This window comes from uncultured Winogradskyella sp. (assembly GCF_947495255.1).
Taxonomy (GTDB): Bacteria; Bacteroidota; Bacteroidia; order Flavobacteriales; family Flavobacteriaceae; genus Winogradskyella.
Window position 1 is genome coordinate 230,686 of sequence record NZ_CANLYI010000006.1, and the last position, 57,671, is coordinate 288,356.

Below are 57,671 nucleotides of genomic sequence, written 5' to 3' on the forward strand. Positions count from 1 at the left end.
GTAATAACCTTTAGTGTTTTTTCTATAATATTCTGAGCAACTTCAAAATCTGAAAAAACCTGAGGTACAAATTCTATAAGAATCAATAACGGAATAATATGTGCAACATTTCGTGGTAGTTTGTTGGCGATTAAAATGTTATCAAAATTAGTTTTTGTTCGTTTGGCAACACTAGATGAAAAACGCCAAAGCACACGCTTAGTAATATAATCAACTATAAAAGCAATTACAATCAGAGCTAAAAGAAGACCAAGCATATTAAGGTACTTGGCTGTATTTTCAGACAAACCTTTGTCTATTAAAAAATTGTATAAAAGGTGTTTTATATTAAGCACGACTAGATTTTGTTAAGTATTTTTTATCAATATAAAATGTGCCAAAGGGTAAAACGGAAGCAATTAAAACAATCCAAAGCGTACGTGTTGTCCATTTCATTTCAGAACTAATTAAAACAGCAATAACCACATATATCATAAATAAAATACCATGTGGCATTCCTAATAATTTAACGTATTGCGGATCGTCATAAAACCATTTTAAAGGGGAAGCAATAAACAATAATAACAGGTATGAAACACCTTCTAATACAGCTACAATTCTAAAAAAGGGTAATAGTTTTAACATCATTCTAATTTTGCTGCAAAAGTACTGTAGAATTAAGGAATAAGTATAGACTTTAACAGCTTTTAAGATTTTTTTTGAAACTATAATTCTTTAAGTATCTTTAACCAGATGTTTCACTAAAATACCAACCAATTCATGAAAAAAATCCTAACCCTCACATTGTGCGCATTCATTGTTCTTTCTTGTTCAACAGCACAATCGGTAAGTAAGAAAAAAAGAAATTCTAAATCTACTGAAGTTGCTGCTGTAACTCCAAAAAAGAAAAAAGGAAAAATAAAGGATTATAGTCAAGTAATTACCAAAGAAGCAATTACAGATAAAGGTTTGTTTGATGTGCATATGGTAGGTGAGAAGTACTATTTTGAAATTCCGATGGCGCATCTAAATACAGATATGCTTTTGGTAAGTCGTTTTGCTAAATTACCTTCAAATTTAGGTGGTGGATATGTAAATGCAGGTACTAAAACAAATACCAGATTAATTAATTGGGAACGTTTTAAAGATAAAATTTTAATTAAAGAGAAATCGTCCAGCGCAGTAGCTTCAGATAGTTTACCTATTAATGTTTCTGTAAAAGCTAATAATTATGAGCCTACGTTATATGCTTTTGATATTGCTGCATTTTCAAAAGATTCATCTTCAGTTGTTATTGATGTAAGTAGTTTTTATGGTTCAGATGTGAAGTCAATTAGTGGAATGTCTTCAAGATTACGTTCAGCTTACAAGGTGAAAAATTTAGATAAGTCTAGGAGTTTTATAAACTCTGTTAAAAGTTTTCCAGAGAATATAGAAGTGATTCAAGATTTTACATATAATGCGGCAAAGCCTCCTATTAATACAGGTGATGAAACGATAAGTGTACAAATGAATCAGTCAATGATTTTGTTACCAAAAGTACCAATGCAACCAAGACTTTTTGATGAACGTGTAGGTTGGTTTACCTTAAGTAAATACGATTATAGCAGTGAAGAATTAAAAGCAGACAGAAAAACATACCTAAGACGTTGGAAGCTTGTTCCTAAAGACATTGAAGCATACAATAGAGGTGAATTAGTCGAGCCAATTAAGCCAATTGTCTATTATTTAGATCCAGCAACACCAATGAAATTTAGGTCGTATATGAAAGCAGGGATTGAGCTTTGGCAAAAAGCTTTTGAAGCAGCCGGATTTAAAAACGCAATCATTGCTAAAGATCCACCAACCAAAGAAGAGGATCCAGATTTTAGTCCAGAAGATATAAGATATTCTGTTGTAAGATATGTTGCTAGTACTACCAGAAATGCAATAGGACCAAGTGTTACGGACCCTAGAAGTGGTGAAATTATTGAAAGTGATATTATTTGGTACCATAACCATTTACGTTCTTACAGAAACAGATATTTATTAGAAACAGGAGCAGCCAATCCTTTAGCAAGAACTTTAAATACACCAGATGAAGAAATTGGTGAGATGATGAAAATGGTAATAGCTCATGAGGTTGGTCATACACTCGGACTTCCTCATAATATGAGTGCAAGTTATGCTTTCGATGTAGAAAGTTACAGAGATGGCGATTTTACACAGAAAAATGGCATTGCAACGACTATTATGGATTATGCACGTTACAATTATATAGCGCAACCAGGTGATCAAAACATTAGGTTTGTGAGACAATTAGGACCATACGATGATTATGCTATTAATTACGGTTACAGATATATTGATACTGCAAATTCTGCAGATGAAGAGAAAGTAATATTGAATAGGTGGATTCTTGAAAAAGCAGGAAATCCTATTTATAAATTCGGAAAACAAAGCAGTCGTTTTGATCCTACAGCACAAACAGAAGATATTGGAAACAACAGTATTAAAGCAAGTACTTACGGACTTAAAAACTTAAAAATAGTAGCTAAGAATTTACCGAATTGGACTAGTGACCAAACCGATAACTACGAAGATTTAGAAGAACTTTACGGAGAACTGTTAAGTGTTTGGAGTCGTTACGTTGGTCATGTAGTAACTCATGTTGGAGGCGTTGTGGAAGACACTAAAAACCCATCACAAGGAGGTGTGGTTTATAACCCAGTTTCTAAAGCTTATCAGAAATCTGCGATAGATTGGTTACATAAAAACGCCTTTGAAACACCAACGTTTTTAATAGACAAGTCTATTCTGCAAAATATAAATTATGCTGGATATACAGATAAGATAAGACGTTACCAAGCTAGACATTTAAATAATTTACTGAATTTTGAGCGTTTAGGAAGATTAATTGATCATAGTGCATTGGATGCAAAAAGTTATTCAGCATTAGACATGTTAAGAGATTTACGTAAAGGAATTTGGGCAGAAGCAAATACAGGTAAAAATGTTTCAGTTTTTAGACGTAACTTGCAACGTGTTTATTTAGATGCTATGTTCAATTTAATGACAGAAGATTTAGACCCAAATAGAAGTCGTCAATATTTTAATGTTAACCAATCTGATGTTAGAGCATTGGTTAGAGGTGAGTTAAATGTAGTTAAGCGTATGCTTACTTCAGCATCAAGAACAGAGATAAATACAGAAACACAATACCATTATAGAGATGGTATAGAGCGAATTAATACAATTTTAGACCCAAAATAACATGAAAAAATTAATCTTATTAGCTTTCATTTTTAGTCTTTCAGCAACAACTTATGTAAGCGCGCAAACCAAGCAATCGCAAAAAGAAGTCTTTGCTCCAATCTACCAAAATTCAAAATCTATAGTAAAATCGGAATCATTTCTATATGTAGGAAACATGGTTTTAGAAGATAGAACGCGTGAGAAATTAAGTGATGATTCAAATCAATTAGTTATTTCTGATTCTAAAATGTCTGGAGAACTAGTTTCAATTAAATCTAAAAATAAAACAATTAATGTTTCTGGTGATATTAGCGACTATAACGTTAATTTTAATGACGACAAACAAGAGATTTCTATCAGTTTTAGTGTAAAGTCAGCAAGCGAAACGGTATCAGTTAATATTGAAGTTAAACCAAGCGGAAATGCTTTTTTAACAGCATCTTCTGGTAATGATACTTTAATTTATTGGACAGGAAAAATAAAAAACAAGGACTAAATAACGTCTCAATTTAGATTTTAAACGTAAATAAGGTGTTATATAATTTTATAACACCCAATCGTTTAACCTAAATCTAAATTATGAACCTACTCAAATCAATGCTATTTTTAGCATTTTTCAGCATTTCTTTATTTTCATTTTCACAAAAAACAACCATTCAAGAATCAAAATTTACCCTTGGACTTTTTAGTGGATATAATAGAGGGTTAGGATTTAACCTTAATTTTACAGCACTAAAACCCATAGAATCTTTACCGTTACATTTTCGGTTTGGTTTAGGTTATACCAGTTTAGACCCAGGGAATTCAGCCGATGCAAGGCGTATATTTATCAATAATGCCACAAATGGTGTGCCTGAAGAAAAAGGGAAATCTTTCGATTATAGATTAGATTTTATGTGGAAGCATGACATACTTAACCTTGAAGAGTCTTACATCGTATTTGGTCCACGTTACTCAAGTTTCACTGCAAATTTTAATTACATAGGTGGTAATGAGGATTTTGATGTTACGTCTAAACAATTTGGATTAGGAATAGGAGCAGAAACTCAGTTTAAAATTTCAGATAAATTTAATCTAGCTGCGGCAATTGGTTTAGATTATTTTTTCAACAATACCTTAAAAGGTCATGACACATCGTACAGTCCTGATGATGATAATGTAAATCCAAGAGATGATAATCAAAACAACAATACTCAATTTACATATACTGATGCAAATAAGGCCATAAAACAGCCAAGTCTTATGCCTAGAGTACTTTTAGGTGTTGTTTATAAGCTTTAAATTAAAATATTTGGCATATATTTTGTATATTTGTCATCGGTTTATTGAAAATATACTACACAAATAACTTTATCCTTTAAGTTATTTACTAGAATTTAATACTATTCATTGTTAAGTTAATTAACTTGTTTGCATTACAATATTTTCAAAGGCACGCATAATTTAATTTTTAAAACTACGAATGGCTAAATCACAACAAACTTTTAGTAAAAGTGAAAAAGAAAAAAAACGATTAAAAAAACGAGAAGATAAGCGCAAGAAAATGGAAGCGCGTAAACTCGAAAGAGACGAAAACGGAACAGGTGGAATTCCTCTTGCTTATGTTGATCATAATGGAAATCTAACTGATACTCCTCCAGATCCTTCAATGAAAGTGAAGGTTAAGGCTGAGAATATCGTTATCGGAATTCCTCAAAAAGATGATTCTGATATAGAAGAATTCGATCCAATTAGAAACGGAAAAGTTTCTTTTTATGATAGTTCTAAAGGTTTCGGATTTATTATTGATATGGATACCAACGAGAAGCATTTTACACACGTTAGTGGAATTATTGATGATATCGCAGAAAATGATAAAGTAACTTTTGAACTTGAAAAAGGTCAAAGAGGCATGAATGCAGTAAGAGTTAAACAAGCAAAATAAACACATTCCGTTTATAAATATAAAAAGCCACTATCTTAATGATAGTGGCTTTTTTCTGTTCTTTATATATACTAGAAATTAATAATTAACGTTATAAATTAGGGTTAAGAATTGGTTTCTTTAGTAGGTTTAAGCCAATTCATAAAAAGTACAAGTTATAAACTTGTGCTTTTTTTATACCTTTAGACCTCTAAGTCAAAATATTAAATGAAACCAAAACTAATTACCATATCAGACAAGAAACTTATAGGCCTAAAAAGCAGTATGCACCATGGTGAATTTGGCAATATTGTAGCATTATGGAAACGCTTTATGCCACGTAAAAAAGAAATTTTAGGTTGCTTAAATTCTGAACTCATTGCAGTTCAGGCTTATGATGATTTTAATGCCATTGAAAAACCCTTTGATATTTGGGCATGTGTTGAAGTTTCTAGCTTAGAACATATTCCTGAAGGAATGACTTCGCTTACAATTCCTGAAAGTGACTATGCTGTTTTTGTTCATAAAGGCATGGATGCTGCAGGAACTTATCAAAAAATTATGACGGAATGGTTACCAACATCAGGCTATGATATTGATAATAGGCTACATTTTCAAGTGATGGGAGCAAAGTATATTAACGGAAGTCAGGAATCTGAAGAGGATTTTTATGTGCCAGTAAAAAACTAGATAGAGTTAATTAATTGAATTATTTCAAATTGTCCAATAATCAAATGAAAGATATTTTATAAAAACCCAACTCTAAAATCACAACCACTCTTATAATTACTACAACCATAAGCTGTTTTACCTTTTAGGATTTGTCCTGTTTTACATTTAGGGCAAGAATCTCCTGCTTTAATAGATTCTTTTTTGGCCGTTTGTTTAGGTTCAAATTTTAGTTTAAAATTATCATCAAACCTTAATAAGCCTTCCGAAGTTTGTCCTTCAATTTTAAAACCTTTTAAATTTACAGTTGACCCTTTAGTCAATAAACGAATGTATTGTTTATCTGATATCTTTTTATCACCAAAATTAAATGGTAAAGTAAAATCACAAGATTTACCATAAAGGCCGCAGCCATAAGCCGATTTTCCTTTTAATAATGAGCCAGAATTACATTTTGGACAAGCACTACCTACTAAGGATTCAGTCTTTGCTTTGGCCTTAGTTTTAGATTTTTGTTTTCCCGCAGGTTTATTATTTACAGCAGAAATTCTAGTTTGTACTTTTTCGCTTCGAACTTCGTAAACTAAAGCATCAACCATACGTTTCATACCTTTTATAAAGGCAGCAGCGCTAAATTCTCCTTTTTCAATATCTTTTAATTGCTTTTCCCAAGTTCCTGTGAGCTCAGCAGATTTTAAAAGTTCGTTTTGTATGGTATCAATGAGTTGAATTCCCGTAATTGTCGGAATTAATTGCTTCTTGTTACGTTTTACATATTTACGTCTAAAAAGCGTTTCTATAATATTAGCACGTGTAGATGGACGACCTATACCATTCTCCTTCATTAAATCTCTTAGCTCATCATCATCTACTTGTTTTCCTGCGGTTTCCATGGCACGTAGAAGTGAAGCTTCCGTAAATTGATTTGGTGGTTTGGTTTGTTTCTCTAGGAACGAAGGTTCATGAGGTCCTTTTTCGCCTTTTACAAAAGTGGGTAACAATTTGTCTTTTGACGTATTAGTAGTTGATGAAGTATCTTGTTTCTCAAAAACCACACGCCAACCTTTAGATAATATCTCTTTACCAGTGGTTTTAAAATTTACATCTGCAGCTTTTCCTATAACTGTAGTATTAGATACTTTACAATCATCATAGAAAACTGCAATAAATCGTTTTACAATAATGTCATAAACTTGTTGTTCATTATATTGTAGATGCGTTTGCATTCCGGTTGGAATTATAGCATGGTGGTCTGTTACTTTTTTGTCATTAAAAACACGAGCAGACTTCTTAATCTTTTTACTTAAAACAGGAGCTGTAAGACTCGCATAATCAGTTAATTTAGATAAAATACCTTTTACTTTTGGATATACATCATTTGGTAAAAATGTAGTATCAACTCTAGGATAGGTAACGGCTTTTTTCTCATATAATTTTTGAGCTATTTTAAGCGTTTCATCTGCCGAAAATCCAAACTTAGTATTACAATAAACTTGCAAACCAGTTAAATCAAAAAGCTTAGGAGCATATTCAGTACCTTTCTTTTTGGTAATAGAAACTATTTCAAACTCATCTTCCTTTACTTTGTTAGCTAATATTTCACCATCTTCCATTTTAAGAAAGCGACCTTCCTCATAACTAAAAAGTGTATCTCTATAAAGTGTTTGTAATTCCCAATATGGTTGTGGCACAAAGTTTTCAATCTCCTTAAAACGATTTACAAGCATTGCGAGCGTTGGTGTTTGCACACGACCTACAGAAAGTACTTGTTTGTAACCACCATGTTTTACAGTATATAATCGTGTAGCATTAATACCCAAAAGCCAATCACCAATTGAGCGCGAAAAGCCAGCATAATAAAGGTTGTCATAGTTTTCAGAGGGTTTTAAGTTTTTAAAACCTTCTTTAATAGCTTCAGTTGTTAAGGAAGAAATCCATAAGCGCTGAACTTTCCCTTTATATTGTGCTTCGTTAATAACCCAACGTTGTATTAATTCTCCTTCTTGGCCAGCATCACCACAGTTTATAACGATATCAGCACGATCAAATAAACTTTTTACAATTTTAAATTGCTTTTTAATGCCATCATTATTAGCCACTTTAACCTGAAATTTTTCAGGAAGCATGGGTAAGTTGTTTAAATCCCAACTTTTCCAATATGGTTTATAATCTGCTGGTTCAAATAAAGTACAAAGATGACCAAAAGTATAAGTTACTGCATAGCCATTGCCTTCAAAGTAACCATCTCGTTTGGTGGTAGCTCCTAATACAGAGGCAATTTCTCTTGCAACACTTGGTTTTTCGGCAATACAGACTTTCAAATGGAGTAAAATTTAATGACTGCGAAAATACAGAATTTTATAAAGGTGAAGCTAAAATATTAAAGTTCTAAAACTAATTTTTGACCAATTTTTAAAGGAGAGGATTGTTTAATAGCATTCGTTTTGCAAAGTCTAGAGACAGACAAGTGATTACGCCTAGAAATGCCGTAAAGTGTATCACCTTTTTTAACGACATAAAATTTAGGTTGATGAGTTAGGCTTAAAAGTGCAGCTTCGTCTTCAGATTTAATAACTTTGATTTCACTCATTTGTTTTGAGCTATGAAATCTAGCATGTGTCCATTTTTGTGTTACCCAAACTTGTTGAGATCTAATCTTGTTTTCAGGAGAAAACTCGAATAAATATTCCGGATGAATTGGTTGGCCTTTATAACTTAATTCTAAATGCAAGTGGCTTCCTCTAGAGTTTCCTGTATTACCACCTTTACCTAAATATTCACCTTTTCTTATAGTATCATTTGCTTTGGCATTAATTTGAGATAAATGTGCATAAGTAGATTCTAAACCGTTGTAATGTCTTATAACTACAACATTTCCAAATCCGTTAGAGTATTTCGCAATTCTAACCACACCATCTAATATAGAAACCACGGAATCACCAGTAACCAAATCAATATCAATTCCGTTATGCGGACGTCCTCTTCGCCAACCGTAGCGAGATGTTACAACCTTAGTATGTGGTACAGGCGATGCATAAGTACTGTCAGTAAATTCTAATTCTAAAGGAAATTGCTGAACGGTTTCTCTATAAGGATTGTGATTGGTTGTATCCCAAAATTCTCCTTTAATATCCACAGCAATAGAAGCTTTTTCAGGCTTCGTTATTAAAGGTATTTCTACTTCATTAATAAGATTACTTTTTTTTAGCTTAGTTGGTTGTAATTCAATTTTAATAGAAGTAGGAATAGTGTCTTTCTGAGCGAAAGTAAAACCAATAGTGCAAGCAAAAATAACACAGAAAAAGATGTATTTCATAGAGGGATATATAGTCTAACAAACTTTAAAAACGTAAATATATAATAAATATTATTTCTAGCTTAAATTTTAAAAGCATGGAACTTTTTGTGTGAAAAAATATTGTTTTCTTCAATTTATGTAAGTATCTATGGGTTTGATACTTTTTTTGTGAACGAAAGTGTTGTAAATTTGCAGATTCAAATTATAACCCGAAATTAAATTTATGTCTCAAATAAATCAAGCTGTTCAAGAAAAAAAGACCGATAAAGAATTATATGACTACCAACAAGGTGCTATAAATCAAATATTCGAAAAATTTGATTCTGAACGCGAAGATTATCACTTGTTATACCAATTACCAACAGGTGGTGGAAAAACGGTTATCTTCTCTGAAATGGTTCGTCAATACCTTAAAAATCATAAAAAGAAGGTATTAATAATGACACACAGAGTTGAACTTTGTAACCAAACAGCTAAAATGTTGGATGGTTTTGGAGTAACGAACAAGGTGGTTAATAGTAAAGCAAATTTAGATGATCAAGCCGAATATTCTTGTTTTGTTGCTATGGTTGAAACGCTGAATAATAGACTAAATGATAACATGTTAGATATTTCTGATGTTGGTTTGGTAATTATTGATGAGGCACATTATAATTCATTTACAAAGCTTTTTAAGTTTTTTGAAAAATCCTTTATTCTTGGTGTTACAGCAACGCCTTTAAGCTCTAATAAGGAGTTACCAATGAAGGATAACTACGACGAACTTATTACTGGTGAAACGATTGAGAATCTTATAGAAAATGAGTTTTTGGCAAGGGCAGAAACTTATGCTTACGATATGGGATTAACCTCTCTAGAAGTTGGTTCTAATGGAGATTATACAGTAAAATCATCTGAAGATTTATACTCGAGTCCTGCAATGCTTCAAAAATTAGTAGATGCTTATAAAAAACATTCGCTAGGGAAGAAGACCTTGATATTTAATAATGGTATTAACACCTCTATTAATGTGTATTATGCTTTTAAGGAAGCAGATTTACCAGTAATGCACTTAGATAATACGGCAACAAAAAAGCAACGTAAGCAGATTTTAAAATGGTTTCATGAAACTCCAGATGCTATTTTAACTTCAGTTAGTATTTTAACCACTGGTTTTGATGAGCCAACTATTGATACTATTATCTTAAACAGAGCTACAAAATCATTGACACTTTATTACCAAATGATTGGTCGTGGTTCTCGTATATTGAATAACAAATCGAAATTTACAACTATAGATTTAGGAAACAACCTTTATAGATTTGGTCCTTGGGGAGCAGATTTAGATTGGCAATTAATTTTTAAGTCGCCTAATTGGTTTGCAGATCGTATTAAGGATGATGAAGTTATTGAATCTACTTTTAAGCACGATTTATCCGATGAAGTAAAAGAAGAATTTTCTAAATCTGAAGATACTTATTTCGATATTAAACAAACTTATAAAGATGCTGTTGCTAAAGGTGAATCGTCTAAAGTTGTTTTAGAACGCTCAATTGAGCATCATGCTAAAATTTGTATTGAAAATAGTGAAGATGTTTATGATGCATTGGCTCTAGCAAAACTTTTAAAAGATGATATTAATCAACGTATTGAAGTTTATGCGAAGTGCATCAGTAGAAGTACTTATAATTTCTTAAAATGGTTGAAAGACGATTATCAGAAAAAATTAAATTCTTACTTAAGAACTAATTTTGATGAAAAGTTTGAAGAAATTCACGGATTTCCACCTGAAGATTAAGCGATTGTAATTAAAATAATAAATAGTTTTTATCTCAATATTTAACGTAATTTCGCGCCTTCAAAATAAAACACTAAAATGAAACGTATTAATCAGTACAAAAAGTTATTCTCAGTAGAGGAAGCTATAGATTTAAAAACTTTAAAGAAAACTTACAGAAACCTTGTAAAAGAATGGCATCCAGATAAATTTCAGGATGGAGATGCTGGACAAGAAGAAGCAGAATTAAAGAGTGTAGAAATAATTGATGGTTATCATTTTTTAGTAAGTATTGCACCAGAAACTAAAGCTGCTAACTTAGAAGAATATACTGCAACGATAACAGATTCAACTATTTTAGACTTTCAGCATAAAGGTTTATTGTTAGAAATTACATTTCAAGACGGCTCAACTTATGAGTATTTTGGTGTGCCAAAAGGTGTATTTATTAAGTTCTTAAACTCTGATAAGCAAATGCGTTTTGCAAGACGTAGTATTTTCAATTCTTACACTTATAGAAAATCTAAGAAAGAACTTCAAGAAGCATAGCATATAATAGTTAATGTCCCAATAGTTATGAGCGACGAAAATTCAAATCAACCTGAAGACATCTCTATAAACGAGATTGAAAAGTGTATTTCTATATTAGAACGTTTAGTTACTGATACAGACCAGATATTTGAAATTCCGAAACCACAACGAACGGCTTTAATTAAAGCATCCGGACAATTATCGCGTCCAAGTAGAGAAGAATTTTCTCGTCGTAAAAAAGATGCTAAAAAAGCAGAGAAACGTAAAAAAGCTGCAAGAGATAAAAATGCAAGAAAAGTAACAGGAATAAGAAGCGCAAGAGAAGCACATATTTTTGTTGCGCCAAAATTGTTGCCAGAAGCAGAGTTAAAAGCGAAAGAACAATTAGAGCTTGAGTCTCCTAGAAACTGCTACGTTTGTAAAACTTTATTTACCAAACTGCATCATTTTTATGATACCATGTGCGAAGAATGTGGTGACTTTAACTATGCTAAACGTTTTCAAACAGCAGATGTTAAAGGACAAGTTGCTGTAATCACTGGTTCTCGATTAAAAATCGGCTACCATATTACATTAATGTTACTTAGAGGTGGAGCCACAGTTATTGCAACCACACGTTTTCCTGTAGATTCTGCTTTGCGTTTTTCTAAAGAAGAAGACTTTACAGAATGGGGACACAGACTTAAAATTCATGGTCTCGATTTAAGACATATCCCAAGTGTAGAAATCTTCTGTAACTTTATAGAACAACGTTACGAAAAGCTTGATATATTGATTAATAATGCTGCACAAACGGTAAGACGACCGGCAGGATTCTATAGTCACTTAATGCCAAATGAAGAGCGATCAATAGAAGAATTACCAAAATTTGCGCGCGATTTACTTAACGATCATACCGAATGTCTACATGAGTTAAAACAATTAACTCCTAGTGCATCACCAAATAAAAATATGCCTGTAACATGGCATGGACCAGAACCAGGAATTGGTTTACGTTCGTCTGCTAAATTATCTCAGATTCCTTATAGTTTTGATAATACTTTGGTGTCTCAAGAGGTTTTTCCAGAAGGAAAGCTTGATGCCGATTTACAACAAGTAGATTTAAGAAAAACCAACAGTTGGCGTTTAAAATTAGGTGAGATTGAAACTACTGAAATGATTGAAGTTCAGCTTGTGAATTCTGTAGCACCTTTTGTACTATGTAATCGTTTGTCTGAAGTTATGAAAAAAGATCATACTGGCCAGAAACACATTATTAATGTCTCTGCGATGGAAGGGAAGTTCCATTCGTTTTTTAAAGAAGATCGTCATCCACATACCAATATGGCAAAAGCAGCTCTTAATATGTTAACGCATACAGCTGCTGGTAGTTTAGCTAAAGAAGGAATTTACATGAATGCCGTAGATACAGGTTGGGTAACGGACGAAGATCCTGCGGAATTAGCAAAACGTAAACAAGAGTTGCATGATTTTCAGCCACCTTTAGATATCGTTGATGGTGCAGCTAGAGTTATGGACCCTTTATTTGATGGCATCAATACAGGAAAGCATTGGTCTGGTAAATTCTTAAAGGATTATCGTCCTATTAGCTGGTAGATGAAATAGAACTTGAGTTCTAATATTTTAGATGCCATTTCATATTTTATACGAGATGTGTGGCTGAGCATTGGCGAGCATAAAATGTATTTTAGCTAAAGGTAGCTTGCGCAGTAAGTCGAAACCTTAAATAATGAAGTTCCTCTTCGTTCCTAATTCGGAATGTCAAAAACTTTGAATAAGGAGAAATTCAAATCTTATTCCATCTAAATCTGCCAAATTTTAATTTTCAATATAAATTGATATAATATCCAAAGTACAAATTACCTTTGCAGCACAATTAAATATTATGACGACATTTTCACAATTAGGAATACATAAGAATTACATAAAAGGATTAAAAGAACTCAATATAGTTAATCCAACAGAAATCCAAGAAACTGCGATTCCGATTTTACTAAAATCTAAAACAGATTTAATAGGCTTGGCTCAAACTGGTACAGGTAAAACAGCAGCATTTGGCTTACCTGTTTTACATGCCATTGACACTAATAATTCTGATGTACAAGCGTTGATTATTGCGCCGACAAGAGAATTAGTGCAACAAATTCAAAAACAACTCTTTAAATTCACAAAGTATATCGATAAGAAGATTTTTTCTGAAGGTGTTTATGGCGGTGAAAAAATAGACATACAAATTAAAAATCTTGCAAGAACAACGCATATTATTGTAGCAACACCTGGTCGCTTACTTGATTTAATTGAACGTGGTTCCGTTGATATTTCTAACGTTAAAATCTTAGTTTTAGATGAAGCGGACGAAATGTTAAGTATGGGTTTTAAAGAAGATTTAACCAAAATACTGAAATACAATACCAAGAAAAGAAATACTTGGTTGTTTTCTGCGACCATGCCAGAAGAGATTAAAAGAATCGTAAAAACGTATATGTCTCCTGATGCAGTTAAAATAGAGGTGAATAAAAATGCCTTAGTTAACGAGAATATTTCGCATCATTTTGTGCAAACAACTATAAAAGATAAACTGAATTTAATTACAAAAATTTTAGATAGTCGCAAAGATGAACGAGGTATCATTTTTTGTAAAACAAAAGCTGGTACACAAGCGTTAACACATCAATTACAACAAGAAGGTTTCGCAGTTGGTGCTTTAGAAGGTGATATGCAACAAAGAGATCGTGATAAAGTGATGCGTGCTTTTAAGAATGAAAGTCTACAAGTACTAATTTCTACAGATGTTTCTGCAAGAGGTATTGATGTTAATGATTTAGCATTTATATTACATCACCAATTACCAGAGCACTTAGATTATTATACGCATAGAAGCGGAAGAACGGCTAGAGCTGGTAAAACCGGACAATCAATTGCGTTGATAATTCCTGGTGAAATGCAGAAGGTGTTAGATATTCAAAAAGCTTTAGGGATTACGTTTAGAGAGATATCGATGTAATTAGCATCATAAATTTATTTACATTTCGTCACTTCGAGTAAAATTCTATTTTTGGGGAATTTAGTATGGAGAAGCTTCAAGTACATAAAGATTTTCGATACAAATTTACTCTGGTAAATTCACTCGAATTGACGTTATAATTCAATACTTCAAATCTCAAAATAGATGACTTTCATATTTTAGTATTATCTTGTGTGTCTAATAAACTACAAACACTATTATAACAATGATATCATTCACAATTGAAGACATAAATGCCTTTATAAACGGCGAAGTTGTAGGTTCTACAACACATAAAATTACAGGATTAGAGCAAATTCAAAAAGCAACAGAAAATCAGGCCACCTTTATTGGTAACCGAAAATTTGCAGCACTTTGGAAAGATTCTAAAGCAAGTTTGGCCATTGTAAATGATAACTTAGATATAGAACCTGGTGAAAACCGTGTATTAATTAAAGTAAAGAATGCCGACTTAACTATGGCTCAATTACTAGAGTCATTTACACCTTCAACACCACATTTTGAAACAGAAATTCATCCTGCGGCTATTATAGATAAATCTGCTAAAATAGGTAATGGAAGTAGAGTAGGTGCTGGTTCTTACATTGGTAAAGATGTTGTTTTAGGTGAAAATGTTACCATTTATCCTAATGTCACTATTTTAGATGAAACTACTATTGGTGATTACACAACAGTTTGGTCTGGTACAGTAATTAGAGAACGTTCTGTTATTGGTAGTCATTGTATTTTCCATAATAATGTGAGTATTGGCGCAGATGGTTTTGGGTATCGTCCTAGTGATGATGGTAGAGGCTTAGTAAAAATTCCACATATTGGAAATGTAGTGATTGGTAATGGTGTAGAAATAGGAGCCAACTCTTGTGTAGATCGTGGTAAATTTAGTTCTACGATTTTAGGCGATGGTTGTAAAATTGATAATCTGGTTCAGATTGCCCATAACTGTGTCCTTGGACGTTCTTGTATTATGGCAGGAAGCTCAGGGCTTGCAGGTTCTGTAACTTTAGGAGATGGTGTAATTATAGGAGGATCTGCTTCTATAAAAGATCATACAACTATCCATTCTGGTGCAACAGTTGGAGCTGGTTCTGGAGTTATGAATGATGTTGCTGCTGGAAAAACCGTATTGGGTTATCCTGCAGTAGATTCTAGAGAAATGTTGAAACAATGGGTTGCGCTTAGAAAACTAGCGAGATAATCTATAACACTTATATTAATAGAAAACACTTTATTCGTCACTTCGAGTGAAATTCCTTTTTATGGAATTTTGTATCGAGAAGCTATAAGTATAGTAAAGACTCTCGATACAAATTTACTACGGTAAATTCACTCGAAATGACGTTAATACTTCAAATTTAAACTAAGGTTCTATTATTAAGCAGACTTCTGTTCTACATTCTGTTTTAAATGCAACAAACCTGCAACCATGCCATCCAATTCATGTTCTAAGAAGTTGGCATTACGTTTACTAAAACCTTTTATAGTATTAGCATAGAGTTCTACACCAGCATGTTTAATACAAACGCTATACGTATCGTTTTCTGCATCTAATTTTACTGAAGTTCTGTAATCACTAGAAATTAATAACCAGTAGCACAAGCTATTAATCTGATTAAACAAAGAGAATTTTGTTTCCATAATATTTAGATTTATAGACTGAGGGTAATCTAAGGTAAAGGTATTATCAAATTGATTTCAGCTCTAATTTGTATGTTGAAACGACATGTTTTATCGACCACAAGGTTATAACTGACTTAAAATCGGATAATTAACAGGTGTTTAAATTTTGGCATCATTGTTGAATACTTACTAGTAATTATTAAAATAAAATATAATACAATGATTAAAGGAACAGTAAAATTCTTCAACGATGCTAAAGGCTTCGGATTTATAACAGAAGAAGGTTCAAACAAAGAACATTTTGTACACATCTCAGGATTGGTAGACGAAATTCGTGAAGGCGATAGCGTTGAATTTGATCTTACAGAAGGCAAAAAAGGATTAAACGCAGTAAACGTAAAAGTTATCTAATATATATTACTTAACCTAGAATTATGGAGCCCATCACATTGTGATGGGTTTTTTTAATGATAATATGATAGATATTAGATTTCTGGCACTATCTTTGAATACTATTAAGTAATTATTAAAATTAAATATAATACAATGAGTAAAGGAACAGTAAAATTTTTCAACGATGCCAAAGGATTTGGTTTTATCACTGAAGAAGGAGTTGACAAAGATCACTTCGTTCACATTTCTGGATTAATTGACGAAATTCGTGAAGGCGATGAAGTTGAATTTGATCTTGAAGAAGGAAAAAAAGGATTAAACGCAGTTAACGTAAAAGTTATCTAATATATATCTTAACCTAGAATATAGAAGCCCATCACATTGTGATGGGCTTTTTTAGTAATAATTAATTTAAATGTATTTTACACCTAACTGTTTACTTATTAGTAAGTTATAAAAGTATCTAGAAAGTTTGTATTTTAATGCCATGAAACTATTTAATAAATTAAGGTTTAAGATGGTAGAAGGGAAGCGTCTCAAAAATTACTTAGTCTATGCAATTGGAGAAATAATATTAGTTGTTTTAGGTATTCTCATAGCGTTATACCTTAATAATTGGAGCGGTCAGAACCAAATAAAAGAAACCAATATAGCTTTGCAAAAAAAGGTGTTAATTCAGTTAGAAAAGGATATTTTTAAAATAGATAATTTTAGAAAAGAATTAGATACGCTTGATAATGTCTATTTAAGTTACTTAAAGCGTGGTTATGATAAAACTAAGACCGTAGGTAAAAATGTATTTTCTTTAATTTTATTTGAGGTTACGGAATTAGGCTTAGATAAAAATAACCAAAGTCTCATTAGTAATTCGCAATTAGATAATTCTAAGGCTTCGCAAAAACTTACGGATTTAAATGCTATTTATAAGTTATACTTTAAAAACATAGATGACATAGAACAAGTGATTTACGCAAAATTATCTGATAATTTAGAATTTCTAGAACAGACACAACCTTGGTATACAGAACTAATTACAGATTTTCATTGTAAGACGGACTGTGCAAAGTTTTTAGGAACTGATGATAATTTTAAAGCAAGAATTGCATCATTAAGACTTTTATATATTAAAGCCTATGGTGATTTAGTTAGAGGATTTCATTCTGAATTACGCAGAGAGAAAGTAAGTTTAGAAACATTGTTAGAGTAGTTTTTTTAAATAATAGAGAAGTACTCGATATATTCTATTTTACATAATATAAATTATAGGACAAATTATAAAAATTAGCGTAATAGCGCTTTTGGGCGATATTTGATATAATCATAGTTCTAGTGACACACAGTGTTCTATAACGTTAATGATTATTTACAAGCTAATTACGTGAGTAAAAATAAAATTCTATGCATTTGTTATATGTAGAATTCCAAATAGTTTTTTTTAGGTTTCTATATCTTTTGTCTTGAAATACTAATAATTTAAGATGTCTTGTAGACATTTATTTTTCTCAATAATTTTATTCGAAATCATCGCATATAAGATTTACTATTCGTTTATTATCAATTTTGTTTTGAACGTGTTTAGATTGTTCTAATAGTACTGTTTTCTTTAATGAAGGAAATATTCTGTTAGCACGTTTAATCATTTTTGCGCCAGGAAACATTAAGTCATTTTTAGCTGTTATTAATGTTATTGGTGTTTTTATTGAATTGGCTTCTCTCCTATTTATTACTGGAACTGGAGTAAAGTCCATTGTAAAATGTAAAAATACTTTTGAAAGAAATTGGAGTGCAAAGTCGTCTTTCTCTGTAAATAACTGATTCAAAAAACGTTCTACATATTTTATTTTTTTCGATTTCATATAGCGTTTCATTGGTATAAACACTTTAAATAATGCTTTTAAAGGGTTACCGTTTGCAATGTATGCAGGTGCTGTTAAAAACACTTCCTTTATATTGTTATCTTTAAATTCCAGAGTCTTTAGAATGACCAAACCACCAAACGAAAAACCTGCAAGCGTTGCATTTTTCAACTCTAAATTATCAATGACTTCATGTAGCCACTTGCCATAATCATCATTTTTCATTGATAACCGTGTTTCTACACTTTTATTGGGTTGCGCCAATACATCAACTGCAAAAATCTGAAAGTGTGATTCTAAACCTGAATAGGTTTCTAAAGCTATTGGTGCACATCCATTTGAACCATGAACTACTAATATTGGTGGTTTTGATGAATCTCCAGTAACAATTACATTGGTTTTACCAAAAGCCGTTTCAATCTCATGATACCGATAGTTGATATTTAGATCCTTTAATTTTTGATTATAAAGATTTAAAATTTCAGCTTTTCCTGTTTCAGATTTATATAGTGATTCCATTTTTAGTCAATAAAGTATTTAGTGATTTTTTTGATTGAATTATGTGTCTTTAAGAATCCTTTTTCATAAATTCCTTAATTTCAGTAATTGTTTCTTTTGCTTTTTCTTCTTGTAAAAAATGACCACAATTAAATTCTTTTATTACTGCATTGGGTAATCTTTCTTTCCATTTTTGTAAGTACTCAGTTGTAATGAATTCATCTTTTGTACCCCAAAGTATTAACCAAGGTTTTGATTCCAGTTTATCTAATAGATTCCATTGTAATTGATACCAATTAGAAGATCCAACTAAGGATTTACCAATATTTAGCAATGATTGTCTAGAAGCTTTGTCTGGGAAAGGGTATATGTATTGTTTATGAACTTTTTTTGACAATTTTTTCTTGTCATAAATTCCTTTTTTAAAAAGGAACTTTGGGGAAAAATTCAATTTTAAGTACAAAAACCTTCCGATTTTACTATTGACTATTTTATCTATTTTTTGAGACTTAAAATTGTTCTTTGTTTCCCATAACCAACTATTAAAAAGAATGATTTTTTTTATTTTATTATTATTTTGAATTGCGGTTCCTAAACCTATTGGACCTCCAAAGTCATGAACAACAAGTGTTATAGCTGTAAGATTAAGTTCTTCAATAAAACTGTTCAAATTATTTGAATGAGACTCTGGCCTTCCGTCAAAATCAATAGGCTTTTCAGATAATCCAAATCCAATATGGTCAATTGCTATACATCTATACTGCTCAGACAATGAGGAAACATATTCTCTATAAAGAAATGACCAAGCAGGAGTGCCATGAATAAATAATATAACATCTCCTTTTCCTTCATCTATATAATGCATTTTTCCTGCATCTAATTGAATATATTTATTTTTAAAAGGATACAAATTGGTGTCTAGCCATTTTTGTGTATTTGATGACAAATTCATAGATTAACAAAATTTAAGTTGTTTTATTAGTTAGTGGCTTGAATGAAAAATATTACTCAACAATGAGATATTTTTAAATAGTTTAACTCCTACAGTTGCGTTCTAGTCTCTATTTTTTTATTAGAAGAAGACTTTGAATAAATTACTGGCATCTGCCCTTTCCAAGTTGTCCATAATTAAACTAGTCATAAAATAACAAACATTTATACGACTTACTTTACCTGCATTAAAAATGGCACTTCTTGTTGGTGAAGGATGTGTTTCATAATCTTTATTGCCGCCTTTTATCAATGCTTTTCTTATGCCTTCTTGATTTATTTTTGCATTTACTTGTGTGTCTTTACTTCCATTTAATGACAATATAATTATCAAAGAAAACTTCGTTATTGTTTTACTAAAAATTCAGCGCTAGTTTCTTGACAATTAACTCCAGAATCTAGACAAATGTAATTTTCATTAACCATTGCATTAAGAGTTCCTTCTTGTGTTTTAAGAATTAATACAGGATGAGAATATGTATACGTTCCGTTTATAATAGTATCATAAGTGCCATGATGACCATCAATATGTTGATAAGTGAATGCATTTTCTGTATTAAATTTGAAAATCAGTTGTTCAATACATCCTTCTGGTTTCGTGCATTTAAAAGTTTCAACACCAATCCAAGTTGTGTTAATCAATACATTAGAATTATCAATTATATCTTTATCTTTTTCACAATTAGTTAATAATAGTAAAACTAGCAATACTGTGATTATTTTTTTTATTTTCATTATATATGTTTAATAAATTTATGATGAGATGTAATACAAAATATTACAAGTTTGTATTTATTCTATTTAAATCCTTTTTAAAATCCAATTAGAAATTTCTTTTAAAGCAGTTGGAGAAAATGTTTGCTCAATTTTTCTATATTCATCCATCTTTCCTGTTTCACACTCTTGAAAAAAGTGATTTAAATTTTCTAGTTCTACTATTTTATAATCTTTGTTTTCGCCTTTAATTAATGCATTTTTTATGCCTTCTTGATTTACCTTTGCATTTACTTGCGTGTCTTTACTACCATTTAATGACAATACTGGTATTTGTAATTTTTCTATTTCGTCAGCAGGATTGTATTGTAAAAAATAGCGTGACCATGGCTTTAAACTTGTTTTTAGTTGGCTCTCTATAAATAAATTAATTTTCTCTTCTGGTACGTTTAAGGACGTTAAGATTGGTCTAAAAAAAGCATTATAATGGTTTGTTAATTCTTCTTTAATTTCGGATTCGCTTTTATTAGAAGTTACAATTGCAATCGCTTTTCTTGTGTTCTTCTCGTAAGCAACTTCATCTTTAACAGGAAATTGTCTTAATGTTTTGGATTGCATTACAGACAATTCTGTTCCAGAAATTCCTGTAGATGCTAGCAACACCATAAAAGCAACGTCTTTTGAGTTATTTGCAGCTAAAGGCGCAATAATGCCTCCTTCACTATGACCAATCAAACCTATGTTTTTTGCATCTACATCGTTTCTGGTTTTTAAATATGTAATGGCACTCAAAACATCTTTAGAAAAATCTTCAGTGGTTGCATTTCCAAAATCACCTGTAGATTTTCCAATACCACGATCATCAAAACGCAATACTCCAATGCCTTGTTTTGTTAAATAATCTGACAACACTAAAAAAGGTTTGTGTCCCATAAAACTTTCATCCCTATCCTGAGGTCCACTTCCACTAATTAAAATTGCAACTGGAAACTTTCCATTTTTAGTTGGTAATGTTAAAGTGCCAGCCAACGTTATTTTTGCTTCAATATTTTTAAAAAGGACATCTTCTTCATAATAAGGATAAGGTTTTACTGGTTCTTGAGGCCTTCTTGAATCTGCCATTTTTACAGCTCCCTTTTTTAAATTTAATATCAATTCTACGCCTCCTTCTTTATAAGTACCTTCAAATTGTTGCGCTTCTATATTAAAAACTCCTTCATAGTTCATTCCTACATTAGAACCATCAATTATTAATTTTCCGTTTGTAAAAGTTGTGACTGAAGGTTTTATACCGGAAACTCTAAACGTAGGTACATTCATTGTGGTTGAATACATTGAGTTTTCTTGTTCTATGTTAAAAACGAATGTGATTTCTTTATCTCCTCTTTTTGTTTTTCCGCTCCAATCTCCTGTGATATCTTGAGAAAGTGCACTAGTAATTGCGAGTATTATTAAAAGTATAGTAATTGTTATTGTTTTCATGTTCGTTAAATTTTGATTGATGATGAATAAGCCAAATATTCTTTAACTGTGTGTTATTAATTAAATAGTCTGAATAACTCATTTATAGAGAAACTATTTATATTGTTGTTAAATTGTTATTAGAGTATATTTCCGGCTGCTTTAGCTTGAGCGTCCAAACGACGCCCTATAAATGCACCAATGAACATCCCAATACTAATTCCCAATGAAAGTCCCATAGATTTTTCAAAACGTTCTCCAAAAAGAACACCTGCGACAACTCCAAAAAGAACTCCATATCCTATACTACGTTCGGTGTAATACCCATTCGAAGTTAAGTTCAATGTATCTTTTAAATAGCTTTCAAATTTAGTTAGTGCTTTCTTAAAGTGTTTTTTTCTATGCTCTAAATTTGATTCTAAATTCAAACTCTCAAGTTCTGTTTCTATGGAACGAACTTCGTATTCTGAGAGTGTTCTATATTTCAATTGAGTTAGTATATGAAGAAATTTATCATAAACTTTAATTTCAGATTTTTTACTTGTTTCTGTTTTTAAACTTTTAAAAAAGTTAGATGCTTCTTGTAGTGTCATAATAATTGGTGTTTTCTTGATTAGTGGCTGAAAACAAAATTTATTACATGCAAAACATATTTTTATTTGTAATATCGCATAAATAGCTGTAAACACAGGCAGTTAAGAGATGTTTAGCTTCTTAGACTTTCAATGTCTGTCATCAATTCTTCTAGTTTTTTGAATACGTTTCCATAAATAACGTTTAAATCCCATTTATAAATTCGAGCTCCAAAAAACGCGAGTAAAACTAGAATTATTATTGCGATAACAATTCCTATTAATGGGATTCCAAATACTAAATAGATCTCAGGAAAACCAACTAGAATTTCACCTACAAGTCGTTCACCCAAATACATACCTTCAGCATCTTTAAACCAAAACCCAAAAATCATTGCTAAAAATATAATTGGGTAGAAAAATCTTGATATTTTCATATTGATAGATAGCTGTTTATTTTTCCATTGGTTAAATGCCTTTAAGTATTGATAACTACTTTCACCCAGATCTATTTTCTCTAACTCATTTAATAACTTCTTATTAATATAAACTAGAACAGAAAGAGTCACAAAAAATATAACACCAGTTATTGGTATGCCTACAAAAAATGAGACAACTAAAAAAGCAAATGAGAATGCTACAATTGCAATCAAATTAATTTTGAACATCCTTTTAAATTTATCAATAATATGAATTGATTTTTGGTTGTAAAGGTTGTTTATTTTTGGTGCTACTAAATCGTCACTTTTAAGAAAACCTTCTTTCCAAATATTTTCAATTGATCTTTCCATCTAATATTTTTTTTAATCTAATTTTAATTCTTTTAACTCGTACACCAATATTATTAGGGTTTGTACCAATAATTTCAGCAATTTCCTTTTGCGATTTTTCTTCTAAGTACAACATAATAATGGCTCTATCAATTTCTGATAGTTTTCGAATAGCATCATATAATAAATTTAGAGATTCGTCTGAAAAAGCATAGTTGTCTTCGGTTTCTTCAACAGTTACAGAGTCTGACACAAAATGTTGAACGTTATTTTTCTTCTTCTTAAGTAAGGTTAAACAAACGTTTAATGAAATTCGATAGACCCAAGTACTCCATTGAGATTCTTCACGAAAGTTATCTTTACTCCTCCAAATTTGTAAACACACTTCTTGATAATAATCTTCAAAATCTTGTTGTGAGTTGGTATAAGCTCGACATAATTTGATGATTATTCCTGCAAAGGGTAAAATAGATATTTTATAGAAATCGCTGCTCAATAGTGCTGTTTTTATTGGTTAGTGGCAGAAATGAAAAAATATTACAGACCAATGTAAAATTGTAAAAAAAAATCTCTTTTGAAAGATATTGAACACGTCATGTTATTGTATGATTAATTTCAAAATCAATCTAAATAATTTTATTTTAATAATCGATTTACATTAAGCTTATACATTTTGCCTATTGGTATTTTCTGATTCTTTATATGGATTCTATTACCTTCAATGAGTTCAATTTTATCTATGGAAACAATAAAAGATTTGTGAACCCTTGTAAATTGATTTTCTGGTAAGTTATGGGTAAAAGAGGTTAGTGTTTGATGTGAAACAATCATCCTATCAATCATATTAATTTTTACATAGTTTCCATAAGCTTCAATGAACAGAATATCCTTTAATTTAATTTGAAAGTATTTTTTGTCTTCTTTTATAAAAATTTTGGTATCCTCGGAAGTTTCTTTATTTTGAGCTACAGTAGATTTATTAGATAATGCTTCGGAAACTTTACTTACAGATTTTACAAAACGACTAAAGCTAAACGGTTTTAATAAATAATCGTCAATATTTAGTTCATAACCTTCTAAAGCAAATTCTTTGTAGGCTGTCGTTATAATAATCTTTGGAGGATTTGAAAGTGTTTTTAAAAATTCAAGTCCAGAGAGTTTAGGCATATTGATGTCTAAAAAAATAAGATCAACAGAATGTTTATTAAGATATTCAAGGGCTTCAAAAGCATTATAACAACTTTTTTGGTAAAATAGATAGGATAAGTTACTCGCATAATCTTTAATATTATCATGCGAGGCTGTCTCATCGTCTACAATTATATATTTTATCATTATTTGTATATTTCTAAAGTTGTTGAATAAATGTTTTCTTCAATATTATCACACAATTGGTGTTTGTTTGGATATAATAAATTTAAGCGGTCTTTTAAATTTTTTAGACCAATACCAATGTTTTCTGATGATTCTTCAGCATCGTAATTATTTTTAACTGTGAAACTTATTTTTTTATCATCTTCAATAAGTTTTATATGAACAAATGCATTTTCAGTTGCTTTTTCAACACCATGCTTAAAGGCGTTTTCTAATAAGTTGATAAATAGTAAAGGCGCTATACTTGAATCTGAATTGTTTATGTTTTTTTCAAAATTGATATCAATGTTTTTATGATATCTAGCTGTTTGTAAATCAATAAAGTTTATTAAATAGTCTATTTCATCTTTTAATTTTACACTTTCTTTACCACTATCGTAAATGGTAAATCGCATTAAATCTGATAATTTTAAAACATAATCTTGTGCAGCATCGGCATCTTTTTTAATTAAGGAATATAAATTATTTAACGTATTAAAGAAAAAATGAGGATTTATCTGATTTTTTAAAAGCATTAATTCTGCCTCCAATTTGTCACTTTTAAGTTTCTGAATGTTTTTTCGATATTTAAATATCCAATAGAAAATTATATAACTAATTTCAAAAGCCAAAAGAATTCTAATGCCTTCTTTTAGGAAACCATCAGTTCCTGTAGTTACTTGTACACCGTAAATTAATAACGGAATACTAATTCCATAAAAAATATATTTTATGATTGGATTTGAAGCTCCAAATTTTACCTTTTCTGTTTGAAAGAGATAATATAAAATTGTGTAAAAGACCATTAATCCTAATAATCCAGTTAATACTGCGAAAATTTCACTTTGAGTGTTTCTTAATAGCACCATTAGTACAATGATGATTCCTGATAAAATTCCAGCAGTTTTAAATAGTTTATTGTGTCTCATGTATTCTAAATGTTTATGATTTTGACACAAATCTATAGAGTGGTTTCAATGATTTTACTTTTATTTTACAAACGCTCACTTTCATAATGTAAACAATCAAAATTTGATGATAAAGGTACTTTAAATATCATAAATAGATGTTTAACATTCTATAGTCTTACTTCATCAAAATAGTTATAAAACACAATTATTCAGTTCTAGGTTTGCATCAAATTTAAAACTTAATACATATGAAAACTTTAATTACAATTATTACAATGGCATTATCGTCATTATTCGTAAATGCACAAATGACTTCCGAAAAGGAGATGCAAAAATCTTTAGATAATTCTATACCAGTTGCATTGAAAGAGAATAATGTTCCTGGTATGGCAATTGCAATTATTAAAAATGATCGAGTGATTATTAAGAAAGGTTATGGCTTTTCTAATGTTTCGCTTGGTGTAAAAGTTGATTCCAAAACTGGGTTTAATATTGGTTCCATCTCTAAAATGTTCACAGCTTGGGGAATTATGAAAATGGTAGAAGACGGAAAGATTGATTTAGACACACCTGTCTCAACTTATATAACAAAATGGAAATTGCCAACCAGTAAATTTGATGAAGATAAAGTAACCATTAGAAATTTATTGCAACATACAGCTGGTTTATCTGTACATGGATATAATGGTTACGAATCTAAAGAAGAACTGACATCTATTACTAAATCGCTATCTGGAAATAGCCGTGAAGAGGAAGCAGTAAAACTAATTATGGAACCTGAAAGTAAATGGCAATATTCTGGTGGAGGCTATTCTATATTACAACTTATTATCGAAGAAGTGAGTGGAGAAACATTTGGTGATTATATGCAGAAAAACATTTTCAAACCTTTAAAAATGAAGCATACTAGTTTTAATATCGATAAAAAAATATTGAAAAAATCGGCAAAAGCTTATGATGAAGAAGGAAATGAAATCCCATTACAGCTTTTCAATGCACAAGCTGCAGCTGGATTGCATACAACAATAGACGATCTTATTCTTTTTGCAAAAGCATCATTTTCAAAAAATACTGTGCTAACGGAAAAAAGTATTTCACTTTTAAGAACACCAACAGAATTGTCAAAAGGAAATTACGGAATGGGATATATGGAAATGAATCGTTTTGGAGATTTTACATTGCATGGTCATGGTGGGTCTAATGAAGGTTGGCATTCTGGATTTATGCTCGATTTTGAATCAAAATCTGGTATTATAATATTAACCAATGGCTCTTCAGGAAGGAATGTTTTATTTGGAGGTTTGAAAGATTGGGCTCAATGGCATGGTAGCAATTAATTATATTTTATAATTAGCATCAAAGGAAATATAAAATCACATTATTTATTTAAAACTCAAATACCGAATAACTTTCGGCAAGTAAAAAAACAATCAAAAATGAAAACAAAATATTTATTACTCTATCTTTTTGCGTCCTCTATTAGTTTCGGGCAAATACATCCAAAAATCAGCTCACTAATTGAAGCGGAAATAAATGCAAATAAAGTACCTGCATTAGCGGTTGCAGTTATCGATTCTGGGAAAGTTGTACATATTAGTGCCAAAGGATTGAGAGATGTAAATTTAAAAAAAGAGGCTACTATAAACACACCTTTTCACATTGCATCTGTTTCTAAAACAGTAACCAATATGGCGGTATTTAAGTTGGTAGAATCTGGGAAAATTGATTTAAAAACAGATATTAATAATTATTTACCTTTTAAAGTTGAAAATCCTTTTTTCCCTGATGAAAAAATAACTGTAGAACTTTTGCTGAAGCATAGAAGCGGAATTAAAGATAATATAAAGTTTTACGGACCTCACTGGAGCAACCCTAAAGGCGACCCTAAGATTAGCTTAGCGTATTTAAAAGATTATTTGGTTTCTGGTGGAAGTCTTTATAAAGAAAGTCACTATGATAATAAACCAAACCATAAATTGAATTTTAAATATTCTAACACAGGCATTGCATTACTGGGTTATATTGTTGAACAAGTGTCTGGAATGAATTATGAAGATTTTTGCCAACAACATATTTTCAAACCAATGAAAATGAATAATTCAAGCTGGTTTCTAAAGAATTTAGATACTAGTTTAGTTGCCAAAACTTATGTTAAAAATAAGGCTAAAGAATTTATCTTTAAAGGTCATAACGGATATCCAGATTATCCTGGTGGACAATTAAGAACTTCTATTGTTGATTACACTACTTTAATTGCAGGTTTTTTAAATGCAGATGACAATAGTTTTATCTTAAAAAACGAAACTAAAAAAATGATTATCCCTTCAGTTAGCACGCCTCATTTAGGATATTATACTTGGTTTATAAAAGCAATAAACAACAATCTATATTACGAACATGGTGGAGGTGATACTGGTGTAAGAACAATTTCTATTATTGACCCAGATAAAAAAAGAGCTATCATCATTTTTGCAAACCACCCTTATAATTTTGATGAATTATATAAATCCATAGAAATGGAAATGTGGGAGAACTGAATCTGTAAGGAACTAATCTAAAACAAGAAAAAGATTGTTCAAGATAAACTGTTGGCCAAAACAAAAAGTAATTATTAAAATTAGAACAAAATGAATAAAAGTATCACACTTTCAAAAGCAGCTACAATAGCAGGATTAGGACTTCTAATTATGACTTTAACGGTTCCTTTTGCTGAATTTAAAATAATTCCAGATTTAGTAAACCCAAATAGCGCATTAATAACTGCAGCTAACATTACTAATAATTCATTCTTATTTAATGTCGCCATTTTTCTAATCTTTATAACAATCGTAGCAGATATTGTTGTAGCCTGGGCACTTTATATATTTTTAAAGCCTGTAAATAAAAGCCTATCATTACTAACAGCTTGGTTTCGATTATTATATACTGGAGTTTATCTGTTGGCAGTTACTAATTTGATAAAAGTATTTACCCTAACAAAAGGAACTTCTTATTTTCTTTCAAATTCTCCACAACAAATTTCAGAATTTATGCTTTTTTATATTAAATCTTACAAATACGAATGGTTTTTAGGCCTGATTTTATTTGGTATTTATCTAATTCTTCTTGGATTTTTAGTACTAAAGGCAGACTATATCCCAAAAATATTGGGCTGGTTATTAATCATTGCAGGTATAGGTTACGTTGTTGGCCATTTAAAAGTGTTTTTGTTTCCCGATCTAAATACAAGCTTTAGTTTGTTTACCGCGTTGGGTGAACTAGTATTTATGCTTTGGCTTCTAATTAAAGGTTCTAGAATAAAAGAATTACAAATAAGTTAATCATGCTAAAAACATTTTCAAACCTTTAAAAGTTTAAGTATTCTAATTTCAAGATCAATAAAAAAGTATTGAAAATCAATAAAAGCTTATGATGATGACGGAAATGAAATCCCATTGCGACTTTTCAATGCTTAAGCATGGTGAATCTAATGAAGGTTGGCATTCTCGTTTTATGCTCGATTTTGAATCAAAATCTGGTATTATAATATTAACCAACGGTTCTTCAGGTAGGAATGTTTTATTTGGAGGGTTGAAAGATGGGGCTCAATAGCATGGAAGCAATTAATTATACGCTATTATTTTATTTTAAGCAGTGAATGTTGAACTTATTATTGACATTCACTGTTTTACTTAACTTCCATTACACACACGTTTTCCGCCACTACTCTACCCTTTCAGAAAAAGAGTGTTCCATTAACTGAGTAAAGAAACTTATAGATTAATTTTTTTTACAATAAGAAAACTAACATGCGCTTTTAACCAAAGCCCATGTTGTACATAACGCAAGTACATTATAGGACAAATTATAACAATTAGCGTAATAGCGCTTTTGGGCGATATTTGACATAATCATAGTTCTAATGACACATAGTGTTCTATAACGTTAATGATTATATACAAGCTAATTGTGGTTTTCTAAATTTTCAGTTCATACTTTATTATGGCAAACAAAACGACCGTATTATATTTAAAAAATTGAAAGACAACTAATTATAAATTCACTATAAAAACTTCAATTTTTATATAAAACTTAACAGTCTAAATCACTTATAATCAATATCTTTATGTAGGTTTTTAACGAAGTCCAAATCTTCATTTTTCTTATTAAAATCTTCAATTATGAAACAGTTCATTATAGTACTTACCGCACTATTATTAAGTACAACGTCTTATGCACAGTTTGAAATTTCGGCAAGTGGTGGTTATGCCATAGGAAGTGCCGGAATGAAAATAGGTGAAATACAAACCACTAGCGGAACAGAAAACACCTATGGCAGTTATGGAGAAGGTTTAAATGCCCAATTACGTGGTACTTATTTTTTTAACGACCGCTTTGGTGCTGATTTAAGTCTTGGTTATCTGCATGGCTCTGACCAAACGGTCTCTAAAGTTCGTTTTGGTGGTTATGAAGTTGATGCTATTGCTAGAGCACGCGCTTTTGGTGCTTCTGCTTCGTTAGTTTATAGATTTAACACCAATGTTTATAGTCGTATTGGTGCACTTGTTAAATTAGGTGGTAAAACAGAGGCTCTTGTTCATCAGAAATCTACTTTTTCTCAAGCCGAAGCGGATGCTTTTGGTGTGCCTTTTGGATCCTATACCGAAACCAACTATGTGGAAGATTATCATGGACAATTTCCATTAGGTTTTGTTGCTGCAATTGGATACAGACATCAGTTAAACACAAACTTCAGTATTTTTGTAGAAGCCGAATATTACGGTATTAGTTTAAAACGAAAAGATTCTGAAATTACTGAATTTAATACCAATGTTGTTTTACCTGACGGAACAGTTGCTGTTAGTGGTCTTTATTCATTAGATAATCTTCCTGAAGGTACAAATAGAACCACCACTTATGTTGATGAATTATCTAGTGATAATACAGATACATCAAAGGAATTGGCTGTAAAAGTACCGTATTCCTCATTCGGAATTAATTTTGGTGTGATTTATAAATTCAAACGTTCACACACAGATCACCAATAGAAATTTAACATGGTATCATAACCTATGTCACTTCACTCCTATTAAATTTAAGTATTAATAGGTGCTAATGTTATGGCTTTTTTCTACTTCAGCTCTTCCATAATTTCTGCGAATAATTCATAAGACCTTATTCTGTCGTTGATATCATATAAATGGGTTACTGCAATGAGTTCATCTGCATTTGTTTGATCTAAAAACTCTTTAACTTGTGCTTTTACAGTCGCTTTACTTCCAATAAATGCATACTTGAGCATTTGATGGACTTGAGGATTCCTCATAATATCCCTCAAATTGTCATTCATGTCCGTCGGTTGTTGCACGTTAGCACGCATACCTGTAAATATGCCAACAATCATTCGGATTAAAGAGGTTGATAAACGTTGAGCTTGTTCATCTGTTTCTGCGATGATAATATTAACGCCAGCCATGACATAAGGTTGTTCAAGTTCTTTTGAGGGTTGAAACTCATCACGGTAAATCTTTATAGCCTCAAACAAATGTGTTGTTGCAAAGTGGCTTGCAAAGGCATAAGGCAATCCTTTTTTGGCCGCTAAATGTGCACTATCTGTACTCGATCCTAAAATATAAATGGGTACGTCTGCACCTTCTGCTACTGTGGCACGCACCATAGCTTCATCATTGTCAATTGAAAAGTATGTTTGTATTTTTTCGAGCTCTTTAGGAAACTGTTGCGCTGCTTGCATAAAATCAGAACGAATGGCTTCTGCCGTTTCTCTATCAGTTCCTGGCGCACGACCTAGTCCTAAATCAATACGATTAGGATAAAATGCGGCTAGTGTACCAAACTGTTCTGCAATAATTAATGGTGAGTGATTAGGCAACATAATACCACCAGCACCTACGCGGATCGTTTTTGTGCCTTGTGCTGCATAACCTATAAGTATCGATGTGGCATTACTAGCTATATTAGATGCATTATGGTGTTCTGCCAACCAATAACGTGTGTAGCCAAATTTTTCAGCTTGCTGTGCTAATTGTAATACATTAGAAAATGTTTGTTGCAGTGTTTGACCTTCCGATACTAAGGCAAGATCTAAAATGGAATATTTGGTAGGTTTAGTTTTCATAATTATGGTATTTCTTTGTAACATGAAGGCTTAAAAGGGATTAAAGTCGCTATACCCTAATCTAATAATTCTGAAACCACATGTATATTCTCTTTAGTCGCTAAATTAGTGCCACCTGTCATTGTGGTTGCAACACCACAAACAACACCCCATTTTAAAATATCTGGAGAAGACATACCTTGCGCTATAGCATACGCCAATCCTGCAACCATACTATCACCTGCTCCTATGGTACTCTTTACTTTTACAGATGGAGTGTTTTGATAAAAGATGCCGCTTTCTGATGCTAAAAAAGCACCACGTGCACCTAATGAAACCACCACATATTCTGCATGTTTGTTATGGATTAATTCCATAGCAAAGGCTTCTTGTTCCGTTTTGGTTAAGAAGTCCTTACCTGCTAATTGTGCCAATTCACCTTGATTGGGCTTCATTAAAAACACTGGTTTTTTAAGACTCGCTTTTAAAGCCTCACCAGAAGTATCTACTATGAGTTTTACATTTTCAGCGCTTAAACTGTCTATTAATTCAATGTAGAAATCCGGAGACATCGTATCAGGAATACTGCCACTTAAAATAAACATAGAATTATCCGTAACTAACTTATTTATAATTGTTTTAAGTGATTCAATTTCAGTAGCACTTAAACCTTTTCCTGGCATACCAAATCGGTATTGTAAATCAGTTTTAGTATCTACAACGGCTAAGTTTTCGCGTGTCCATGCGGCTACAGGAATTGGAGTTATATCTAATTTTTCATCTTCCAATAACCCTTTTAATGTTTTCCCAGTATCGCCTCCACAGGTAAACAAGCAATTGTTTTTTACCTCTAAAGTATGAAGAACGCGAGAGATATTTACGCCTCCTCCTCCAGCCTGAAATTCAATAGCCTGACATTTAAGTTTTTGTTCTGGAATTAATTGGTCAATTTTAGCACTTTTATCTAAGGCAGGATTTATGGTTAAGGTTACAATATTCATTATAAGTATCGGTTTGTAGTTCGCAATAAAAACGCCATAAAGTTATGCATAATTCTGAGGGATTTGCATTAATATTTTCCTAAATATTAATGTAAATATCAACTACTAGAAGTTAATCACTTTTCTGGGAAATTGCTTATAGTTTTTGCGACTTATAAATAAAGAGATGTTGTGTGTATAACCCATACTTTAAAAGCAGGAGTATAAGATATTGTATAAAAAAAAACACGTTCTAAAAAGATGAATTTAAAGAACGTGTAAACTAAACTCTAGTAGTTTTATTAAACTAGTAAACCATGACTTTCTTAACCAATTGCTTACTTCCACTCTCGATTTTTACAAAATAAAGACCATTAGTTTGATTTTGAAAATCGATTGCAACATCACTAATTAAAGTTATACCTTCTATAGTTTTAATGGACTTACCAGTAATATCAAACACTTGAACTGTTGATATTTCATTATTAAATCCACTATCAAAGAAACTCACCAATCTATCTGTATTATTATATACCATTTTTAAAGAATTAGCTGTAAAGTCTTCTGTGTTTAAAACATAATTACAGGCATTAAATACATCATATACATTGTCTCCAGAATTGGTAACCGTAATTAATCTATTACCTCCAGTAACTGTTGAGCACGAAGCCTCTGGTCCAGGTGTTTCATCGTTTCCCCAACCTGCAGCACTTAAATATTTATACTCAAATGTAATTGGGTAATCTGCTGGTGTTGGTAAACGTAACGTTCCACTATGAATATCTCCTGTAGCATTAGGAAACGATAATACACTAGGATTCCAATCATTAAGCCAGCCAGCCATGTGCACATTTCCTACGGCAATAGTACCTTCACTTGCCATATCGACATTAAAGGTCACTTCAAATCCTGTACCAGAAGGATTACAACCATTAAAAGGTACTGACTCTAAAGTCACTGCCATACCAGAATTGTTGATATACAAAAATCGATCGCCATTTGATGGTGCACAAGGGTAACTTGCAGATTCTTCAGTTCCCCAAGCATTGCCATTTAGAAACTTGTAACGATGCCATCCTTCGCTTAATTGAACAGTAACAGCGTAAATGCCTGTTGAGCCTTCTTCTGTAAGCATTGTTGCATCTGTAGACCAACCGTTAATAGTACCAACAACATGCACTCCATCTGCACTTACGGTCTCTGCTGACATATCTACTTTAATAGTTACATCAACTTGTGAGAATCCTTGAAATGAGACTAGTAGAGCTAGTATCATTAATCTTGTAAAGTAATTTTTCTTCATAATTAGAGGTTTTATTTAGTTAATAAATTAGTGTTTGCATTGCATGTGGCAATATTGTATTTTGAATTTCAAAATCACCAACTAGTAATTTGTAATAGATAGGATTCTCAGTTTTATTCATCACAACAGTTACAATTTTACCATCTGGGTTTTGAAACGAAGTGCTTTCAATGGTACTTCTACTAGTTGTTGTACTAATACGTTTAGCTTTTTGCTTTATAAATTTTGAAAAATGCCCTATGTAATAATACGTTGGTGTATATATCAGTTCGTTATTTTGAGTATCTGCATGAATTGGTGCAAAACAAAAATTTTGCACATGATTTGGTCCTCCTTTTTCATCTAATAATATATTCCAATCAGTCCAACCTACTGTTCCACTATTAAAATCATTAATCATAGAATTGCCATAACGTTCTGCATTAGACCAACGGTTGTATTGTGTTGGGTCAAACTTTTCTTGACAGCCTTCTGTGAACAACAAATTAATTTCAGGGAAAGACGCTTTAATATTTTTTAGGTTATCGTATTTTGGCGCTCCTCCTGTCCAAGTTTCATACCAATGAAAACCAATTCCCCAAGCATATTTAATGGCTTCTGGATCTTCAAAAATGGTATTGGCTCTATGCGATATTAAATCTCTATTATGATCCCAAACCACAATATTTTTATCACCCATATTATTTTTTTCGAACGTTGGACCTAGATTATATTTTAAGAAATCACGTTCTTCTTCAGCAGTATAAATACAAGATTCCCAGCGTTGTTTTGCCATAGGCTCATTCTGAATAGTAACGCCCCAAACTGGAATACCTTCTGCTTCATAGGCTTGAATAAATTTGACAAAATAATCAGCCCAAGTTTGATAGTATTCTGGTAATAATTTACCGCCTTGGAGCATTTGCTTATTAGATTTCATAAATGCTGGTGGACTCCATGGACTCGCGTAGAACACCAAATCATCTTTAATCAGTGCTTGTGCTCTTTTAATCATAGGCACACGTTTCACCAAGTCTTTTTCAATAGAGAAAGTTTTGAGCTCCTTATCACCTTCTTCAATGTAAGTATGGCTTCCTAATCCAAAATCACTACTGTGAATACTGGTTCTAATAATATTATAATTAATACCTTGTTCAGAGTAATAAGCATTTAGTAATTCTTCTTGCTTATCCTGGCTTAAAGTTGAAAACACTTCGGCAGCAGCGTCTGTAATAGCACCTCCAATTCCTAAGAATTCTTGAAATTGCTTTTCTGGATTAACAAAAATTGAAACTTCCGTTTCTAAAGGTTGTTTGGCTCTATTGAATGTTTTAGTACTATCTAAAGACAGTCTTTTATTGGTGTTTTCAGCCGTAGTATAAACACTCACTTCTTTACCTAATAAATTCGTTTTTTCTTTAGTATTACTTTCAGATTTGACCTTTAAATCATTATCCGTTTTTCCTTGTTTATCCGTTTCAGATTGTTTGCAAGAAATCAAAGTAGCAGCTAGGAATAGTATATAAAAACAGTTTTTAATCATTTTATGTGTTTTTTAATTACCAAACAAAAGTTGCAACTGAGCCTGCTGGCATCGTTACAGAAATCGGTTCTGTTTGTACGTTTATATTAAGTGATTTTTGTACATCTGAATTGTTTAAAACAACCACAACAATCTTATCCTCTGGAGTTTTGTAAGCTACATTTGGAAATTCAAAAGATTCATTAGATTCAATTCTGACTGAACCTACTGGAACAAATTTTGAAGAATGAGCAATGATGTAATATCCAGGATTTCTTTGAACAGAATTACCGTCTATTGTAATTGCTCCAAGACATTCCGTACAACCACCATCTGTATGTGGATTGTTGCTTGGGTCTGCTGCTAAATTCCATTGCAATACATTTTTACTCCAATTTCTTGGTGCACCAACCATCAGTTCTCTAACATGCCAACGTATATCTGAATAGAAATCTCCAGGTGCTTGAATCCATTGCTCTGTGAAATATACATTCTTATCAGGATGCGCATTATGAACAAGCGCCATATTACTTATTTGACCTGCATATAAATGAAACGCAGAACCATCAATATAACTTTTAGCCGCAGCATCATTTAATATTGAAATTGGGTATTCTGGATGATCTAAATTATGATCGAACAAAATAATTTTAGTGGTTATGTTTTCCGCTTGAAACGTAGGTCCTAAATTATCTTTAATAAAATCTCTTTGTTGCTCTGCATTCATAACCATACTTGGATTGTTGTATGGATTTTCTGGCTCATTTTGTATGGTAATAGCATCTATGGTGATACCTTGAGTAGCCATAGCTTTTATATACTTCACAAAATAATTGGCGTAGGTATTATAATACTGTGGTAATAACTCACCTCCTATAGTTGAGCCGTTAGTCTTCATCCATGTTGGCGCAGACCAAGGCGTAGCCAATATTTTAATAGTAGGATTAATGGCTAAAATTTCATTTAAAACAGGAACGAGATTTGCCATATCTGGATTCAATGAAAAATTATCTAAGTTTTCATCGGTTTGTCCACTTGGTAAGTCATTGTAGCTAAATGTAGTCGCATCCAAATCAGAAGACCCTACACTTATCCTCAAGTAACTAATACCAATGCTATTTTCATCTGTTCCAAAAAGTTCTTGTAATAACTCAGAACGCGTAGCAGAGGACATATTATTAATTAACATTGCACTTCCGCCAGTTAATGTATATCCAAAACCATCCATTTCTTGATAAGTAGTACCTTCAGAAACATTGATTGTAAAATTAGTGTTCGTAACCATTGGAAATAAACCACTCGTGGTTAAAGTGAGTAAATTAGATTCATCTGGTGATGTGAGGTAAAAATCGACGTTGACATCCGCAACTTCTGGTGGTGGATAGGTCTTCATTTCATCTTCATTGCAAGCTTGTAGTGCAACTAATAGAAGTAGTGTAAAATAAAATTTCAAATTATATCGAGTTAATAAATTCATAGTCTTAATTATTTATTGTGCAAATTCATAGGTTCCTGATTGGTAATCATCATTAAGCATTACAGTCACCGTATATGAACCATCTGTTTCAATATTGAGCATGTTTTCGCCTCCTCCATTAATAAGGTTTCCGGTTAATGATGTCGGATTATCGCTACCAAAATCTAAATCCCATGGACTTATGAATTTACTGTCTGAACCAGCTGTAAGGTTTGATGTAACTGTAAATGTATTTGGATGACTATAAGTCATTTGAATCTCTTCGCGATCATCCCAAACTTGCCAATGAAATAGCTTAATATTATAGTACGTCCATGTTAACTCTGGAGCACTAAAATCTATACTAAATCGCAAGGCTCTATCTGTGACTAGTGAAAACGAATTAATATTCTCTGTAAGTGTTATAGCATCTGAAACCAAATCACTATCTGGTGTTGCACTATCTGCAAGAAGTCCACTAACAGAATACGATGTTCCGCTGCCATCAGCTGCGCTGTTTAATGTATATGTATTACTGGCTTGCATAGCAATAAAACGCTCCGAACTAAAAGTGTCTCCATTTAAAGAAAACTCTTCAATCATAGTTCCGTTTTCAAATAAGAATAATTGCGCTGGTGTCGCTATGGGCTCAACAACAGAATCGTCTATTTCAAAAGAATAGGTATAGTGCTCTGCAGATAAGTCTAAAGTCACAAAATATAATCCCGTTTGGTTGTTTTGTATATCTTCAACATTTAGCCCTTGGTTACCTGCATCACCTTCCAAAATAAGTGTGTTTGGTGTACCTACAATACGTTTTAGTAAATAACCCCAATCTCCATTTGCTCTAAATACAAATCCTCCAGTTTCTAAAAGATTTATAGAAGCTTTCCAAACACCATTACCTTGGTAATCTAATGGTTCGTCGCCTCCCCAACCACCATTAATTGGTGTACCTACCATACTCCAAAAATTGATTTGAAGTAGCTCATAAGTGTTAGTGTCTAAGTTTACTTTTATTCTAAATTGTCCAGAATCACTGGCAACTATGGCATCACCAAATGAAACAATATTACCCTCACTTCCTCCAAACTCTAAAGCCGGAAGTGAACGTTCACTATAAAATTTATAGCTTTCACCAGCAACAAGACTGGTATAAACTTCGTGAACATTTGATAGTTCACCATTACTATCTGTTAATCGTCTTAGCGCAATGGCCTGTGATAAGTCATTATTATTTTCTGTTGCTGTACCAGAGATATAAAGCGACTGTGGTAGGGCCTCATTTTCAAAACGTGTAATACTTAAATCTGAAGTGGATAGACTCGATTTACTTAAGCTATTTGCTCTTATGGCAAAGCTGACTTGAGCTGCTTCATTAGCTGGAAAGCCAGAAAAAGCTAAGGCTTGGTCTAGCGCTTCATAACTTATAGATAATGATGTATTTGTTCCATTATTAGAGGATTCTGACGTAAAAAATGGTGCAGAAAAATCGGTGGTTCCTGCTGGTGCCATTAACACCTCATAAGTTACGGCATAGCCTTCTGATGAAACTGCTGGTTCCCAACTAAAAGTCACAGACTCGGTTGGCGTATCTTGATCTAACACGATACTCTGATTTGCTTCTGGTGTTAAAATCACAGGAGAACTTAATTCCCATTCACCTTCTGGTTGAAGGTTATCTTCGGTTTCACAAGAGATGAATGTGAAACTAAGCATCATACTAAATAATACTATAAATATATTCTTTGTTTTCATAGCTATTTTTTTAAAGTGGATTTTGAACTAAAGCAGGATTTCTATCTAACTCTTGCTGTGGAATTGGTAATAACTTTTTTGCCTCTGTCATGTTATAATTAACTTGATTGCCAGTTCTTAAATCTATTTCGACCACAGTATTCATCGTTGAAATTAATGCATCGTATCTCGCAAGGTCATCCCAACGTTGGCCTTCTTGAAATAATTCTAAGCGTCGTTCTTTAAGTATAGTTTCTCGTAATACTTGTTGAGAGTTACTTTGAGTACTGGTTAAATCTGATAATTCTGCACGCGTTCTAATTCGGTTGACTTCTGTAATCGCAGCTTGTAGTTGATTAGTCTCATTTAAAGCTTCTGCTTTTAGTAAAACGATATCGCCATATCGCATTAAATATGTATTGTCTGCACTTGCAAAACCATTAGCGTTTTTCCATTTGTAACTAAATGGTATTGCTGTACCTTGACTATTTCCCCAAAACTCATCAACCCATTGCACGGACTCAAATAAAATAGAGGCATTTTTTCTAACGGTATCACCTTCTAAATCAAAAGCGTTAACTAAATCCACAGATGGTGTTACAAATTTCCGCCAAGAATCTCCACTTATAGATGGTGGTAACAATAATTGTGGTCCATAGTTGCCTTCGTTTCCACCAAGGTATTGTACCTCAATAATAGACTCTGCATTGTTATAGTTATTTCCACTAAACAATTGGTCATATGCTATAAGTTGATAGTTTGCGTTGCTACTTTCAACAGCTTCTATATGTGTTAATACAGCATCGTAATCTGGGTTTGGTTGTTGTGCATAAGCCTTAGCAGCTAATGCATGTGCTGCGCCAGATGTTGCTCTTGCTTTGTTAACACTCGCATCATTACCATAAGTATCTGGTAATAATGTTGCTGCTAATTCTAAATCGGCTGTGATTTTTGCATAAATAGCTTCAACTGAAGCTCTAGGGATATTAACATCCTCAGCTTCGGTAGAAATGATGGTGTTAGTAATTAAAGGAACGCCTCCCCATAATTTCACTAACGTAAAATAGTGGTAAGAGCGCAAAAAGATAGCTTCACCTTTTATTTGACTTCTACGTTCTTCTGTGAGTAAAGGGTCAGTGATACCATCAACGCGCTCAATAACTAAATTGGCTTTTGAAATGGCATTATAAAGGTTTGACCAATGACTAAATAATCTTGAATGCGTAGCTGCAATATCAATATTATCTATCTGAAAAACCTCTGGGTTGTCACCTCCTGCATAACAATTGTCTGAACGTACATCTTGAAATAATAAATTATCCCAAACATAATATTCTGAAGATTGAAACGACTCGTATGCGCCAACAAGTGCAGCTTCTATCTGACTCGCTGTTTCATAAGCATTGCCACTGGTCTCTTCTGAAATGGGCTGAAGATCTAAATAGTCATCACATCCAACCGTTACAGTTAAGAGTAATGCTAAAATTATTGTTTTAAATAGTTTCATGACTTTGATTATTAAAAAGTTGCGTTTATACCGAAAATTAAATTTCTTGTTTGAGGATACGTTCCGAAATCAATACCTTGTACGGTGTTACTTCCTCCAAAGGCATTGACTTCTGGATCAAAACCTGAATAATCTGTTATGGTAAATATGTTTTCACCTGTACCATAAAATTTTAATGCTGTGATACCTAATTTATCAATTATACTTTGTGGTAAATCATAACTTAAGGTTATGGTTTTGAATCTCAAATAGGAAGCGTCTTCAATGAAACGGGTTGATACTCTAGAATTATCACTATTCCCAAAACTCGCTCTAGGTATATCAGTGACGTCACCTGGTTGTCTCCAGCGATTTAATACTGCGATGGATTGATTTTTTGGATCAATCATGCCTTCAGTTTCAATACGTGTGACATTTAACATCTCATTACCTTGAGAGCCTTGAAGAAATACAAATAAGCCAAAGCCTTTATAGTTTAAATTACTTGTTAAACCATAGTAGAAGTCAGGATTAGCATCGCCAATAATTGTTCGGTCATCCGGACTTGGAGTAAAAGTGGAATTTCCTTCGTTATCTATGTAGTAAGCATTTCCTGAAGTTGGATCAACACCTCCAAAAATATAACCATATAAAGTCCCTAAAGGTTCGCCTTCTCTAACTAAACTCGCTTCACCTCTGCCTCCTGTAATGCTACCTTGCAGTAATTCTTGTCCAACAAGACTAATCACTTCGTTGCGGTTAAATGAAATATTAAATCCAGTACTCCATGTTAAGTTTTCAGATTTAATATTTACCGTATTTAAAGCAAATTCAATTCCTTTATTCTGAATTTCGCCAATATTTCTAATCGCATTATCAAAACCAGTAGCTGTTGGTAATGGTGCGTTTAGTAGTAAATCGTTTGTTTTTTTGATGTAAGCATCAGCTGTAATACTAATTCTATTATCAAGCATAGTAAGATCAACACCAATATTGGTTTGTTCTGATTCTTCCCATTTTAATTCGAGATTTTCAATAGATGCTGGGAATGTTCCAGGTTGTGTCACGCCACCAAAAGGATAATTTGCACCAGATCCAACACGACCTAAATAACTATACGCATCAATATTGTCGTTACCAACGATTCCCCAACCTGCTCTAATTTTAAGATCGTTTATTAAACCATCTTCTTTTATGAATTTTTCGTTTGAAACACGCCAACCTAAAGAGAACGATGGAAAATAACCCCATCTTTTATTCGGACCAAATACGCTAGAACCATCTGCTCTAAAGTTTGCTGTTAATAGGTATTTATCATCAAAACTATAATTAACACGACTTAAAAATGAAGCATTAGCTCTTTCAGATTTCCATGCTGATGCATCAAAAAGTTCAGAACCTCCATTTGGTGTTGTAACTGATGCACTTGCAAAATTCCGTGTTTGAATAGAGCTGTTTTCATAAGTGAATTTTTGTGATACAGAACCTACTAAGGCTTCAACAGAATGTTTATTAAAGGCCTTATTATAGCTCAAGGTATTCTCAACAATATAATAAGACTTTTTATCCGTGTTATTAATTCCTTGTCCGCCAATGGCAACACCAAAACCAGTTCTAAATGGGTCTAGAAAAGAATCAAAAACACCATGGCTATTGTCAATACCATAATTAAATCGGTATTTAAAATTCTCTAGGAACTTAGCTTCTAAATAGATGTTACCTAAAAAACGTTGGTTATTATATTCCCGATCTAAACCATCTGTACTTGCTAACGGATTTTCCCAGTTTTGAAATGGGTTACTTGTAAACATGCCATTATCATTATAAACACCAATTATTGATGGCGTAGTTAATGCACCTAAAAGCACACCGCCTTGGTTTACACTATTATTATCATTAACATCGACATCTTTATAAATGGTATAAGCTATTCTTGTCCCAACTTTTAACCAATCGTTTATGTCTTGGTCAAGATTAATTTTAAAATTACTTCGTGCTATTTCTGAAGTTCTAACAGCACCTTCTTGTGATAAATGACCACCTGAAATAAAATAACTAGTGCCTTCTGTTTTTCCAGATACTGAGGCTTGATAATTTTGAGAGAATCCATTTTGAAAAATTTCATCTTGCCAATCCGTGCGTTCAGTAAAACTATCCCAATCGGTTGATAAGCCCATTTCTGTCATTAAATCTCTATACTGTTCACCATTTAAAACTGGTAAAGTGTTCCAGACTTGCGATACACCTGTATATAAATCTAAACTGACTTTAGGTTTAGATGTCGTTCCTCTTTTAGTTGTAATTAAAACAACACCATTGGCACCTTGCGCACCATAAATAGCAGCCGAAGAGGCATCTTTTAATACCGTCATGGTATCAATATCACTCGGGTTTATGGCTCTTGTATCTGTTGTTGGTACACCATCTACAACATATAGTGGTTCACTACTGGCATTAATTGAATTGGTTCCTCTAATACGTACACTAAAACCACCTGAAGGTTTTCCTGATCCAGAAATAACTTGTACACCAGCAGATTGACCTTGTAATAAAGAACCGACTTGTGTATTTGGTCGCGATTCAAAAGACTCACTATCAATTGTAGAGACTGAACCTGTAATGTCCTTTTTAAGTTGCGAACCATAACCAACAAGGACTACTTCATCTAGTAAACTTGTATCTTCTTGCAACTGAACATTAATAATGGATTGACCATTTACTAAAATCTCTTGCGTCTTAAAACCGATATAGCTAAAAACCAATATCGCATTGTCATTTATTCCTTCACTTAAGGAATAATTACCGTCAAAATCCGTACTCGCACCTATTGAGGTTCCTTTTATTATTACGGAAACACCAGGTAATGGTAAGGTTCCATTTTCAGTTACGGTACCAGAAACTTTGGATTGTGCCATACTTTCGTTTGTACACCATATTGAAATGAAAATTGCTGTGATGAAAACTACTTTTTTATAAATCATTTGCTCCTATTCTATTAATTAATTGAAGTCTATATTATCAGTTAGCAAATTACTCTGATATCACACTAACTACAATAGAAGGATTGGGAAAAGTGGATTTTAAAAGCCTCTATGTAATTTTAAGTAACTATATGTTAAGTAATTATAAAATTTTATTGTAGAATAATAAGTGGATTCTAAATGTAATTTTTAGAGTTAAAAATCAGAAATTAGTAATTTTTGTATGGTAATTTTGACAAAAGCATTCAAATATTAGATAGATTTTATCATCTTCTCAAAATTTTCTTTGTCAATTGCAGATTTGTTAATGGATGCTCGGTAGTTATAAATGGTATTTACAGAATATCTTAATATTTTTGCGATTCTAGAACTGTTAGTAATGCCCAACTTTATAAGTGCAAGTATTCTTAATTCAGTATTTAAATCCTCCTTGTTTTTTAATTCAATCTGATCTTCAGGTTTTAATAACTTATTCACATCGGCTACAAAATTTGGATAAATATGTAAAAACGAACTATCAAAGTTCTTATTAAATATCTGTAACTCTTCATCAATAAGCTGTTTAGACTTCGATAATTTAAGCAAAGCATTCATCTGATTGGCATTGACATATTTACTAACCAGTTTTCTATAGACATCTAATTTGGTGATGTATTCTGAATAGAGATTTAAAAAGTTACCGATATAATGCTCTTTAATTTTATCGACTTCAGAGAGTTCGAGATAAAGGCTTTTTAGTTCCTCATTAGATGTATTAAGCTTATGATTAAAATCGAGAAGCTTGTCATTCGCAATTTTAAGTTTATCCTTTGCTACTGATACTTTTTTAACTTGCTTATAAACCGTATAAATGGCAATTAATAAAAACACTGCTAAGACACTAATAAACAGCAAAGAGTATTCTAATTTCCGCTTCTGTTTTGCTGTTTTCTGTTCGTATGCCTTTGTAATTAGCGGCATATTATTAGCGATGTCTACAAAACGTAATCGTGAATTGTAAAACTCGGCATCATTGTAAGAAAAATTAATATAGTGATGCGCTCTGTCGATATCGCCTTCTGTAAAAAGGATTTTTGCCAAGATACCCATGGACGCATTATCTTTTACAGAGGCTTGGATATCTGATATCGCTGAAAGGGTTAAATACTCTTTTTGTTTCGTTAATTCGTTATTCAACTCATACAATAAAGACCTTTCAAAAGTAATTAAAGAGAATAACCGAGAACCAATTTGTACTTTTTCTAGCCTTTGCCCATTAATCTTAAACGCCATATCTAAATCACGACTATCCCTAAATTCCTTTTCTTTAAGCCTTAGTGCTTCCTCTGAATTGGGTTTTAATCGTGAGTATAAAGAATCTTGATATGCTGTATAAAGTTCCGAGTAAATTAATTTATTACTATTTACAGCTGTATTATACGCCAAACCAGAATAGCCTTCTTTATGAGCAATAAAATAGTCGTTAATTAAAGATTCTGGCAACGAGTTTCGATTGATTTCACTCAACGCATCAATAGATTCTTTAAAACGGCCTGTATTAACCAACAGCAATCCCATCTTTAAAATGGCTTCGTCTAATAATACATTATTATGAAGCTTTCCGCCTATCTCTACGTTTTTTTCAATGTATTGCAGTGCTTGGTTAAAACTGTAAAACTGATATTCTTCAAAAATGGCATTGTTAATTCTATACTGCTCGTTAAGATTATTTGACTTCTTGTCTTTTTCAATTAAGGCATTTATCCGTTGTTCTTTTTCTAGATCATAAGCTTTATAATTGCGCATCTTAGATTCCAATTCATTAATAATGGAATCTAAATTCTGTGACAAAAGATTACTTTGAAAAAGTAGCAGTACGATGAGGCCTAATATAAATTTCAAATTATTGTAGAGAGTTAGTTTTATTCAGACTAATAATTTTGCTTCTAAATTAATAATAAAAAAGCATCTTAAGATATATTAAATAGAAGATAAAATTTTAACTCTTACATGTCAAATTTAAATCTAGAGAAGTTGATATGAGTAAACTTAATAAAGGCACTCATTTTTTTGTAATTTGAAGCTTTCAAATAGCTCAAATAGTTCTACTAAGAATATATAAAAATAATGGAATAAAATTCATTCTAAACTAACGAAAAAACCTTTCGCTATCTCTGTTATCTTTAGCTTTATGAGTATCTTTGTTAGTACTAGTATTTCTATATAAATCAAAGCTTTCTATCTCAAATAATGAAAAACTATAAACCCAAAAACAGATTAATTCCACAGGCCTATATTGATGGTATTTTAAAAGGTGATCGCGTTATTTTATCTAGAGCGATTACCGTTATTGAAAGTAATTTAGAAAGTGATAAAATTTTAGCGAAAGAAATCGTTCAAGAGATTTTACCCAGTTCAGGAAAATCTATTAGAATTGGTATTACAGGTGTTCCAGGTGTTGGTAAAAGTACCTTTATCGAAGCCTTTGGTTTGCGTTTAGTTAAAGCAGGTCATAAAGTCGCTATATTATCTATTGATCCAAGTAGCCAACGCAGTAAAGGCAGTATTTTAGGTGATAAAACCCGAATGGAAGAATTAGCCGTTTTACAAGAAGCATACATTAGACCTTCTGCCTCTGGTGATACTTTAGGTGGTGTTGCTAATAAAACTGGCGAAACCATGTTACTTTGTGAAGCCGCTGGTTACGACGTTATTTTAATTGAAACAGTTGGTGTCGGACAATCAGAAACTGCCGTACATGGCATGACGGATTTCTTCTTGTTATTAATGCTGGCTGGTGCAGGTGATGAATTACAAGGTATAAAAAAAGGGATTATGGAAATGGCAGATATGGTTGTTATTAATAAAGCCGACGGAGATAATATTACCATGAGTAAATTAGCCAAAAGGCAATACCAAAATGCATTACATATTTTTCCGATATCAGAATCCGGATGGAGTCCTATAGTAAGTACAGCTTCAGCTATAAAAAATATAGGTATTTCTAATGTTTGGGATGAAATTCTAAACTATAAAAAATTAGTTGATGAGAATGGCTATTTCTTAAAAAACAGAACCCATCAGCAAATCAAATGGATGTATAATAATATTAATGAAGAATTAAAGCAACTGTTTTATAATTCAAAAGATATTAAAAATGAACTTTCCATTTTAGAAAAGGATGTTATCGCTTCAGAAATATCTCCTGTTAAAGCCGCGCAACAAATTATAAAAAAGTTTAAACAATCATTTTAATCCATCACCATTCAAAATGAAGTTTGATAATTATTTCGACCAGCAATTTGAACTACGATATTTTGAAATGAACAAATTGGGTTTAGCAACGCCTACAATTATGCTAGGCTTGTTAGAAGAAACAGCTGCAGACCATTGCTATGCTATTGACCATAGTATATTTGATCTTTTTAAAATGAATGTTGGTTGGGTTTTAGTTTCTGGTGTGTTGCAAATGGACCGTTATCCTAGTTATAAAGAGAAAATCACCATTAGAACCTGGTTATCAAGCTACTCCTCTATTAAAGGCTATAGAGAGAATATTATTTTTGATGAAAACCAAAATATTATAGGCAGAGCAAAGGGTTTGTGGGTATTCTTTGATATCGAAAAAAGAAAACCTATTCCTATTTTTAATACCATTAAAGAACAATGGTCGTTCTTCAACACCTCTTCTATAGAACATGATATTAAGAAAAAGATTAATGCAGTAGATTCTGCCCATTATACCAAACAATTTACAGTCCATCGTTTTGATACAGACATGAATAAACACGTCAATAATATCAGATATTTACAATGGGTGATTGAATCTATTCCTGAAGATATTGTAGAAAACTATTATTTACATACTATAGACGGTCGGTTTATTGCAGAAGCCCAATATAGTGATACCGTTTTGTCTCTAACAAAAGAATTACCATCCGCAACTGCTTTTGAGCATACCATAAAAATTGAAGGAAGCGATAAGATATGTGCAACAGCACATACACATTGGAAAACGTATTGATTATAATAGGTTATTTTTTTTTACATACATAAAGTCCTCTCAAAGGGACAATCCACAAAGTTGAATTGAACACTTGTCACCTTGAGCATAATTTAGGGTGTTTTTTTTAAAATAAAAAAGCCCAAGCAATATACTGCTTGAGCTTTTTCTGCTATTAATCAGAACTTACTTATTCCTGTTCTAAATATTTTTCCATTATGGTTATTGCAGCTTCCGAAATTACAGTTCCAGGACCAAAAATGGCAACCACTTTTCGTTCTAGTAGAAAATCATAATCTTGAGCAGGTATCACACCTCCTGCAAAAACCATAATATCTGGTCGTCCTAATTGTTCTAATTCGCCAATTAACTGCGGAATCAACGTTTTATGACCTGCAGCTAAACTCGATGCACCTACAAAATGTACATCATTTTCTATAGCTTGTTTCGCGACTTCTTCTGGTGTTTGAAACAAACTTCCCATATCCACATCAAAACCTAAATCTGCAAAACTAGAAGCTACTACTTTAGCACCTCTATCGTGACCATCCTGACCCATTTTTGCAATCATAACTCTTGGTCTACGACCTTCAATTTCTGCAAATTTATCAGCTAATCGCTGTGCTTTTGCAAACGTACTATCGTTATCTACTTCTTTTCCGTACACACCACTTATTAATTTAGTATCGGCTTTATGTCTTCCAAAATGAACTTCTAAAGCATCTGAGATTTCACCTAAAGTAGCAAAATTTTCAGCTGCTTCAACGGCCAATTCTAATAAATTACCTTCAGCACCTCCTGCGCAATCTTCTAAGGCTTTTAAATTGGCTGCAACCACTTCTGCGTTTCGCTCAGCTTTCATTTTGTTAAGACGAGCAATTTGAGAATCTCTAACAGCCGTATTATCAATATCTAAAATTTCTATATTCGATTTTTCAGTGGTTTTAAACTTGTTAACGCCAACTAAAATATCTTGTGCAGAATCTAAACGCGCTTGTTTACGTGCAGACGCTTCTTCAATTCGCATTTTAGGTACGCCTGTTTCAATAGCTTTTGCCATGCCACCAAGTTCTTCAACTTCTTCAATCAGTTTCCAAGCTTTTTTAGCAATCTCTTGTGTTAAATACTCTACATAATACGAACCTGCCCAAGGATCAACTGACTTAGTGGTTTGGGTTTCATCTTGAATAAATATTTGTGTATTACGAGCAATACGCGCAGAGAAATCTGTTGGTAATGCAATCGCTTCATCCAATGCGTTGGTGTGTAAAGATTGCGTGCCGCCTAAAGTGGCTGCCATAGCTTCAATACAAGTTCTTGCAACATTATTAAAAGGATCTTGCTCACTTAAACTCCATCCAGAAGTCTGACTATGCGTACGCAATGCCATTGATTTTGGATTTTTAGGGTTGAATGATTTTATAATTTTAGCCCAAAGCATACGTGCTGCACGCATTTTTGCAATTTCCATAAAGTGATTCATACCTACAGCCCAAAAGAAGGATAATCGTGGTGCAAATTCATCAATTTTTAAACCAGATTTTAAACCGGTTCTAATGTATTCCATACCATCAGCTAAGGTGTAAGCCAATTCAATATCTGCTGTTGCACCTGCTTCTTGCATATGGTAACCACTTATAGAAATAGAATTGAATTTAGGCATGTTTTTGGTCGTGTAATCAAAAATATCACCAATAATTCGCATAGAAGGTAATGGTGGATAAATGTAGGTATTACGCACCATAAATTCCTTTAAAATATCATTCTGAATGGTACCAGAAAGTTGATTTAAAGGCACGCCTTGTTTTTTTGCCGCTGCAATATAAAAGGCCATAATTGGAAGTACTGCACCATTCATGGTCATTGAAACCGACATTTTATCTAAAGGGATTTGATCGAACAAAATCTCCATATCTAAAATAGAATCTATCGCTACACCTGCTTTACCAACATCACCTGTAACACGTGGATGATCGGAATCATAACCTCTATGTGTTGCCAAATCAAATGCTACTGAAAGTCCTTTTTGACCTGCAGCTAAATTTCTTCTGTAAAAAGCGTTTGACTCTTCTGCTGTTGAAAATCCTGCGTACTGACGAATCGTCCATGGACGCATTGCATACATCGCACTATAAGGGCCTCTAAGAAATGGAGGAACACCAGCTGAAAAACTTAAATGCTCTGCCGAAGCAATATCGTCTTTTGAAAATTGTTTTTTTACAGGAATGCCTTCAGGCGTATTCCACATCGCTTTACGCTCTTTAACTTCAACTGTTTGTTTAACAGCTGAATTTATTTTTATATCTGAAAAATCGGGTTGCATAGTCTTAAGATTTTAAGGTTTTTTGAACTTTTCTCTGAATTGCTGAAAGGGCAACAAGAACATCTGTTCTCATATTCACCACGCCATCTAACCCAGCTTCAGTTAATTCGTCCATATGTTTAGGAGCACCAGCTAACAACAATACTTTATCTGTATTTAGAGTTCTAAATGCTTTTATAAAGTCTAGTGCTGTAGCATCGTAATCGTCATCAGAACTACAAATGACAACCACATGCGAATCTGATTTTGCACTCTCGTTTGCTGCGGTAATTGCGTTTTCGAAACTTTCTTCTTGGTGGACATCAAAACCACTAACACCTAAAAAGTCGTAAGCAAATGCTGCTCGTGCTTTTCGCATGGTTAAATTACCATAACTCGCTAATTGTACAATAGGTCTAACATTAGTTTCTGCGACTAATTCTTCGGTAACACGTCGCATCGCTTCAATTTCTAATGATGCTCTTCTTGGTGTTAATACTTTAGGATTTGTTACGTCGCCTTCAGAGAGTAGCTTTGCATCAACGGTTTCCATAAGGTTTGGATATTTATTAATACCAACCATTGGTGTTCTACGTTGACTGATTAATTTTAGTTTCTGAAGACGGATTTCAGCAATTTGTTGTTGAATGCTTTCATTCTCAAATGCCTTATAGAAGCCACCTTCTGCTTCAATAGCTTTAAATAATTCTAAGGCTTTTTCTGCAATTTTAAAACTAACTTCTTCAATGTAATAGGAACCATCAACAGGATTTGCAACTTTACCAAAATAAGACTCTTCTCTTAAAATGGTGATTATATTTCCTGCAATACGGCTCGAAAAATCAGAAGCACTTTTAAACTCTTTATCGTAAGGATCTATTAAAACACCATCTACATTGCCTAAAATCGCAGACATGGCTTCTGTTGTACATCGCAATAAATTGGTTTCGGCATCTGTAATAGATTTGCTCCAAATAGAGGTTTTAGCGGTTATAGTATTAGAGAAATCAGCGATACCATATTTAGCCGCTATTTCTACTAATAAACTATTGAAAGCTCTAAATTTTCCTATCTCAACAAAATACTCTAAACCTATAGCGAATAGAAAATTTAAGTTGTTAAAAACGTCTTGAACAGCAACACCTTTAGCTTTTAATTTTTCAGTTATAAAAACTAAAGCATTTAAGGTATACGCAATCTCTTGAACTTGGTTAGCACCTGAATCTAAAAATTCAGTTCCAGAAATAGTGAGTGCTTTAAAATTAGGAAAGTCGGCAGTTAGTTTTATTAATTCTGCAGCAAGCTCAATTTGTTTTTCGTCAAACAAACCTGTTGTTACATAGTGAGATAACACTCTCGTATTAATGTATCCTTTTAAGTCTTTGTTTTTAGCAAAGTTCACTAAATCTTTAGTAAACGCTACAGCATTAGTGTATAATTCAAAAGAAACCGTAATCGTTTTTAAATCAATATCTTTTAAAAGCTCTGCAACTTTAACGTCGCTTATAATTTGAAAAATGATACCATTAATACCTTCTTCTATTGCTTTTTTGGCTAATTCATTTCCTGTTTCAGAACAGCAAACAGTAACCGTACGATAATTGACTAAGGTTTGAGAGTTCTCTCCTGTATTTTTAAGTTGTGTGATTTTATTCTCTGCATTGTAACAAGGTTGAATAGCGATACCGTTTAGGTTTTTCCAAACCAGTTTTTTATCAAAATCCGCACCTTTTAAATCGGCTGTCACTCTTTCCATCCACTGTTCTGTTGACACAGGCGCGAATTCAGAAAAAAGTGATGTGTTTTTATCATTCATAATAAGTAATATTATTTTATCATTAAACTACTTCCAAATCTTTCAAAAATAGCTTTATCTAATTCTTCTCTATGATCAGGGTGTGCAATATCTCTTAGAGCTTGAGCACGTTGTTTTAAGTTTCTACCAAATAATTCTGCAACACCATATTCTGTAGCTACAAACCTTGCATGTGCACGCGTTGTTACCACACCAGCTCCAAGTTTTAACATGGGTGTAATTTTAGAAACACCTTTTGCGGTTGTAGATGTTATGGCGCAAATTGGTTTTCCGCCTTCTGATAAAGCAGCACCTCGCATAAAATCCATTTGACCACCAACACCAGAGAACATTCTAGTCCCAATTGAATCGGCACAAATCTGACCTGTTAAATCGACTTCAATAGCAGAGTTAATAGCCGTTACTTTTGGGTTTTGACGAATGACTGACGTATCATTAACATAAGCAATATCATTCATTTCTATTTCTGGATTATCATCCATAAAATCATATAAACGACGCGTACCCATGGCAAATCCTGAAACTATTTTATATGGATTTGTTTTCTTTTTAGAACCATTTACTATTCCTTTTTCAACTAAATCCACAATACCTTCAGAGAACATTTCTGTATGTACTCCTAAATTTTTGTGGTTATGTAAAAATGTTAATACAGCGTTTGGAATCCCTCCAATACCCATTTGAAGTGTTGCACCATCATCAATAATTTCTGCAATGTTTTTACCAATGGCTTTTTCAGTTTCAGAGGGTTCAACAAATTTCATTTCGTAGATTTCTTCTGAAATTTCAACACACGCATCAAAATGTTTAAGATGTATTTGCGCATCACCAAACGTACGTGGCATACGAGGATTAATTTGAGCAATTACAGTTTTACCTTGCTCAATACCAGATATAACAATATCTACAGAAACACCCAAAGAACAAAAACCGTGTTTATCTGGAGGTGATACGTTTACCATTACGACATCTAAATCCATATACCCTTCTCGGAATAAACTCGGAATATCACTTAAGAAAACAGGAATATAATCAACGGTATTACCGACCAGTTTTCTAACATTTCCACCAATAAAAAAGGCATTGGTATGAAAACTTTCTCTTAATTCGGGTGCTATATATCCACAAGCACCTTCAGTGTGTAAATGTACAAGTTCAACATTTCTTAATTCTGGAGCTCTTGCAACCATTGCGTTTATTAATGCCTGTGGTGTCGCTGAGCCTCCTTGTATTAAAACTCTATCGTTAGATTTTATTAACTTAACAGCTTCTTGCGCTGTCATTTTATTTGGTATTTTCATTTTGTAAAAATTTGAAAATTGTTGTTTTGTTCATTTAAACCATTAAAAGAACCTCTTTTTATCCTAAGAAACTCAAAATAATACCTGCAGCAATTGCAGAACCAATAACACCCGAAACATTTGGTGCCATGGCATGCATTAACAAATAGTTATTGGGATCCGATTTTAAGCCTTCTGTATGCACAACTCTTGCACTATCTGGCACTGCAGAAACACCTGCTGCACCTATTAAAGGGTTTATTTTATTATCACCTTTTAAGAATAGATTCATGAATTTTGCGAATAACAAGCCACCACAGGTAGCAATCACAAATGATATAGCACCAAGACCAAAGATTAACATAGAATCTTTAGTGATAAAAATATCAGCTTGTGTTGATGCACCAACGGTTACACCTAATAAAATGGTAACAATATCAATTAATTTTGTTCGTGCTGTATCTGCTAAACGTTCTGTTCTACCTGATTCTTTTAATAGGTTTCCAAAGAATAACATTCCTAATAATGGCAATGCACTAGGCGAAATAAAAGTCGTTAAGATTAAAGCGACTACAGGGAAAATCATTTTTTCCTTTTGGGTTACCGCTCTTGGTGGCTTCATTCTAATTTTTCTGTCTTCCTTAGAAATCAGCAAACGCATTAATGGTGGCTGAATCACAGGTACTAAAGCCATATATGAATAGGCTGCAATAGCGATAGGTCCAATTAAGTTTTTAACGGTTGTACCATCGGCTAAGACGTTTACACCATTTGCTAATTTAGAGGATAAGAAAATGGCAGTTGGGCCATCTGCACCTCCAATTATACCAATGGCTCCAGATTCTGGAAGATTAAAGCCTAAATAAAGAGCGCCTAAAAAGGTTGCAAAGACACCTATTTGGGCTGCACCTCCTAATAGCATTAATTTTGGATTGGCAATTAGGGATGAAAAATCCGTCATGGCTCCAATGCCTAAAAATATTAATGGCGGATAAACCCCTTTTACCACACCAAAATAGAGGTAATTTAAAACAGAACCTGTTTCGTAAATACCTGTTTGGTTACCGGCTACAAAAGGAATGTTTCCTATAATAACACCAGCACCTATTGGGATTAACAATAAGGGTTCGTAATCAAACTTAATACCTAAATAGATGAAAACGATTCCGATGATGATCATAATCACATTTCCAGAGGACGAATTTGCAAATCCGGTATAACTGTAAAATGTTTTAATACCATCAAGGGCTTCATCAATGATACTTTCTTCTTCAAAATTATCAACTTGTGTTGTAGCTACTGAAGCGTTAGTTGCAGAGTTTATATCTGTGCCTAATCCAAGTACTGGTCTCATAAAAATCAGCAGTGATAATGCACTAAATATTATAATTAATTTTTTCATTTTTTTTGTTAACTAAATGTTCGTATTCTTAAGTGAATAACATTACATAGAATTCTCTATTCTAATTCTATCATTAATGCATCTTGTAATACCTGTTGTCCTACTGCAACTGCTATAGAGGTCACCACTCCCGATTTTTCTGCTACAATATTGTTTTCCATTTTCATAGCTTCTAGAACTAATAATAAATCGTTCTCTTTTATAGTATCGCCTACTTTTACATTAAGCGATAGAATAACGCCTGGTATTGGTGCTACAATCTTGGTTTTAGCAGAGGTTGGATTCACTTTTAATGGCACAGCTGGTTGTTTAGATGCTGCACGCACTAAAGTTGGCGTCTTTGTTTTTTTAACGTCTTTTTCAAGGACCACATCATAACATGTTCCATTAACTTCTAAATTGATCACATTATCTTCATGTGATTTTATATTAACCGTATAACCGTTGGCGTTAACTTTAAATTTATAACTTTTCATGTGTTGTTATTTATAGTGTTTATATAAAGGCGTTCAATTCGCTTTAAATCAGTTATTTTCAGTGTGATTTTTTTTTTGAACTGACACCCTTCATATCTTATAATCTGTTTTGAATGCCGTATATCTTAGAACTCCATGGCGAATAGGCTTTTTTAACTTCTTTAATGGTTAAGATGCCACTTTCAATATCATGTTGTTCACTTAAGTACATATGTACCGAAGCGCCAATGACTGCAGAGAGTTCTCCTGTGAAACCACTATCGCCTTTTACCTTAATTTCACTTATCTTTTTGTCTTTTCCTTTGGTAATAATCTTATAGACATAAAGCATAATAGGCAAGCCGTAATTAAAAATCAGCGCCAATAATACTAAGGATGTAAAAACAATTAATAATCCGGTAAATAGAATTACATAGCCTTCACTAATGGGATCCGTATATAATAGTAAATGTGTCATTATAGTGGAATATTTGAGTGTTTTTTTGGTGGATTTACGTCTTTCTTATTCTGAAGTAATTGTAACGCTCTTACGATTCTAAAACGCGTGTTTCTCGGTTCTATCACATCATCAATAAATCCGTATTTAGCGGCTTGATAAGGATTAGCAAAGCGTTCTGTGTACTCGTCCTCTTTTTTATCAATGTACTCTTGTTTTTCTTCAGCATCTTCAATTTTTCTAATATTAGAGCCTTCTAAAACTTCAACAGCACCTTTTGCTCCCATTACCGCAATTTCTGCAGTTGGCCAAGCGTAATTAATATCACCTCTTAATTGTTTACAGCTCATTACATCATGGGCTCCACCATAAGATTTACGTAACGTAATCGTTACTTTTGGTACGGTTGCTTCACCATAAGCAAATAATAATTTTGCACCATGTAGAATAATTCCGCCATATTCTTGTCCTGTTCCTGGTAAGAAACCTGGCACATCAACCAATGTCACAATAGGAATATTAAATGCATCACAAAAACGAACAAAACGTGCCGCTTTTCTAGAGGCATCAATATCTAAAACACCTGCATAATATTTAGGCTGATTCGCCACAATACCTACAGGACGTCCATTAAATCTGGCAAAACCTACGCAAATATTTCTGGCATAGTTTCTATGTACTTCTGTAAACTCACCATTATCGGTAAGAATTGAAATAACATCAACAATGTCATAAGGTTGATTAGGGTTTTCTGGAATAATTTCATTTAAAGCATCTTCCAAGCGATCAATAGGATCATTACACGGCAGTATGGGTGCTTCTTCTAAATTATTAGAAGGCATATAACTTAAAATCTTACGAATCAATAATAAGTTAGTTTCATCGTCTTTTGCTAAAAAGTGCGATACACCAGATCTTGTAGAGTGAATTTTAGCGCCTCCAAGCTGTTCTGCTGTCACCACCTCACCGGTTACTGATTGTACAACTTTAGGTCCTGTAACAAACATATAACTGGTCTCTTCGGTCATAATCGTGAAATCCGTTAATGCAGGCGAATAAACCGCTCCACCAGCACAAGGTCCTAAAATGGATGATATCTGCGGAATCACACCAGATGCCATAATGTTACGCTGAAAAATCTCTGCATAACCGGCTAAGGATCTTACACCTTCTTGAATACGTGCACCACCAGAATCATTTAATCCTATTAATGGAACACCAATTTTCATGGCCATATCCATCACCTTACAGATTTTTAAGGCGTAAGTTTCAGATAATGAACCTCCAAATACAGTGAAATCTTGTGCAAACAGATAGACGATTCTTCCGTCTATGGTACCATGACCTGTAACCACACCATCAGACAAGTAAATTTGCTTGTCTAATCCAAAAGATTTGGTTCTGTGCGTTACAAACATGTCAAACTCTTCAAAACTATCATCGTCTAAAAGAATATCAATACGTTCGCGTGCTGTTAATTTACCCTTAGCATGTTGAGAATCTATACGTTTTTCTCCTCCTCCTAATTTGGCTTTTGCTCTTTTTTCTATGAGCTCGTTAATTTTATCTTGATTTGCCATAATATGCTTTACTTAAATATACTTTTGTATGTCGTTGGTTATCCGTTTTTAGAACAAAGTTCTGTAAGCACACCTAAGGTGGACTTAGGATGTAAGAATCCAATATCTAAGCCTTCTGCGCCTTTTCGAGATGTTTTATCTATTAAGGTAATACCTCTTTCCTCTGCCGTTTTAAGTGCTTCTGTGGCATTATCTACAGCAAATGCTATATGATGAATACCTTGACCCTTTTTAGCGATAAACTTGCCAATAGGTCCATCTGGAGAGGTGCTCTCTAGCAATTCAATTTTTGTGTTACCTACCAAAAAAAAGGCTGTCTTCACTTTTTGATCGACAACCTCTTCTATAGAATAGCATTTCATACCTAATACCTGTTCATAGTATTTTATGGCTTCGTCTAAGTCTTCGACAGCTATTCCTAAATGTTCTATGTGTGAAATATTCATAATGATTATTTTAATTACCCTACAAATTTAGTTCAAGACCATTTTTTATTTTATGACAGATATCATATAAAAACAAACAATATTTATTCATTTTGTCGTGATGAAAGCTAAGAACGTGTCGTATCTTACTGTATAATGAGTGTACAGCCCATATCAGCCTAGCACATTGTTCTTTATATTTTTTTCATCTAAAGTTTTAGTACCTTGTTTACACTATAAATAGAGTTACATTATGAAACACATATACTGCTTATTATTGCTATTGAGTTGTGTGATTTTAAACGCACAAGACCTCTCGAGCACGTACACTATTTCTGTAGCCAATATAACCGTGGGCTCACTCACAGCAACCAAAACCATTGATGGAGATAAAACCACGTATACCATTGACAGTGAATCGGTAATACATTTATTAGGAGAAACCACCATCACCACATCCTTTGTTGGCGTTTTTAGAAATGGTGTTTTAGAATCTAGTGCGTATACCTCAGAAAAAGATGGACATCCATACGATAGTAGTGTCATTTCTGAAAGCAATGGCATATACACCATTAGTAGAAAAGGTAAAAAGACGACTTTAAGCAACCCAATTACCTTAGTCACCTGTATGCTCTATTTTGAAAAACCAGTCTCTGGAGCGCAGTATTTTGACGTTTTAGAAGCGGTTTATAGTCCCATAGAAAGCACAACCACCAACACTTATCTGTATACCGATTCTAGCAATAATGAAAAAACAACCTATACGTATGCTAATAATGTATTAGAACAAGGCACAACTAATCATACCTTGTATAATTTTACGTTTAGGTTGAAGGAGTGAAACTACATTTGTTTCTTTATAAGACACTGCGCTTAATAATACAATCTAAAATCTAGTAATTTG

At 32.6% G+C, this 57,671-nt stretch carries 54 protein-coding genes (2 of these 54 only partly in view); 21 read left to right on the forward strand and 33 right to left on the reverse strand.

Annotation, left to right across the window (positions count from 1 at the left end):
* Together Q0807_RS11345 and Q0807_RS11350 are read right to left on the reverse strand one after the other, a co-directional pair.
* A protein-coding gene (locus Q0807_RS11345) for a mechanosensitive ion channel family protein (RefSeq protein ID WP_299109910.1) crosses the window boundary here: on the reverse strand, positions 1-335 show its 5' portion. The gene continues 904 nt to the left of window position 1, outside the view; only the first 335 of its 1,239 coding nucleotides appear in the window; its start codon is at positions 333-335; its stop codon lies beyond the left edge, outside the window.
* Positions 328-624: a DUF3817 domain-containing protein gene (locus Q0807_RS11350; RefSeq protein WP_173301521.1), complete on the reverse strand. Its 297-nt coding sequence runs from the start codon at positions 622-624 to the stop codon at positions 328-330. The genes Q0807_RS11345 and Q0807_RS11350 overlap by 8 nt, the downstream gene beginning before the upstream one ends.
* Before the next feature lie 135 nt (positions 625-759).
* Here Q0807_RS11350 and Q0807_RS11355 point away from each other — a divergent pair, with 135 nt between their 5' ends.
* From Q0807_RS11355 to Q0807_RS11375, 5 genes are all read left to right on the forward strand, one after another.
* Entirely contained in the window at positions 760-3,231 is a 2,472-nt protein-coding gene (locus Q0807_RS11355) for a zinc-dependent metalloprotease (RefSeq protein ID WP_299109913.1), read from the forward strand.
* A 1-nt stretch (position 3,232) separates the two neighbouring features.
* Complete coding sequence (locus tag Q0807_RS11360) at positions 3,233-3,709, forward strand: DUF4251 domain-containing protein (protein WP_299109916.1); 477 nt, start codon at positions 3,233-3,235, stop codon at positions 3,707-3,709.
* A gap of 83 nt (positions 3,710-3,792) precedes the next feature.
* Positions 3,793-4,494, forward strand: coding sequence for a TonB-dependent receptor (locus Q0807_RS11365; RefSeq protein WP_299109919.1), 702 nt, complete (start codon positions 3,793-3,795; stop codon positions 4,492-4,494).
* Positions 4,495-4,675: 181 nt separating this feature from the next.
* Entirely contained in the window at positions 4,676-5,137 is a 462-nt protein-coding gene (locus Q0807_RS11370) for a cold-shock protein (protein ID WP_299109922.1), read from the forward strand.
* A gap of 207 nt (positions 5,138-5,344) precedes the next feature.
* On the forward strand, positions 5,345-5,806 hold the full coding sequence (locus Q0807_RS11375) for a GyrI-like domain-containing protein (RefSeq protein WP_299109925.1): 462 nt from the start codon (positions 5,345-5,347) through the stop codon (positions 5,804-5,806).
* Positions 5,807-5,862: 56 nt separating this feature from the next.
* Here Q0807_RS11375 and Q0807_RS11380 read toward each other — a convergent pair whose 3' ends face one another.
* Positions 5,863-8,106, reverse strand: a complete 2,244-nt coding sequence (locus tag Q0807_RS11380; protein ID WP_299109928.1) for a type IA DNA topoisomerase — start codon at positions 8,104-8,106, stop codon at positions 5,863-5,865.
* A gap of 59 nt (positions 8,107-8,165) precedes the next feature.
* Positions 8,166-9,101 carry a peptidoglycan DD-metalloendopeptidase family protein gene (locus Q0807_RS11385; protein ID WP_299109930.1) on the reverse strand — a complete coding sequence of 312 codons (936 nt, stop codon included), beginning with the start codon at positions 9,099-9,101 and terminating at the stop codon, positions 8,166-8,168.
* 205 nt (positions 9,102-9,306) lie between these two features.
* Here Q0807_RS11385 and Q0807_RS11390 point away from each other — a divergent pair, with 205 nt between their 5' ends.
* The 5 genes from Q0807_RS11390 to lpxD all read left to right on the forward strand — a co-directional run bounded on the left by Q0807_RS11390 (position 9,307) and on the right by lpxD (position 15,590).
* Positions 9,307-10,860 carry a DEAD/DEAH box helicase gene (locus tag Q0807_RS11390; protein WP_299109933.1) on the forward strand — a complete coding sequence of 518 codons (1,554 nt, stop codon included), beginning with the start codon at positions 9,307-9,309 and terminating at the stop codon, positions 10,858-10,860.
* A gap of 78 nt (positions 10,861-10,938) precedes the next feature.
* The gene (locus Q0807_RS11395; RefSeq protein ID WP_299109936.1) at positions 10,939-11,388 is read left to right on the forward strand and encodes a KTSC domain-containing protein; all 450 of its coding nucleotides are present in this window, start codon (positions 10,939-10,941) and stop codon (positions 11,386-11,388) included.
* A gap of 27 nt (positions 11,389-11,415) precedes the next feature.
* Positions 11,416-12,966 (forward strand): SDR family NAD(P)-dependent oxidoreductase, encoded by a 1,551-nt coding sequence (locus Q0807_RS11400; RefSeq protein WP_299109939.1) that lies wholly within the window; start codon positions 11,416-11,418, stop codon positions 12,964-12,966.
* A gap of 289 nt (positions 12,967-13,255) precedes the next feature.
* The gene (locus Q0807_RS11405; RefSeq protein WP_299109942.1) at positions 13,256-14,374 is read left to right on the forward strand and encodes a DEAD/DEAH box helicase; all 1,119 of its coding nucleotides are present in this window, start codon (positions 13,256-13,258) and stop codon (positions 14,372-14,374) included.
* Positions 14,375-14,600: 226 nt separating this feature from the next.
* Positions 14,601-15,590: a UDP-3-O-(3-hydroxymyristoyl)glucosamine N-acyltransferase gene (lpxD, locus tag Q0807_RS11410; protein WP_299109945.1), complete on the forward strand. Its 990-nt coding sequence runs from the start codon at positions 14,601-14,603 to the stop codon at positions 15,588-15,590.
* Positions 15,591-15,766: 176 nt separating this feature from the next.
* On the opposite strand, the gene Q0807_RS11415 is transcribed toward lpxD, so the two are convergent.
* Positions 15,767-16,030, reverse strand: a complete 264-nt coding sequence (locus tag Q0807_RS11415; protein ID WP_299109948.1) for a hypothetical protein — start codon at positions 16,028-16,030, stop codon at positions 15,767-15,769.
* A gap of 201 nt (positions 16,031-16,231) precedes the next feature.
* Here Q0807_RS11415 and Q0807_RS11420 point away from each other — a divergent pair, with 201 nt between their 5' ends.
* From Q0807_RS11420 to Q0807_RS11430, 3 genes are all read left to right on the forward strand, one after another.
* Positions 16,232-16,423, forward strand: a complete 192-nt coding sequence (locus Q0807_RS11420) for a cold-shock protein (RefSeq protein ID WP_299109951.1) — start codon at positions 16,232-16,234, stop codon at positions 16,421-16,423.
* 135 nt (positions 16,424-16,558) lie between these two features.
* Positions 16,559-16,750, forward strand: a complete 192-nt coding sequence (locus tag Q0807_RS11425; protein ID WP_299109953.1) for a cold-shock protein — start codon at positions 16,559-16,561, stop codon at positions 16,748-16,750.
* 142 nt (positions 16,751-16,892) lie between these two features.
* Positions 16,893-17,612 (forward strand): hypothetical protein, encoded by a 720-nt coding sequence (locus tag Q0807_RS11430; RefSeq protein WP_299109955.1) that lies wholly within the window; start codon positions 16,893-16,895, stop codon positions 17,610-17,612.
* A 304-nt stretch (positions 17,613-17,916) separates the two neighbouring features.
* On the opposite strand, the gene Q0807_RS11435 is transcribed toward Q0807_RS11430, so the two are convergent.
* The 10 genes from Q0807_RS11435 to Q0807_RS11480 form a co-directional block, all read right to left on the reverse strand.
* Positions 17,917-18,780 (reverse strand): alpha/beta hydrolase, encoded by an 864-nt coding sequence (locus tag Q0807_RS11435; protein WP_299109957.1) that lies wholly within the window; start codon positions 18,778-18,780, stop codon positions 17,917-17,919.
* Between the two features lie 49 nt (positions 18,781-18,829).
* Positions 18,830-19,711, reverse strand: coding sequence for an alpha/beta fold hydrolase (locus Q0807_RS11440; protein ID WP_299109961.1), 882 nt, complete (start codon positions 19,709-19,711; stop codon positions 18,830-18,832).
* 120 nt (positions 19,712-19,831) lie between these two features.
* Positions 19,832-20,083 carry a hypothetical protein gene (locus Q0807_RS11445; protein WP_299109964.1) on the reverse strand — a complete coding sequence of 84 codons (252 nt, stop codon included), beginning with the start codon at positions 20,081-20,083 and terminating at the stop codon, positions 19,832-19,834.
* Positions 20,084-20,094: 11 nt separating this feature from the next.
* Positions 20,095-20,484, reverse strand: a complete 390-nt coding sequence (locus Q0807_RS11450; RefSeq protein ID WP_299109966.1) for a hypothetical protein — start codon at positions 20,482-20,484, stop codon at positions 20,095-20,097.
* Positions 20,485-20,550: 66 nt separating this feature from the next.
* Complete coding sequence (locus Q0807_RS11455) at positions 20,551-21,945, reverse strand: S9 family peptidase (protein ID WP_299109968.1); 1,395 nt, start codon at positions 21,943-21,945, stop codon at positions 20,551-20,553.
* Positions 21,946-22,064: 119 nt separating this feature from the next.
* Positions 22,065-22,517 carry a hypothetical protein gene (locus tag Q0807_RS11460; RefSeq protein ID WP_299109970.1) on the reverse strand — a complete coding sequence of 151 codons (453 nt, stop codon included), beginning with the start codon at positions 22,515-22,517 and terminating at the stop codon, positions 22,065-22,067.
* Between the two features lie 113 nt (positions 22,518-22,630).
* A complete protein-coding gene (locus Q0807_RS11465; protein WP_299109972.1) occupies positions 22,631-23,287 on the reverse strand; it encodes a hypothetical protein in 657 nt (218 codons plus the stop codon).
* A complete protein-coding gene (locus Q0807_RS11470) occupies positions 23,271-23,762 on the reverse strand; it encodes a sigma-70 family RNA polymerase sigma factor (RefSeq protein WP_299109973.1) in 492 nt (163 codons plus the stop codon). The genes Q0807_RS11465 and Q0807_RS11470 overlap by 17 nt, the downstream gene beginning before the upstream one ends.
* A 140-nt stretch (positions 23,763-23,902) precedes the next feature.
* Positions 23,903-24,601 carry a LytTR family DNA-binding domain-containing protein gene (locus tag Q0807_RS11475; RefSeq protein ID WP_299109976.1) on the reverse strand — a complete coding sequence of 233 codons (699 nt, stop codon included), beginning with the start codon at positions 24,599-24,601 and terminating at the stop codon, positions 23,903-23,905.
* A complete protein-coding gene (locus Q0807_RS11480) occupies positions 24,601-25,548 on the reverse strand; it encodes a sensor histidine kinase (protein ID WP_299109978.1) in 948 nt (315 codons plus the stop codon). Before Q0807_RS11480 ends, Q0807_RS11475 begins: the two co-directional genes overlap by 1 nt.
* Positions 25,549-25,778: 230 nt before the next feature.
* Here Q0807_RS11480 and Q0807_RS11485 point away from each other — a divergent pair, with 230 nt between their 5' ends.
* The 5 genes from Q0807_RS11485 (at position 25,779) to Q0807_RS11505 (ending at position 30,557) form a co-directional block, all read left to right on the forward strand.
* Positions 25,779-26,867 (forward strand): serine hydrolase, encoded by a 1,089-nt coding sequence (locus Q0807_RS11485; protein WP_299109980.1) that lies wholly within the window; start codon positions 25,779-25,781, stop codon positions 26,865-26,867.
* Between the two features lie 99 nt (positions 26,868-26,966).
* On the forward strand, positions 26,967-28,067 hold the full coding sequence (locus Q0807_RS11490; RefSeq protein WP_299109982.1) for a serine hydrolase: 1,101 nt from the start codon (positions 26,967-26,969) through the stop codon (positions 28,065-28,067).
* A gap of 90 nt (positions 28,068-28,157) precedes the next feature.
* Positions 28,158-28,850, forward strand: coding sequence for a DUF4386 domain-containing protein (locus Q0807_RS11495; protein ID WP_299109984.1), 693 nt, complete (start codon positions 28,158-28,160; stop codon positions 28,848-28,850).
* An 88-nt stretch (positions 28,851-28,938) separates the two neighbouring features.
* The gene (locus tag Q0807_RS11500; protein ID WP_299109987.1) at positions 28,939-29,121 is read left to right on the forward strand and encodes a hypothetical protein; all 183 of its coding nucleotides are present in this window, start codon (positions 28,939-28,941) and stop codon (positions 29,119-29,121) included.
* Between the two features lie 569 nt (positions 29,122-29,690).
* Positions 29,691-30,557, forward strand: a complete 867-nt coding sequence (locus tag Q0807_RS11505) for an outer membrane beta-barrel protein (protein WP_299109989.1) — start codon at positions 29,691-29,693, stop codon at positions 30,555-30,557.
* 83 nt (positions 30,558-30,640) lie between these two features.
* Here Q0807_RS11505 and Q0807_RS11510 read toward each other — a convergent pair whose 3' ends face one another.
* From Q0807_RS11510 to Q0807_RS11550, 9 genes are all read right to left on the reverse strand, one after another.
* Complete coding sequence (locus Q0807_RS11510) at positions 30,641-31,645, reverse strand: LLM class flavin-dependent oxidoreductase (protein ID WP_299109991.1); 1,005 nt, start codon at positions 31,643-31,645, stop codon at positions 30,641-30,643.
* 56 nt (positions 31,646-31,701) lie between these two features.
* Complete coding sequence (locus Q0807_RS11515; RefSeq protein ID WP_299109993.1) at positions 31,702-32,625, reverse strand: 1-phosphofructokinase family hexose kinase; 924 nt, start codon at positions 32,623-32,625, stop codon at positions 31,702-31,704.
* Between the two features lie 286 nt (positions 32,626-32,911).
* Entirely contained in the window at positions 32,912-33,907 is a 996-nt protein-coding gene (locus Q0807_RS11520; RefSeq protein WP_299109995.1) for a T9SS type A sorting domain-containing protein, read from the reverse strand.
* 19 nt (positions 33,908-33,926) lie between these two features.
* On the reverse strand, positions 33,927-35,429 hold the full coding sequence (locus Q0807_RS11525) for a glycoside hydrolase family 30 protein (protein ID WP_299109997.1): 1,503 nt from the start codon (positions 35,427-35,429) through the stop codon (positions 33,927-33,929).
* 16 nt (positions 35,430-35,445) lie between these two features.
* Entirely contained in the window at positions 35,446-36,861 is a 1,416-nt protein-coding gene (locus Q0807_RS11530) for a glycoside hydrolase family 30 beta sandwich domain-containing protein (RefSeq protein ID WP_299109999.1), read from the reverse strand.
* Positions 36,862-36,897: 36 nt separating this feature from the next.
* Positions 36,898-38,622: a SusE domain-containing protein gene (locus tag Q0807_RS11535; RefSeq protein WP_299110001.1), complete on the reverse strand. Its 1,725-nt coding sequence runs from the start codon at positions 38,620-38,622 to the stop codon at positions 36,898-36,900.
* A gap of 10 nt (positions 38,623-38,632) precedes the next feature.
* Entirely contained in the window at positions 38,633-40,108 is a 1,476-nt protein-coding gene (locus tag Q0807_RS11540) for a RagB/SusD family nutrient uptake outer membrane protein (protein ID WP_299110004.1), read from the reverse strand.
* Between the two features lie 11 nt (positions 40,109-40,119).
* On the reverse strand, positions 40,120-43,002 hold the full coding sequence (locus tag Q0807_RS11545; protein ID WP_299110006.1) for a TonB-dependent receptor: 2,883 nt from the start codon (positions 43,000-43,002) through the stop codon (positions 40,120-40,122).
* Positions 43,003-43,320: 318 nt separating this feature from the next.
* Positions 43,321-44,853, reverse strand: coding sequence for a DUF6377 domain-containing protein (locus tag Q0807_RS11550; protein ID WP_299110008.1), 1,533 nt, complete (start codon positions 44,851-44,853; stop codon positions 43,321-43,323).
* A gap of 444 nt (positions 44,854-45,297) precedes the next feature.
* On the opposite strand from Q0807_RS11550, the gene meaB reads away from it, so the two are divergent.
* Together meaB and Q0807_RS11560 are read left to right on the forward strand one after the other, a co-directional pair.
* Positions 45,298-46,302: a methylmalonyl Co-A mutase-associated GTPase MeaB gene (gene meaB / locus Q0807_RS11555; protein ID WP_299110011.1), complete on the forward strand. Its 1,005-nt coding sequence runs from the start codon at positions 45,298-45,300 to the stop codon at positions 46,300-46,302.
* A gap of 16 nt (positions 46,303-46,318) precedes the next feature.
* A complete protein-coding gene (locus Q0807_RS11560; protein ID WP_299110013.1) occupies positions 46,319-47,071 on the forward strand; it encodes an acyl-ACP thioesterase domain-containing protein in 753 nt (250 codons plus the stop codon).
* Positions 47,072-47,240: 169 nt separating this feature from the next.
* On the opposite strand, the gene scpA is transcribed toward Q0807_RS11560, so the two are convergent.
* From scpA to mce, 8 genes are all read right to left on the reverse strand, one after another.
* The gene (gene scpA, locus Q0807_RS11565) at positions 47,241-49,373 is read right to left on the reverse strand and encodes a methylmalonyl-CoA mutase (protein WP_299110015.1); all 2,133 of its coding nucleotides are present in this window, start codon (positions 49,371-49,373) and stop codon (positions 47,241-47,243) included.
* A gap of 4 nt (positions 49,374-49,377) precedes the next feature.
* A complete protein-coding gene (locus tag Q0807_RS11570; protein WP_299110017.1) occupies positions 49,378-51,168 on the reverse strand; it encodes a methylmalonyl-CoA mutase family protein in 1,791 nt (596 codons plus the stop codon).
* Between the two features lie 11 nt (positions 51,169-51,179).
* The gene (locus Q0807_RS11575; RefSeq protein ID WP_299110020.1) at positions 51,180-52,469 is read right to left on the reverse strand and encodes an acetyl-CoA hydrolase/transferase family protein; all 1,290 of its coding nucleotides are present in this window, start codon (positions 52,467-52,469) and stop codon (positions 51,180-51,182) included.
* A 58-nt stretch (positions 52,470-52,527) separates the two neighbouring features.
* Positions 52,528-53,850 carry a sodium ion-translocating decarboxylase subunit beta gene (locus Q0807_RS11580; protein ID WP_299110021.1) on the reverse strand — a complete coding sequence of 441 codons (1,323 nt, stop codon included), beginning with the start codon at positions 53,848-53,850 and terminating at the stop codon, positions 52,528-52,530.
* Positions 53,851-53,906: 56 nt separating this feature from the next.
* A complete protein-coding gene (locus tag Q0807_RS11585) occupies positions 53,907-54,326 on the reverse strand; it encodes a biotin/lipoyl-containing protein (RefSeq protein ID WP_299110023.1) in 420 nt (139 codons plus the stop codon).
* 97 nt (positions 54,327-54,423) lie between these two features.
* The gene (locus Q0807_RS11590) at positions 54,424-54,783 is read right to left on the reverse strand and encodes an OadG family protein (RefSeq protein ID WP_299110025.1); all 360 of its coding nucleotides are present in this window, start codon (positions 54,781-54,783) and stop codon (positions 54,424-54,426) included.
* Positions 54,783-56,342, reverse strand: coding sequence for an acyl-CoA carboxylase subunit beta (locus Q0807_RS11595; RefSeq protein ID WP_299110026.1), 1,560 nt, complete (start codon positions 56,340-56,342; stop codon positions 54,783-54,785). The genes Q0807_RS11590 and Q0807_RS11595 overlap by 1 nt, the downstream gene beginning before the upstream one ends.
* A gap of 38 nt (positions 56,343-56,380) precedes the next feature.
* Positions 56,381-56,788 (reverse strand): methylmalonyl-CoA epimerase, encoded by a 408-nt coding sequence (gene mce / locus Q0807_RS11600; protein WP_299110028.1) that lies wholly within the window; start codon positions 56,786-56,788, stop codon positions 56,381-56,383.
* Positions 56,789-57,020: 232 nt separating this feature from the next.
* Here mce and Q0807_RS11605 point away from each other — a divergent pair, with 232 nt between their 5' ends.
* Positions 57,021-57,608 carry a DUF6134 family protein gene (locus tag Q0807_RS11605; protein ID WP_299110030.1) on the forward strand — a complete coding sequence of 196 codons (588 nt, stop codon included), beginning with the start codon at positions 57,021-57,023 and terminating at the stop codon, positions 57,606-57,608.
* Positions 57,609-57,640: 32 nt separating this feature from the next.
* On the opposite strand, the gene Q0807_RS11610 is transcribed toward Q0807_RS11605, so the two are convergent.
* Positions 57,641-57,671, reverse strand: partial view of a DUF6642 family protein gene (locus tag Q0807_RS11610; protein WP_299110032.1) — the 3' end only. The gene runs 569 nt beyond the window's last position; the window shows 31 of its 600 coding nt (coding positions 570-600); the start codon falls outside the window, past its right edge; it ends in the stop codon at positions 57,641-57,643.

Bases quoted from the DNA above. Each gene is read 5' to 3' on its own strand.
- Q0807_RS11350 (WP_173301521.1), bottom strand. From the start codon at position 624: ATGTTAAAACTATTACCCTTTTTTAGAATTGTAGCTGTATTAGAAGGT.
- Q0807_RS11355 (WP_299109913.1), top strand. From the start codon at position 760: ATGAAAAAAATCCTAACCCTCACATTGTGCGCATTCATTGTTCTTTCT.
- Q0807_RS11360 (WP_299109916.1), top strand. From the start codon at position 3,233: ATGAAAAAATTAATCTTATTAGCTTTCATTTTTAGTCTTTCAGCAACA.
- Q0807_RS11365 (WP_299109919.1), top strand. From the start codon at position 3,793: ATGAACCTACTCAAATCAATGCTATTTTTAGCATTTTTCAGCATTTCT.
- Q0807_RS11370 (WP_299109922.1), top strand. From the start codon at position 4,676: ATGGCTAAATCACAACAAACTTTTAGTAAAAGTGAAAAAGAAAAAAAA.
- Q0807_RS11375 (WP_299109925.1), top strand. From the start codon at position 5,345: ATGAAACCAAAACTAATTACCATATCAGACAAGAAACTTATAGGCCTA.
- Q0807_RS11385 (WP_299109930.1), bottom strand. From the start codon at position 9,101: ATGAAATACATCTTTTTCTGTGTTATTTTTGCTTGCACTATTGGTTTT.
- Q0807_RS11390 (WP_299109933.1), top strand. From the start codon at position 9,307: ATGTCTCAAATAAATCAAGCTGTTCAAGAAAAAAAGACCGATAAAGAA.
- Q0807_RS11395 (WP_299109936.1), top strand. From the start codon at position 10,939: ATGAAACGTATTAATCAGTACAAAAAGTTATTCTCAGTAGAGGAAGCT.
- Q0807_RS11400 (WP_299109939.1), top strand. From the start codon at position 11,416: ATGAGCGACGAAAATTCAAATCAACCTGAAGACATCTCTATAAACGAG.
- Q0807_RS11405 (WP_299109942.1), top strand. From the start codon at position 13,256: ATGACGACATTTTCACAATTAGGAATACATAAGAATTACATAAAAGGA.
- lpxD (WP_299109945.1), top strand. From the start codon at position 14,601: ATGATATCATTCACAATTGAAGACATAAATGCCTTTATAAACGGCGAA.
- Q0807_RS11415 (WP_299109948.1), bottom strand. From the start codon at position 16,030: ATGGAAACAAAATTCTCTTTGTTTAATCAGATTAATAGCTTGTGCTAC.
- Q0807_RS11420 (WP_299109951.1), top strand. From the start codon at position 16,232: ATGATTAAAGGAACAGTAAAATTCTTCAACGATGCTAAAGGCTTCGGA.
- Q0807_RS11425 (WP_299109953.1), top strand. From the start codon at position 16,559: ATGAGTAAAGGAACAGTAAAATTTTTCAACGATGCCAAAGGATTTGGT.
- Q0807_RS11430 (WP_299109955.1), top strand. From the start codon at position 16,893: ATGAAACTATTTAATAAATTAAGGTTTAAGATGGTAGAAGGGAAGCGT.
- Q0807_RS11435 (WP_299109957.1), bottom strand. From the start codon at position 18,780: ATGGAATCACTATATAAATCTGAAACAGGAAAAGCTGAAATTTTAAAT.
- Q0807_RS11440 (WP_299109961.1), bottom strand. From the start codon at position 19,711: ATGAATTTGTCATCAAATACACAAAAATGGCTAGACACCAATTTGTAT.
- Q0807_RS11450 (WP_299109966.1), bottom strand. From the start codon at position 20,484: ATGAAAATAAAAAAAATAATCACAGTATTGCTAGTTTTACTATTATTA.
- Q0807_RS11455 (WP_299109968.1), bottom strand. From the start codon at position 21,945: ATGAAAACAATAACAATTACTATACTTTTAATAATACTCGCAATTACT.
- Q0807_RS11460 (WP_299109970.1), bottom strand. From the start codon at position 22,517: ATGACACTACAAGAAGCATCTAACTTTTTTAAAAGTTTAAAAACAGAA.
- Q0807_RS11465 (WP_299109972.1), bottom strand. From the start codon at position 23,287: ATGGAAAGATCAATTGAAAATATTTGGAAAGAAGGTTTTCTTAAAAGT.
- Q0807_RS11475 (WP_299109976.1), bottom strand. From the start codon at position 24,601: ATGATAAAATATATAATTGTAGACGATGAGACAGCCTCGCATGATAAT.
- Q0807_RS11480 (WP_299109978.1), bottom strand. From the start codon at position 25,548: ATGAGACACAATAAACTATTTAAAACTGCTGGAATTTTATCAGGAATC.
- Q0807_RS11485 (WP_299109980.1), top strand. From the start codon at position 25,779: ATGAAAACTTTAATTACAATTATTACAATGGCATTATCGTCATTATTC.
- Q0807_RS11490 (WP_299109982.1), top strand. From the start codon at position 26,967: ATGAAAACAAAATATTTATTACTCTATCTTTTTGCGTCCTCTATTAGT.
- Q0807_RS11495 (WP_299109984.1), top strand. From the start codon at position 28,158: ATGAATAAAAGTATCACACTTTCAAAAGCAGCTACAATAGCAGGATTA.
- Q0807_RS11500 (WP_299109987.1), top strand. From the start codon at position 28,939: ATGATGATGACGGAAATGAAATCCCATTGCGACTTTTCAATGCTTAAG.
- Q0807_RS11505 (WP_299109989.1), top strand. From the start codon at position 29,691: ATGAAACAGTTCATTATAGTACTTACCGCACTATTATTAAGTACAACG.
- Q0807_RS11510 (WP_299109991.1), bottom strand. From the start codon at position 31,645: ATGAAAACTAAACCTACCAAATATTCCATTTTAGATCTTGCCTTAGTA.
- Q0807_RS11515 (WP_299109993.1), bottom strand. From the start codon at position 32,625: ATGAATATTGTAACCTTAACCATAAATCCTGCCTTAGATAAAAGTGCT.
- Q0807_RS11520 (WP_299109995.1), bottom strand. From the start codon at position 33,907: ATGAAGAAAAATTACTTTACAAGATTAATGATACTAGCTCTACTAGTC.
- Q0807_RS11525 (WP_299109997.1), bottom strand. From the start codon at position 35,429: ATGATTAAAAACTGTTTTTATATACTATTCCTAGCTGCTACTTTGATT.
- Q0807_RS11535 (WP_299110001.1), bottom strand. From the start codon at position 38,622: ATGAAAACAAAGAATATATTTATAGTATTATTTAGTATGATGCTTAGT.
- Q0807_RS11540 (WP_299110004.1), bottom strand. From the start codon at position 40,108: ATGAAACTATTTAAAACAATAATTTTAGCATTACTCTTAACTGTAACG.
- Q0807_RS11545 (WP_299110006.1), bottom strand. From the start codon at position 43,002: ATGGCACAATCCAAAGTTTCTGGTACCGTAACTGAAAATGGAACCTTA.
- Q0807_RS11550 (WP_299110008.1), bottom strand. From the start codon at position 44,853: ATGCGCAATTATAAAGCTTATGATCTAGAAAAAGAACAACGGATAAAT.
- meaB (WP_299110011.1), top strand. From the start codon at position 45,298: ATGAAAAACTATAAACCCAAAAACAGATTAATTCCACAGGCCTATATT.
- Q0807_RS11560 (WP_299110013.1), top strand. From the start codon at position 46,319: ATGAAGTTTGATAATTATTTCGACCAGCAATTTGAACTACGATATTTT.
- scpA (WP_299110015.1), bottom strand. From the start codon at position 49,373: ATGCAACCCGATTTTTCAGATATAAAAATAAATTCAGCTGTTAAACAA.
- Q0807_RS11570 (WP_299110017.1), bottom strand. From the start codon at position 51,168: ATGAATGATAAAAACACATCACTTTTTTCTGAATTCGCGCCTGTGTCA.
- Q0807_RS11575 (WP_299110020.1), bottom strand. From the start codon at position 52,469: ATGAAAATACCAAATAAAATGACAGCGCAAGAAGCTGTTAAGTTAATA.
- Q0807_RS11580 (WP_299110021.1), bottom strand. From the start codon at position 53,850: ATGAAAAAATTAATTATAATATTTAGTGCATTATCACTGCTGATTTTT.
- Q0807_RS11585 (WP_299110023.1), bottom strand. From the start codon at position 54,326: ATGAAAAGTTATAAATTTAAAGTTAACGCCAACGGTTATACGGTTAAT.
- Q0807_RS11590 (WP_299110025.1), bottom strand. From the start codon at position 54,783: ATGACACATTTACTATTATATACGGATCCCATTAGTGAAGGCTATGTA.
- Q0807_RS11595 (WP_299110026.1), bottom strand. From the start codon at position 56,342: ATGGCAAATCAAGATAAAATTAACGAGCTCATAGAAAAAAGAGCAAAA.
- mce (WP_299110028.1), bottom strand. From the start codon at position 56,788: ATGAATATTTCACACATAGAACATTTAGGAATAGCTGTCGAAGACTTA.
- Q0807_RS11605 (WP_299110030.1), top strand. From the start codon at position 57,021: ATGAAACACATATACTGCTTATTATTGCTATTGAGTTGTGTGATTTTA.